Annotated in this window: 49 protein-coding genes and 1 riboswitch (2 of these 50 cut by a window edge); of the genes, 33 read left to right on the top strand and 16 right to left on the bottom strand. The window is 73.8% G+C overall.

Going from position 1 to position 57,098, the window contains the following annotated elements:
- Positions 1-1,667, top strand: partial view of a DNA topoisomerase IV subunit B gene (locus OYE22_RS06955; RefSeq protein ID WP_277319589.1) — the 3' portion only. Its footprint begins 454 nt before the window's first position; the window shows 1,667 of its 2,121 coding nt (coding positions 455-2,121); the start codon falls outside the window, past its left edge; the stop codon is at positions 1,665-1,667.
- 278 nt (positions 1,668-1,945) lie between these two features.
- Here OYE22_RS06955 and OYE22_RS06950 read toward each other — a convergent pair whose 3' ends face one another.
- The 4 genes from OYE22_RS06950 to OYE22_RS06935 form a co-directional block, all read right to left on the bottom strand.
- Positions 1,946-2,626 (bottom strand): response regulator, encoded by a 681-nt coding sequence (locus OYE22_RS06950; protein ID WP_277319588.1) that lies wholly within the window; start codon positions 2,624-2,626, stop codon positions 1,946-1,948.
- Positions 2,623-4,215, bottom strand: a complete 1,593-nt coding sequence (locus OYE22_RS06945; RefSeq protein WP_277319587.1) for a sensor histidine kinase — start codon at positions 4,213-4,215, stop codon at positions 2,623-2,625. The genes OYE22_RS06950 and OYE22_RS06945 overlap by 4 nt, the downstream gene beginning before the upstream one ends.
- 251 nt (positions 4,216-4,466) lie before the next feature.
- Positions 4,467-5,516: a sucrase ferredoxin gene (locus tag OYE22_RS06940; protein ID WP_277319586.1), complete on the bottom strand. Its 1,050-nt coding sequence runs from the start codon at positions 5,514-5,516 to the stop codon at positions 4,467-4,469.
- Between the two features lie 208 nt (positions 5,517-5,724).
- Complete coding sequence (locus OYE22_RS06935) at positions 5,725-7,053, bottom strand: citrate synthase (RefSeq protein ID WP_277319585.1); 1,329 nt, start codon at positions 7,051-7,053, stop codon at positions 5,725-5,727.
- Between the two features lie 129 nt (positions 7,054-7,182).
- Between OYE22_RS06935 and OYE22_RS06930 the strand changes: the two genes are divergently transcribed.
- Positions 7,183-8,421, top strand: coding sequence for a citrate synthase (locus OYE22_RS06930; protein WP_348652189.1), 1,239 nt, complete (start codon positions 7,183-7,185; stop codon positions 8,419-8,421).
- A gap of 11 nt (positions 8,422-8,432) precedes the next feature.
- The gene (locus tag OYE22_RS06925) at positions 8,433-9,671 is read left to right on the top strand and encodes a GTP-binding protein (protein ID WP_348652188.1); all 1,239 of its coding nucleotides are present in this window, start codon (positions 8,433-8,435) and stop codon (positions 9,669-9,671) included.
- Positions 9,672-9,866: 195 nt separating this feature from the next.
- On the opposite strand, the gene OYE22_RS06920 is transcribed toward OYE22_RS06925, so the two are convergent.
- Positions 9,867-12,320 carry a DNA topoisomerase IV subunit A gene (locus OYE22_RS06920; RefSeq protein ID WP_277319583.1) on the bottom strand — a complete coding sequence of 818 codons (2,454 nt, stop codon included), beginning with the start codon at positions 12,318-12,320 and terminating at the stop codon, positions 9,867-9,869.
- Between the two features lie 215 nt (positions 12,321-12,535).
- On the opposite strand from OYE22_RS06920, the gene OYE22_RS06915 reads away from it, so the two are divergent.
- From OYE22_RS06915 to OYE22_RS06905, 3 genes are all read left to right on the top strand, one after another.
- The gene (locus tag OYE22_RS06915) at positions 12,536-13,984 is read left to right on the top strand and encodes a pitrilysin family protein (protein ID WP_277319582.1); all 1,449 of its coding nucleotides are present in this window, start codon (positions 12,536-12,538) and stop codon (positions 13,982-13,984) included.
- Between the two features lie 59 nt (positions 13,985-14,043).
- Positions 14,044-15,411 carry a pitrilysin family protein gene (locus OYE22_RS06910; protein WP_277324024.1) on the top strand — a complete coding sequence of 456 codons (1,368 nt, stop codon included), beginning with the start codon at positions 14,044-14,046 and terminating at the stop codon, positions 15,409-15,411.
- 521 nt (positions 15,412-15,932) lie between these two features.
- A riboswitch (cyclic di-AMP (ydaO/yuaA leader) is annotated at positions 15,933-16,095 on the top strand.
- Between the two features lie 13 nt (positions 16,096-16,108).
- The gene (locus OYE22_RS06905; protein ID WP_277319581.1) at positions 16,109-17,014 is read left to right on the top strand and encodes a M23 family metallopeptidase; all 906 of its coding nucleotides are present in this window, start codon (positions 16,109-16,111) and stop codon (positions 17,012-17,014) included.
- 235 nt (positions 17,015-17,249) lie between these two features.
- On the opposite strand, the gene OYE22_RS06900 is transcribed toward OYE22_RS06905, so the two are convergent.
- On the bottom strand, positions 17,250-17,531 hold the full coding sequence (locus OYE22_RS06900) for an HPr family phosphocarrier protein (protein WP_277319580.1): 282 nt from the start codon (positions 17,529-17,531) through the stop codon (positions 17,250-17,252).
- A gap of 147 nt (positions 17,532-17,678) precedes the next feature.
- Here OYE22_RS06900 and OYE22_RS06895 point away from each other — a divergent pair, with 147 nt between their 5' ends.
- The 4 genes from OYE22_RS06895 (at position 17,679) to OYE22_RS06880 (ending at position 23,805) form a co-directional block, all read left to right on the top strand.
- The gene (locus OYE22_RS06895; protein ID WP_277319579.1) at positions 17,679-20,930 is read left to right on the top strand and encodes a GNAT family N-acetyltransferase; all 3,252 of its coding nucleotides are present in this window, start codon (positions 17,679-17,681) and stop codon (positions 20,928-20,930) included.
- A 129-nt stretch (positions 20,931-21,059) separates the two neighbouring features.
- The gene (locus OYE22_RS06890) at positions 21,060-21,647 is read left to right on the top strand and encodes a DUF5998 family protein (RefSeq protein ID WP_176164516.1); all 588 of its coding nucleotides are present in this window, start codon (positions 21,060-21,062) and stop codon (positions 21,645-21,647) included.
- The gene (locus tag OYE22_RS06885) at positions 21,647-22,882 is read left to right on the top strand and encodes a nucleotide pyrophosphatase/phosphodiesterase family protein (protein ID WP_277319578.1); all 1,236 of its coding nucleotides are present in this window, start codon (positions 21,647-21,649) and stop codon (positions 22,880-22,882) included. The genes OYE22_RS06890 and OYE22_RS06885 overlap by 1 nt, the downstream gene beginning before the upstream one ends.
- A gap of 122 nt (positions 22,883-23,004) precedes the next feature.
- Positions 23,005-23,805: a thymidine kinase gene (locus tag OYE22_RS06880; protein ID WP_277319577.1), complete on the top strand. Its 801-nt coding sequence runs from the start codon at positions 23,005-23,007 to the stop codon at positions 23,803-23,805.
- A gap of 358 nt (positions 23,806-24,163) precedes the next feature.
- Here OYE22_RS06880 and OYE22_RS06875 read toward each other — a convergent pair whose 3' ends face one another.
- A complete protein-coding gene (locus tag OYE22_RS06875) occupies positions 24,164-24,883 on the bottom strand; it encodes a VOC family protein (RefSeq protein WP_277324023.1) in 720 nt (239 codons plus the stop codon).
- 434 nt (positions 24,884-25,317) lie between these two features.
- Here OYE22_RS06875 and OYE22_RS06870 point away from each other — a divergent pair, with 434 nt between their 5' ends.
- Positions 25,318-26,202 (top strand): sulfurtransferase, encoded by an 885-nt coding sequence (locus OYE22_RS06870; protein ID WP_277319576.1) that lies wholly within the window; start codon positions 25,318-25,320, stop codon positions 26,200-26,202.
- A gap of 365 nt (positions 26,203-26,567) precedes the next feature.
- Here OYE22_RS06870 and sepH read toward each other — a convergent pair whose 3' ends face one another.
- Positions 26,568-27,638 (bottom strand): septation protein SepH, encoded by a 1,071-nt coding sequence (gene sepH / locus OYE22_RS06865; RefSeq protein WP_277319575.1) that lies wholly within the window; start codon positions 27,636-27,638, stop codon positions 26,568-26,570.
- Between the two features lie 466 nt (positions 27,639-28,104).
- Here sepH and OYE22_RS06860 point away from each other — a divergent pair, with 466 nt between their 5' ends.
- A complete protein-coding gene (locus tag OYE22_RS06860) occupies positions 28,105-29,448 on the top strand; it encodes a hypothetical protein (RefSeq protein WP_277319574.1) in 1,344 nt (447 codons plus the stop codon).
- 194 nt (positions 29,449-29,642) lie between these two features.
- Here OYE22_RS06860 and OYE22_RS06855 read toward each other — a convergent pair whose 3' ends face one another.
- Together OYE22_RS06855 and OYE22_RS06850 are read right to left on the bottom strand one after the other, a co-directional pair.
- Positions 29,643-30,965 carry a D-arabinono-1,4-lactone oxidase gene (locus OYE22_RS06855; protein WP_277324022.1) on the bottom strand — a complete coding sequence of 441 codons (1,323 nt, stop codon included), beginning with the start codon at positions 30,963-30,965 and terminating at the stop codon, positions 29,643-29,645.
- The gene (locus OYE22_RS06850) at positions 30,922-32,226 is read right to left on the bottom strand and encodes an MFS transporter (protein ID WP_277319573.1); all 1,305 of its coding nucleotides are present in this window, start codon (positions 32,224-32,226) and stop codon (positions 30,922-30,924) included. The genes OYE22_RS06855 and OYE22_RS06850 overlap by 44 nt, the downstream gene beginning before the upstream one ends.
- Before the next feature lie 139 nt (positions 32,227-32,365).
- Between OYE22_RS06850 and OYE22_RS06845 the strand changes: the two genes are divergently transcribed.
- Both OYE22_RS06845 and OYE22_RS06840 read left to right on the top strand, forming a co-directional pair.
- Positions 32,366-33,541, top strand: a complete 1,176-nt coding sequence (locus OYE22_RS06845) for a ferrochelatase (protein ID WP_277319572.1) — start codon at positions 32,366-32,368, stop codon at positions 33,539-33,541.
- Between the two features lie 91 nt (positions 33,542-33,632).
- A complete protein-coding gene (locus OYE22_RS06840) occupies positions 33,633-34,457 on the top strand; it encodes an inositol monophosphatase family protein (protein WP_277319571.1) in 825 nt (274 codons plus the stop codon).
- An 89-nt stretch (positions 34,458-34,546) separates the two neighbouring features.
- Here OYE22_RS06840 and OYE22_RS06835 read toward each other — a convergent pair whose 3' ends face one another.
- Entirely contained in the window at positions 34,547-34,717 is a 171-nt protein-coding gene (locus OYE22_RS06835) for a hypothetical protein (protein WP_277319570.1), read from the bottom strand.
- Between the two features lie 469 nt (positions 34,718-35,186).
- Here OYE22_RS06835 and OYE22_RS06830 point away from each other — a divergent pair, with 469 nt between their 5' ends.
- The 4 genes from OYE22_RS06830 to OYE22_RS06815 all read left to right on the top strand — a co-directional run bounded on the left by OYE22_RS06830 (position 35,187) and on the right by OYE22_RS06815 (position 38,732).
- Positions 35,187-35,840 (top strand): response regulator transcription factor, encoded by a 654-nt coding sequence (locus OYE22_RS06830; protein ID WP_176164527.1) that lies wholly within the window; start codon positions 35,187-35,189, stop codon positions 35,838-35,840.
- A gap of 6 nt (positions 35,841-35,846) precedes the next feature.
- The gene (locus OYE22_RS06825) at positions 35,847-37,094 is read left to right on the top strand and encodes a HAMP domain-containing sensor histidine kinase (RefSeq protein WP_187117840.1); all 1,248 of its coding nucleotides are present in this window, start codon (positions 35,847-35,849) and stop codon (positions 37,092-37,094) included.
- Positions 37,095-37,556: 462 nt separating this feature from the next.
- A complete protein-coding gene (locus OYE22_RS06820) occupies positions 37,557-37,856 on the top strand; it encodes a DUF4193 domain-containing protein (protein WP_176164529.1) in 300 nt (99 codons plus the stop codon).
- An 18-nt stretch (positions 37,857-37,874) separates the two neighbouring features.
- Entirely contained in the window at positions 37,875-38,732 is an 858-nt protein-coding gene (locus OYE22_RS06815; RefSeq protein ID WP_277319569.1) for a hypothetical protein, read from the top strand.
- 53 nt (positions 38,733-38,785) lie between these two features.
- Here the strand turns inward: OYE22_RS06815 and OYE22_RS06810 are convergent, their stop codons facing one another.
- Positions 38,786-39,232 carry a DUF3093 domain-containing protein gene (locus OYE22_RS06810; protein ID WP_277319568.1) on the bottom strand — a complete coding sequence of 149 codons (447 nt, stop codon included), beginning with the start codon at positions 39,230-39,232 and terminating at the stop codon, positions 38,786-38,788.
- 59 nt (positions 39,233-39,291) lie between these two features.
- Between OYE22_RS06810 and OYE22_RS06805 the strand changes: the two genes are divergently transcribed.
- The 7 genes from OYE22_RS06805 (at position 39,292) to kdpC (ending at position 46,114) form a co-directional block, all read left to right on the top strand.
- Positions 39,292-39,876: a PaaI family thioesterase gene (locus OYE22_RS06805; protein WP_277319567.1), complete on the top strand. Its 585-nt coding sequence runs from the start codon at positions 39,292-39,294 to the stop codon at positions 39,874-39,876.
- Entirely contained in the window at positions 39,873-40,388 is a 516-nt protein-coding gene (gene dut, locus OYE22_RS06800; protein WP_277319566.1) for a dUTP diphosphatase, read from the top strand. The genes OYE22_RS06805 and dut overlap by 4 nt, the downstream gene beginning before the upstream one ends.
- Before the next feature lies 1 nt (position 40,389).
- A complete protein-coding gene (locus OYE22_RS06795) occupies positions 40,390-41,175 on the top strand; it encodes a DUF3710 domain-containing protein (protein WP_277319565.1) in 786 nt (261 codons plus the stop codon).
- A gap of 317 nt (positions 41,176-41,492) precedes the next feature.
- Entirely contained in the window at positions 41,493-41,582 is a 90-nt protein-coding gene (kdpF, locus tag OYE22_RS06790; protein ID WP_037896654.1) for a K(+)-transporting ATPase subunit F, read from the top strand.
- Positions 41,583-41,589: 7 nt separating this feature from the next.
- Positions 41,590-43,275, top strand: a complete 1,686-nt coding sequence (gene kdpA, locus OYE22_RS06785; protein ID WP_277319564.1) for a potassium-transporting ATPase subunit KdpA — start codon at positions 41,590-41,592, stop codon at positions 43,273-43,275.
- Between the two features lie 38 nt (positions 43,276-43,313).
- Entirely contained in the window at positions 43,314-45,449 is a 2,136-nt protein-coding gene (gene kdpB, locus OYE22_RS06780) for a potassium-transporting ATPase subunit KdpB (protein WP_277324021.1), read from the top strand.
- 5 nt (positions 45,450-45,454) lie between these two features.
- Complete coding sequence (gene kdpC / locus OYE22_RS06775; RefSeq protein WP_277319563.1) at positions 45,455-46,114, top strand: potassium-transporting ATPase subunit KdpC; 660 nt, start codon at positions 45,455-45,457, stop codon at positions 46,112-46,114.
- Between the two features lie 125 nt (positions 46,115-46,239).
- Here the strand turns inward: kdpC and OYE22_RS06770 are convergent, their stop codons facing one another.
- Entirely contained in the window at positions 46,240-47,235 is a 996-nt protein-coding gene (locus tag OYE22_RS06770; protein ID WP_277319562.1) for a nitroreductase family protein, read from the bottom strand.
- 221 nt (positions 47,236-47,456) lie between these two features.
- Here OYE22_RS06770 and OYE22_RS06765 point away from each other — a divergent pair, with 221 nt between their 5' ends.
- The gene (locus OYE22_RS06765; protein ID WP_277319561.1) at positions 47,457-48,449 is read left to right on the top strand and encodes a 2-hydroxyacid dehydrogenase; all 993 of its coding nucleotides are present in this window, start codon (positions 47,457-47,459) and stop codon (positions 48,447-48,449) included.
- A 151-nt stretch (positions 48,450-48,600) separates the two neighbouring features.
- The gene (locus tag OYE22_RS06760; protein ID WP_277319560.1) at positions 48,601-49,314 is read left to right on the top strand and encodes an ABC transporter ATP-binding protein; all 714 of its coding nucleotides are present in this window, start codon (positions 48,601-48,603) and stop codon (positions 49,312-49,314) included.
- A 151-nt stretch (positions 49,315-49,465) separates the two neighbouring features.
- Here OYE22_RS06760 and OYE22_RS06755 read toward each other — a convergent pair whose 3' ends face one another.
- A complete protein-coding gene (locus OYE22_RS06755) occupies positions 49,466-49,999 on the bottom strand; it encodes a GNAT family N-acetyltransferase (protein ID WP_277319559.1) in 534 nt (177 codons plus the stop codon).
- Between the two features lie 240 nt (positions 50,000-50,239).
- Here OYE22_RS06755 and OYE22_RS06750 point away from each other — a divergent pair, with 240 nt between their 5' ends.
- The 6 genes from OYE22_RS06750 to OYE22_RS06725 all read left to right on the top strand — a co-directional run bounded on the left by OYE22_RS06750 (position 50,240) and on the right by OYE22_RS06725 (position 55,988).
- On the top strand, positions 50,240-52,885 hold the full coding sequence (locus OYE22_RS06750; protein ID WP_277319558.1) for a DUF4118 domain-containing protein: 2,646 nt from the start codon (positions 50,240-50,242) through the stop codon (positions 52,883-52,885).
- Positions 52,886-52,940: 55 nt separating this feature from the next.
- Entirely contained in the window at positions 52,941-53,657 is a 717-nt protein-coding gene (locus tag OYE22_RS06745) for a response regulator (RefSeq protein WP_277319557.1), read from the top strand.
- Between the two features lie 32 nt (positions 53,658-53,689).
- Positions 53,690-54,088, top strand: coding sequence for an OB-fold nucleic acid binding domain-containing protein (locus OYE22_RS06740; protein ID WP_277319556.1), 399 nt, complete (start codon positions 53,690-53,692; stop codon positions 54,086-54,088).
- Between the two features lie 186 nt (positions 54,089-54,274).
- Positions 54,275-55,015, top strand: coding sequence for a DUF3159 domain-containing protein (locus OYE22_RS06735; protein WP_277324020.1), 741 nt, complete (start codon positions 54,275-54,277; stop codon positions 55,013-55,015).
- A 29-nt stretch (positions 55,016-55,044) separates the two neighbouring features.
- Entirely contained in the window at positions 55,045-55,446 is a 402-nt protein-coding gene (locus OYE22_RS06730; protein ID WP_348652186.1) for an AraC family transcriptional regulator, read from the top strand.
- A 113-nt stretch (positions 55,447-55,559) separates the two neighbouring features.
- On the top strand, positions 55,560-55,988 hold the full coding sequence (locus OYE22_RS06725) for a VOC family protein (protein WP_277319555.1): 429 nt from the start codon (positions 55,560-55,562) through the stop codon (positions 55,986-55,988).
- Between the two features lie 204 nt (positions 55,989-56,192).
- On the opposite strand, the gene OYE22_RS06720 is transcribed toward OYE22_RS06725, so the two are convergent.
- Both OYE22_RS06720 and OYE22_RS06715 read right to left on the bottom strand, forming a co-directional pair.
- Positions 56,193-56,870 (bottom strand): TrkA family potassium uptake protein, encoded by a 678-nt coding sequence (locus OYE22_RS06720; RefSeq protein ID WP_176164542.1) that lies wholly within the window; start codon positions 56,868-56,870, stop codon positions 56,193-56,195.
- A gap of 100 nt (positions 56,871-56,970) precedes the next feature.
- Positions 56,971-57,098, bottom strand: the end of a protein-coding gene (locus OYE22_RS06715; RefSeq protein WP_277319554.1) for a TrkA family potassium uptake protein. It continues 538 nt past the right edge of the window; only the last 128 of its 666 coding nucleotides appear in the window; its start codon lies off the right edge, out of view — the gene reads right to left on this strand; it ends in the stop codon at positions 56,971-56,973.

The raw sequence follows: 57,098 nt of genomic DNA, 5'->3' as shown, positions 1-57,098 counted from the left end.
ACCGCGGGGGAGCCACCCACTCCATCAGCTTCCGCCGTGGCGTGCCGGGGATCTTCACTGAGTCCGGCCCGGACGCGCCCTTCGACCCGGCGAACGGCCTGCTCAAGGGCAAGCGCGTGCCGAAGGCCAGGACCGGTACGCGAGTGCGGTACTGGGCGGACCGGCAGATCTTCCTCAAGGACGCGAAGCTCTCCCTGGACACGCTGCACGCCAGGGCGCGGCAGACGGCCTTCCTGGTGCCGGGGCTGACGCTGGTCGTCCGGGACGAGCGGGGCGTCGAGGAGGACAAGCCGGTCGAGGAGACCTTCCGTTACGACGGCGGGATCAGCGAGTTCTGCGAGTACCTGGCGCAGGACAAGGCCGTCTGCGACACCCTGCGGCTGACCGGGCAGGGCAGTTTCAAGGAGACCGTCCCCGTCCTCGACGACCGGGGGCACATGACCCCCACCGAGGTCACCCGCGACCTGGGCGTGGACATCGCGCTGCGGTGGGGCACCGGCTACGACGCCACCGTGAAGTCGTTCGTCAACATCATCGCCACGCCCAAGGGCGGCACCCACGTCTCCGGTTTCGAGCGCTCGATCACCAAGACCGTCAACGAGGCGTTGCGCGCGGCCAAGGTGCTGCGCGTCTCCGAGGACGACGTGGTCAAGGACGACGCGATGGAGGGGCTCACCGCGGTCGTCACGGTCCGGCTCGCGGAGCCCCAGTTCGAGGGGCAGACCAAGGAGGTCCTCGGCACGTCGGCGGCCTCCCGGGTGGTGGCCAACGTGGTGGCCAAGGAGCTGAAGGCGTTCCTGGGCTCGTCCAAGCGGGACGTCAAGCAGCAGGCCAGGGCCGTGCTGGACAAGATCGTCGCCGCGGCGCGGACGCGTATCGCCGCTCGGCAGCACAAGGACGCGCAGCGCCGCAAGACCGCCCTTGAGTCGTCCTCGCTGCCGGCCAAGCTGGCCGACTGCCGCAGCGACGCGGTCGACCGCAGCGAACTGTTCATCGTCGAGGGTGACTCGGCGCTCGGCACCGCCAAGCTCGCCCGGAACTCCGAGTTCCAGGCGCTGCTGCCGATCCGCGGCAAGATCCTGAACGTCCAGAAGTCGTCCATCACGGACATGCTGAAGAACGCCGAGTGCGGCGCGATCATCCAGGTCATAGGGGCGGGGTCGGGCCGCACCTTCGACATCGACCAGGCCCGGTACGGCAAGGTCATCTTCCTGGCCGACGCCGACGTGGACGGCGCGCACATCCGCTGCCTGCTGCTCACGCTCTTCCAGCGCTACATGCGCCCCATGGTCGAGCAGGGGCGGGTCTTCTCCGCCGTGCCGCCACTGCACCGGGTCGAGCTGATCCAGCCCAAGAAGGGCCAGGACAAGTACCTGTACACGTACTCGGACGACGAGCTGCGCCAGACGTTGCTGGAGCTGGAGCGCAAGAAGGTGCGCTACAAGGACAGCATCCAGCGCTACAAGGGCCTGGGCGAGATGGACGCCGACCAGCTCGCCGAGACGACGATGGACCCGCGCCACCGTACCCTGCGCCGGATCAACATCAGCGACCTGGAGGCGGCCGAGCGGGCCTTCGACCTGCTGATGGGCAACGAGGTGGCGCCGCGCAAGGAGTTCATCACCAGTTCGGCCGCGACGCTCGACCGGTCCCGGATCGACGCCTGACGGGTAGGCGCTCGCAGGGGCGCGCGAGGCCGAGGCGCGGCGCGTGTCCCCGAGGCTTCAGCGGGCCGCCAGGGCCCTCGCGCGCCAGCCGGGGCGCCGTGGCGACGCTGTGCGGCTGTCCAGGCGCCGACGGGCCGCGTCGGGGCCCCTTGGCGTGGCGCGCGGCCTTGGGAGGCCTGGTGGGGCGGCTCAGCGGCGGACAGGGCGTACGGGGCGCGCGCGGGCAGGGGCCCGGCGGCCGGAACCCAGACGGGGGCGCGGTGGGGCGAGGGGGCTGGTCAGGGGGCGCGCCAGAGGTAGCGGTGTTCGGGGCGGCCGGTTTCGCCGTAGCGCAGGCTCAGGCGTACGCGGCCGGCGCGCTCAAGGAGCTTCAGGTAGCGCTGGGCCGTCTGTCTGCTGAGCTGTGAGCGGTCGGCGACCTCCTGGGCGGACAGCGGGCCGTCGGCGCCGCGCAGCACCTGGCGTACGAGGTCCGCGGTCAGCGGGGAGTGGCCCTTGGGGAGCGTGGGCGGGCCGGCCGAGGCGCCGCCGAGGGCGCCGAAGATGCGGTCGACCTGGTCCTGGCCGGCCTCCTCGTCGGTGGCCAGCGCGCGGCGCAGCGCCGCGTAACCGTCGAGCTTGGCGCGCAGCCCGGCGAAGGTGAAGGGCTTGACGAGGTACTGGAGGGCGCCGTGGCGCATGGCGGCCTGGACGGTGGCGATGTCCCGCGCGGCCGTCACCATGATCACGTCGGTGTGGTGGCCGAGTTGGCGCAGTCGGGCCACGAGGGCGAGGCCGGTCTCGTCCGGTAGGTAGTGATCCAGCAGCACGAGGTCCACGTGGGTGCGCTCAAGGCAGGCCAGGGCCTCGGCGGCGGTGTGGGCGCGCCCGACGACGGTGAAGCCCGGTGTCCTGGTGACGTACGCGGCGTTGATGTCGGCCACCCGGACGTCGTCGTCCACGACCAGTACGTCGATCATCGAGGCTCCTCGGTGAGTGCATCCGGCAGGATGATGGTGAACTCGGCGCCGCCGGCGGCCGGGGCGCTCACGCGCGCGCTGCCGCCCTGACGCTCGGCGAGCCGGCGCACGAGCGCGAGCCCGATGCCGCGTTTGCCGTGGGTCGGTGGCGCCTTGGTGGACCAGCCTTCGGTGAAGACCAGTTCACGCTGGTCGGCGGGGATGCCGGGGCCGGAGTCGGTGACACGGACCAGGACGGTGCCGCCCTCCGCGCTCAGCTCGATCTCCACCCAGGGGTCCGGGGCGCCGGGGGCCGCGTCGAGCGCGTTGTCGACAAGGTTGCCCACGATGGTGACCAGCCCCGGCGGGTCCACCACCCGGTCCGGCAGCCAGGTGTCCGGGGAGACGCGCAGCGAGACGCCGCGCTCGGTGGCGACCGTGGCCTTGCCGACCAGCAGGGCGGCGAGCAGCGCGTCGTGGACGCGTTCGGTGACCTGTTCGGCCGTGGCCCGGTGCACGCCGACGGCCTCGGTGATGAACTCGGCCGCCTCCTCGTACAGCCCGAGCTCCAGCAGTCCGAGCAGGGTGTGCAGCCGGTTGGCGTGCTCGTGGTCCTGGGCGCGCAGGGCGTCGATCAGGCCACGGGTGCCGTCCAGTTCGCGGCCGAGCCGTTCGAGTTCGGTGCGGTCGCGGAGGGTGGCGACGGCACCGCCGTCGTCGGTGGGCATGCGGTTGGCGACGAGCACCCGTCCGTTGCTGACGGTGAGCAGGTCGGCGCCGGTGACGCGGCCGGCGAGGACGTCCGTCGTGCGGCCGAGCGGAAGCACCTCGTCCAGCGGCCGTCCGGTGTCGCTGGGGCTGAGGTCGAGCAGGCGTTGCGCCTCGTCGTTCACCAGTCGAATCCGGCCGTTCTCGTCGAGGGCGAGCACGCCCTCGCGGATGCCGTGCAGCATGGCCTCGCGTTCGGCCAGCAGCGCGGAGATGTCGGAGAACGCGAGGTCGTGGGTGCGGCGCTGGAGCCGGCGGGCCACCAGGTAGGCGGCGATCGCGCCCACCGCGAGGGCGCCGCCCGCGTACGCCAGCAGCCCGGGCACGGCCGAAAGGAGCCGGTCCCGGACGTTCTCGTACGCGATGCCGACGGAGACGGCGCCGACGATGCGGCCGTGCTCGTCGCGCAGCGGGACCTTGCCTCGGGCGGAGCGGCCGAGCGTGCCGTGGTCGATCTCCATCAGCTCGCGCCCGGCGAGCACCTCGCTGGGGTCGGTGGAGACCCGCTTGCCGATCTCGCCCGGCGAGGTGTGGGACCAGCGCACGCCCCGGCGATCCATGATCACGACGTACTCGGCTCCGGTGGAGCGCCGGATCGCCTCCGCCTCGGCCTGCACGGGCCCGCGCGCCGACGGGCGTCCCGTCCGTAGCTCGTCGTCGAGGTGGGGGCGGGTGGCGGTGGTTTGCGCGATGGCCAGCGCCCGGCGCATGGCCTGGTCGTCCAGTTGGGAGCTGAGGGGTGCGAGGAAGAGGCCGGTGGCCAGGGCCGTGACGCCGGTGGCGATGGCCAACTGCATCAGCAGCACCTGTGAGAAGACGCGCCGGGGCCACCCGATCCGCATCCGTCCGCCTCCGTTCCGTCCCCCGTCGCCACCGTGGCCGGTCCTGGCCCGGACCGGTGGAACTGCCCCTGCCGACCCGCTCATGGGGATGAACGTACGGGGACGCGGCTGCCGGTGCCGTGTGCTGAGAGCTGATGAGTGTCCGTTCTAGCGTGAGCAAAAGGAGCAGAACAGAGACAGGAACGTTTTCGCTCGGCCCCGGCGCCGCGAAACGGTCGGGTGACGGGGCGGGGCTCGGGGCGCCGGGGAGGCTAGCCGACGTCCAGCGGGGCGGCCTGCAGGGGGCGGATGGACACGACCTCGAAGCGGGCGGGGGTGCCGAGCGCGGCGCCGCAGCTTTCGGGGCGGGGCGGGTCGGAGGGCGACTGGGACAGCAGGACCCGCCAGGCGCGGCCGTCGGTGTGTGTGACGGTGGCGCTCCAGCCGGACCCGTTGGCGGGTGCCGCGTCGTGGGCGGCGTCCGTCGTGGGGTGCGCGGGCTGGGCCACCACGTCCGAGACGGTCAACGCGTCGGCCCGGTCCTCCCCGGTGTGTCGACGTACGGCCAGGTCGGCGGCCTGTCCCGGGCGGTCCCACGCGGAGCGGCCCCGCGCGCCGTCGGCGACGACGCGGCCCCGTCGCGCGGAGGCGAGCACCTCCTTGACGGAGTGGGCGGTGGCCCGGCCGTAGGCGTACCCGTACGGCAGCACGAGCAGGGTGGGGGAGAAGCGGTGGCCGCCGATGTGGGTGATCTCCCAGACGTCGGTGGCGCTGGCGGCCAGTTCCACGGCGAGTGGGCGGCCGAGCAGGGCGCAGCAGCGGTCGCGCTTGCCGTTGGTGCACACGAAGGCCAGGGGTTCGCCCTCGTACGGGCTCCACCGCGCGGGCGAGGTAGGGGCGCCCGGGGGCGAGCTGGGGGGCGCCCACGGCGCGAAGGGGCGCTGGGTGGCCAGCGGGAGCGCCCGTACGTCGCCGGCCCCCAGGGCCGCGAAGTCCAGCGCGAGCAGCGCCGCCGGGTCGCTGACCTGGGTCGTGCGCATCCACGACCGGCCGGGCAGGGTGTGCGCCGCGAACACGCGCTGCCGCGTCGGGAGGCGGCGGTCGGCGTGCCGCCCGGGCCGTCGGATCAGGGCGACGCGGACGCCGGTGCCCTCCGCGGCACGCTCCAGCGCACGGCCCACCTCGGGGTCGAGGTGACTGGCGGTGAGGGCCTTCGCGCCCCAGGGGCCGGTCTGCTCGATCAGGAGCCAGGTGCGGGCAGCGGCGGCGGTACCCGCGAGGGGCTCGGCCAGCTCCCGCGAACTGGTCGCACAGGTGCTCACGCAGGCGAGCCTAACCTGAGCTGTGGCCGCGCCCGGGTGGGACGGGCCTCCGTTGCTCACTCCGTGAGCAGCGATGACGCGACTTCAGGCGATCGGTGGCGCGCCGAGGGCGACGCCACCGGTTCCGCCGTACGGGGGACGGGAGGGTGGTGACGCGTACGGGCCGCGCGCGCCGCGCGCCGCGTACGCCGGTTCCCGGGGGCGCGCGCTACGGCATCGGCTGGGGCGGCTTGGGCCCCCGGTAATGGCCGCGGGGGCGCATGCGCAGGGGGTGCTCGGTGTACTCCTCCAGCGCGTGCGCGATCCAGCCCGCCACCCGGCCCACCGCGAACACCGTCTCGCCGGCCTCGGGCGGCATGTCGGCCGACACGGTCAGCACGGCGAGCGCGAGGTCCACGTTGGCGTGCGACTCCGTGCGCTGGGCGGCCGTCGCCGCCACCTCGCGCGCGGCGGCCAGGGCGTCCGCCGCGCTGGGCACCTCCGCGAGCAGCGCGAACAGCGCCTGCGCGCGCGGGTCGTGCGCCGGGTAGAGCCGGTGCCCGAGCCCCGGGACCCCGCCACCGGCGCGCAACTGGTCCGCCACGACGGCCGCCGCGCTCCCGCGCTCCAGCACCTCCGCCAGCATGCGGTGCGTGAGCCCGCTGGCCGCGCCGTGTAGTGGCCCGTCCGCCGCGCCGAGCCCGGCGGACACGGCCGCGTACGGATGGGCCCGCGCCGAGGCCGCCACCCGGACGGCCAGCGTGGACGCGGCCAGGTCGTGGTCGATGAGCAGCACGAGCGCGCTCTGGAGCGCGCGTAGCGAGGCGGGGTCGGCGGGGCGGGGCGAGAGCCGTAGCCAGAGCTGCTCGGCGATGCTCGGCGACAGCGGGTCGGCGCTGGGGGCCGCGTGCTCGCCGGAGTGGGGCGCGTCGGCCGCCGGCACGCGCTGCCCCGGCGCCGGGGGCAGGGCGTCCACCAGCGTGGCGATCAGGCTGCGGGCGCTGGCCAGCACCGTCCGCTCGGTCAGGTCGAAGCGGAGCGGGTCCGCGGCCCCGGCGGCGATGGCGGCGACCCGCAGCCCGTCCATCGGGCCGCTGTGCGCGGGGAGCGCCGAGACCGCCCGGCGCGCCGCGGCGCGGGTCTCCGGCGGGGCGGTGAACCGGACGCCGGGGCTCAGCTGCCCGGTCCACAGCCACTCGGCCACCTCCTCGTACCCGTGCCGCCGTGCCAGCGCCGTGGCGTCCACGCCGCGGTAGGAGTACCGGTCCGGCTCGATGAGGGTGATGCCGGTGCGCACCACGGTCTCCCCGGGGGCCGGCTGTCCCTGGGGCCGCTCCGCGGCCTCGCGCCGTCCGCGCCGGAGCAGCGCCTCGACCTCGCCGGCGTCGAAGGTGCTGCCCCGCGCGCCCGACGCGCGCCGGCTGGTGAGTTGGCCGCGGCTGACGTACGCGTACACCGTCTCGGGCTTGACGCCGAGTAGCTCGGCGGCCTCGCGCGTGGTCAGCCGGCGCTCGCCGCGACCGGTCTCTGGTTCGGTGTTCGACTCCGTGTCCGCCATGACCTCACCGTATCCATGCCGATGGACTTCCCTCCATATATTGATTCACTTCGCTCTAATCAATATTGACAGCTCGATCATGCGTACTGGACAGTCAAAATCAATGTGAAGCGAGAAGGGGAGTCGAAGATGCCGATTCAGGAGTCCGAAGCAGTCGCTCAGGGGCCGCGCGCCCCCCTGCCGGCCGGCGGCGAGCAGCCGCCCTCCGGAGGCCGGACGCGGGACGGTGCGCCGGTCGAGGTGCCGCGCGGGCTCGCGGGAGTCGTCGTGACCGACACCGCGCTCGGTGACGTCCGTGGTCGCGAGGGCTTCTACCACTACCGCCAGTACTCCGCCGTCGAACTCGCCGAAAGCCGCACCTTCGAGGACGTGTGGCACCTGATGTTCTACGGAGAGCTGCCGGACGCCGCGCGGCGCGCCGCGTTCACCGCGCGGACCACGGCCCTGCGCCGGCTCCCCGAGGCGCTGCGGGCCGCGCTGCCCGGCATCGCCCGCGCCAGCGGGCCGTCGGGGCCGCTCGCCGGGCTGCGCACCGCGCTCTCCCTGCTCGGCGCGTCCGCCGGGTTCCGGCCGCTGTACGACATCGACACCGAGCGCCGGCGCGCGGACGCGCTGGCGGCGTGCGCCGCCGTACCCACGTTGCTCACCGCGCTCCACCGGCTCGGCGAGGGCCTTGAGCCGGTCGAGCCACGGGACGACCTCCCGTACGCCGCCAACTACCTCTACATGCTGAGCGGTACCGAGCCGGAGCCGGAGCGCGCTCGCGCCGTCGAGCGGTATCTGATCTCCACCGTGGACCACGGCTTCAACGCCTCCACCTTCACCGCCCGCGTGATCACCTCCACCGGCGCCGATCTCGCCGCCTGCCTGGTGGGGGCGGTGGGCGCGCTGTCGGGGCCGCTGCACGGGGGCGCGCCGAGCCGGGCCCTGGACACGCTCGACGCCATCGGCACCCCCGACCGGATCGACGCCTGGATCAGGGAGCGGGTGCGGGCGGGGGAGCGGATCATGGGGTTCGGGCACCCCGTCTACCGCACCGAGGACCCGCGCTCGCGGATGCTGCGCGGCGTGGCACAGGGCTTCGGCGGCCCGCTCGTGGACTTCGCCGTTGAGGTGGAGGCCCAGGTGGAGGCGATCCTGGCGGAGCTGAAGCCGGGGCGCGAACTGCACACCAACGTCGAGTTCTACGCCGGCGTCGTGATGGAACTGTGCGGGCTGCCGCGTGCCATGTTCACGCCGACGTTCGCCGCGGCCCGCGTGGTCGGCTGGAGCGCCAATATCCTGGAGCAGGCGGAGGACTCGAAGATCATCCGCCCGGCGGCCCGCTACGTCGGTCCGCCACCGCCGCAGCCCGTGCCCACCGTGTGAGAGGTCCCCCGTTGAGCGAGCAGCAGATCCCGGTCATCGTCCTCGCGGGCTTTCTGGGGTCGGGCAAGACCACCCTGCTCAACCACCTGCTCCGGCACAGCGGCGACACCCGGATTGGCGTCATAGTCAACGACTTCGGCTCGATCGAGATCGACGCCATGAGCGTGTCGGGGCAGGTGGGATCGACCGTCTCGCTCGGCAACGGGTGCCTGTGCTGCGCCGTGGACGTCAGCGAACTCGACGGCTACCTGGACACCCTGACCGCGCCCGCTGCCCGCCTGGACGTCATCGTCATCGAGGCGAGCGGGCTCGCCGAACCGCAGGAACTCGTGCGCATGGTGCTGGCCAGCGACAACCGGCGGGTGGTCTACGGGGGCCTGGTCGAGGTCGCCGACGCGGCCGAGTTCGCCGCCACCCGGGAGCGCCACCCGGAACTCGACCGGCACCTGGCCATCGCCGACCTGGTCGTGCTGAACAAGGCCGACCGGGTCTCGCCGACCGAACTGACCGCCCTCCGGGACACCCTCGACGAGCTGAGCCGGGGCACGGCGGTGATCGTCGCGGAGCACGGCCGCGTCGATCCGGAACTGCTCTTCGCGTGCCGTCCGCGCGACGAGAGCGCCGGGCGACAACTCTCCTTCGAGGACCTGCGCGCCGAGTTGGAGCCCGGGGGCGGCGACGGGCACGCCGGCCACCCGCACGCGACGTACGAGAGCCTCGCGTTCACCTCGTCCGTGCCGCTGCACCCGCGGCGGCTGATGGATTTCCTCGACGCGCGACCGGCGGGGCTCTACCGGATCAAGGGATTCGTCGACTTCGGGGCCGGCGACCCGCGCAACCGGTACGTGCTGCACGCGGTCGGGCGCTTCCTGCGCTTCTACCCGGAGCCCTGGCCGTCCGGTGAGCCCCGGCTCACCCAACTCGTGCTCATCGGCTCGGGCATCGACGCCCCCGCCCTGCGCGAGCAGCTCACCGGGTGCCGGGCGGACGACGCCTGGGTAGCGGAGGCGGCGGAGGTGGCACGGTCGCGGCCAGCGGCCGGCATCGCGCTGCCGGGCCAGCCCGGCGCGAGCGCGGCCGGCTCCCCGCTGCCGGCCCAGCGCGCCGCCGAGCCGACCGCGGTCCCGACCGCCGAGGGCGAGACGGGGCCCGGCTCGGGCGAATCCGCGGAGGCGGCGGCCGTGGCGCGCGCCATGTGGGGCGTGCTGCGGTACGTCCAGCACCAGGACCGCGAGCAGGACGAGGAGTAGGCCGCGCGCCCACCGACCGCACGACCGGTGGCCCGGCCCGGGGGCCCGTAGCCCCCCCGCCCCACCAGACCCGGGAACCCCCGCGCCGCGAGGCCGGCGGCCCCGACGACGTACGGGTCCCGCGCCACCCGCCGAACGGTTCGCCCGCACGCGCCGCGCCGGAGGACGAGCCCGGCGCGGCGGATCGCGCTCCCGCTACGCGGCCGGGCCCGCGATCGCCGCCACCGGCTTGGCCAGCGGAACGCCGGAGCCGTCCCGGCGCGGGTCGGGCTCGGGCAGCGGCACCGGGGCGCCGGTGGCGCTGGCGGCCCGCGCCGGGGCCGCCCCCGCCCACGCCATGACCAGGCAGTCCTCGCCCTTCAGGAAGCGCTGGCAGCGCACTCCGCCGGTGGCCCGGCCCTTGCGCGGATACTGGTCGAACGGGGTGAGCTTGGCCGTTTGCAGCGCTCCGTCGAGCGTGTCCCGCGCGCCCGCCACCGTGAAGACCGCCGCGTCGACGGCCGGGTCCACCGCGCCGAACGACAGCGCCCTGGCGCCGGCGCCCAGCTTCACCCCCGCCATGCCGCCCGCGGCCCGCCCCTGCGGGCGCACCTGCGCGGCCGGGTAGCGCAGCAGTTGGGCCTCGCTGGTGATGAAGACCAGGTCCTCGTCGCCGGTGCGCAACTCCACGGCGCCGACGACCTCGTCGCCCTCGCGGAGCGTGATGACCTCCAACTCGCCCTTGTTCGTCGGGTAGTCGGGCACCACCCGCTTGACCACGCCCTGCGCCGTGCCCAGCGCCAGGCCGGGCGACGACTCGTCCAGCGTGGTCAGGCACATCACCCGCTCGCCGTCGGCCAGGGTCAGGAACTCCGTGAGCGGCGCCCCGCCCGCGACGTTGGGCGCCGACGCGGTGTCCGGCAGCGTCGGCAGGTCGATCACCGAGATCCGCAACAACCGCCCGGTCGAGGTCACCGCGCCCACGTCGGCGCGCGCCGTGGCCGGCACCGAGGAGACGATCACGTCGTGCTTGGCGCGCCGGGCCGCACCGTCGTCCACCGGCGGCTCCCCGGTGGCGGTCCGCGCCAGCAGCCCCGTGGACGAGAGCAGCACGCGGCACGGGTCGTCGGGGACCTCCAGGGGCACCGACGCCACCGTGGAACCGGCCGACTCAAGGAGCACCGTGCGCCGGTCGGTGCCGAACTTCTTCGCCACCGTCGCCAGCTCGCTCGACACCAGCTTCCGCAGCTCGGCGTCGGACTCCAGGATGCGGGTCAGCTCGGCGATCTCCCCGGTGAGCTTGTCGCGCTCCGACTCCAGCTCGATCCGGTCGAACTTGGTCAGCCGGCGCAGCGGCGTGTCCAGGATGTACTGCGTCTGGGTGTCCGACAGCGCGAACCGGCCCATCAGCGATTCCTTGGCCTGCGCCGCGTTCTCGCTGGAGCGGATGATCCGAATGACCTCGTCGATGTCGAGCAGCGCCGTGAGCAGGCCCTCGACCAGGTGCAGCCGGTCCTGCCGCTTCCTGCGCCGGAACTCGCTGCGCCGCCGTACGACCTCGAAGCGGTGGTCGAGGTAGACCTCCAGGAGTTCCTTGAGGCCGAGGGTGAGCGGCTGGCCGTCCACCAGGGCGACGTTGTTGATGCCGAAGGACTCCTCCATCGGCGTCAGCTTGTACAACTGCTCCAGGACGGCCTCCGGGTTGAAGCCGTTCTTCACCTCGATGACCAGCCGCAGCCCGTGCTCGCGGTCGGTGAGGTCCTTGACGTCGGCGATGCCCTGGAGCTTCTTCGCGCCGACCAGGTCCTTGATCTTGGCGATGACCTTCTCCGGGCCGACCGCGAACGGCAGCTCCGTGACGACCAGGCCCTTGCGGCGCGGTGAGACGTTCTCCACCGTCACCGTCGCGCGGATCTTGAACGTGCCGCGCCCGGTCTCGTACGCGTCCCGCACGCCCGACAGGCCGACGATGCGCCCGCCGGTGGGCAGGTCGGGGCCCGGCACGAAGCGCATCAGGGTGTCGAGGTCGGCGCCCGGGTGCTTGATCAGGTGCCGCGCCGCGGCGATGACCTCGCCGAGGTTGTGCGGCGGCATGTTCGTCGCCATCCCGACCGCGATCCCCGACGAGCCGTTGACCAGCAGGTTGGGATAGGCCGCCGGGAGCGCGACGGGCTCCTGCTCGCTGCCGTCGTAGTTGGGGCTGAAGTCGACCGTGTCCTCGTCGATGGACTCGGTCATCAGCGAGGTCGCCGACGCCATCCGGCACTCGGTGTACCGCATGGCGGCCGGCGGGTCGTCGTTGCCCAGCGAGCCGAAGTTGCCGTGCCCGTCGACCAGCGGCAGGCGCATCGAGAACGGCTGGGCCATGCGCACCAGCGCGTCGTAGATGGACGCGTCGCCGTGCGGGTGCAGCTTGCCCATCACCTCGCCGACGACCCGGGCGCACTTGACGTACCCCCGCTCGGGGCGCAGCCCCATGTCGTTCATCTGGTACAGGATGCGGCGGTGCACCGGCTTGAGGCCGTCCCTCGCGTCGGGCAACGCGCGGGAGTAGATGACCGAGTAGGCGTATTCGAGGAAGGAGCCCTGCATTTCATCGACGACGTCGATGTCGAGGATGCGCTCCTCGAAATCCTCCGGTGGCGGGGTCTTCGTGCTGCGGCGGGCCATCGCGGCTGCGGCTCCTTCTCCTGCCGGTGCGAGTTCTGACGCCGACCATTGTGGACCGCCGCACTGACAACGCTGACCACGACCCGGCTGGCGGACCCCGCGCGACGCCGCCGCGCGCGGGGGCTTCGCCGGGAACTTCGCCAGATGTCAGCCCGCTTGCATACAGTGACAGGACTGCTCAACCCGCGATAGATCGCGCGATCGAAGGGACGTACATGCCCATGGGTCACACGGCCACGCAACAGGCCGGTTCCGGCGGCCTGACAGCGACCGAGCACCGCCTGGCGAACGGCCTGCGGGTGGTGCTCTCCGAGGACCACCTGACCCCGGTCGCCGCGGTCTGCCTCTGGTACGACGTCGGCTCCCGCCACGAGGTCAAGGGGCGTACGGGGCTCGCCCACCTCTTCGAGCACCTGATGTTCCAGGGCTCGAAGCAGGTGCGGGGCAACGGCCACTTCGAACTGGTCCAGGGGGCCGGCGGCTCGCTGAACGGCACCACGAGCTTCGAGCGCACCAACTACTTCGAGACCATGCCCACCCACCAGGTGGAGCTGGCCCTGTGGCTGGAGGCCGACCGGATGGGCTCGCTGCTTTCCGCGCTCGACGAGGAGAGCATGGAGAACCAGCGGGACGTGGTGAAGAACGAGCGCCGCCAGCGGTACGACAACGTGCCCTACGGCACCGCCTTCGAGCGGCTGACCGCGATGGTCTACCCGGAGGGCCACCCGTACCACCACACCCCCATCGGCTCGATGGCGGACCTGGACGCGGCCTCGCTGGAGGACGCGCGGCAGTTCTTCCGCACGTACTACGCGCCCAACAACGCCGTACTCGCCGTCGTCGGGGACATCGACCCCGAGCAGACCCTGGCCTGGGTCGAGAAGTACTTCGGCAGCATTCCGGCGCACGACGGCAAGCCCACCCCACGGGACGGCGCGCTGCCCGACATCATCGGCGCGCAGTTGCGCGAGGAGGTGCGCGAGGAGGTGCCCGCGCGCGCCCTGATGGCCGCCTACCGGCTGCCGCACGACGGCACCCGGGAGGCGGACGCCGCCGACCTGGCGCTGACCGTGCTCGGTGGCGGCGAGTCCTCGCGCCTGCACAACCGACTGGTGCGGCGCGACCGCACGGCCGTCGCGGCCGGCTTCGGGCTGCTGCGCCTGGCCGGCGCGCCCTCGCTCGGCTGGCTGGACGTCAAGACCTCGGGCGGCGTGGAGGTGCCCGCCATCGAGGCGGCGGTGGACGAGGAGCTGGCGCGCTTCGCCGCCGAGGGCCCGAGCCCGGAGGAGATGGAGCGGGCCCAGGCGCAGCTTGAGCGCGAGTGGCTGGACCGACTGGCCACGGTCGGCGGCCGGGCCGACGAACTGTGCCGCTACGCGGTCCTCTTCGGTGACCCGCAGCTCGCGCTGAGCGCCGTGGGCCGGGTCCTGGACATCACCGCCGACGAGGTGCGGGCCGTCGCCGCGGCCCGACTGCGCCCCGACAACCGCGCGGTCCTCGTCTACGAGCCGATCGAGGCCGCCGAGGCCGCCGAGGACGGCGAGGGCGACGAGGGCGCGGAGCCCACCGAGCCGGCCGACGTCGTGCGGGCGGCACCCACCGCGACCGCGGCCGACGTGGCCGACGCAGCGACCGAGGACAACGAGGAAGGGGCCGGCCGGTGAGCGACGCCGCAACCACGACCGCGACGCAGACGAACGCGACGGACACCACCGTGACGAGCATGCAGTTCCACCCCCAGCCGCAGCCGGGCCAGGCCAGGCCGTGGGCCTTCCCGGCGCCCGAGCGCGGCCAGTTGCCCAACGGCCTGACCGTGCTGCGCTGCCACCGCCCCGGCCAGCAGGTCGTCGCGGTCGAGGTCAGCCTCGCCGCACCGCTGGAGGCCGAGCCGCAGGGGCTCGAAGGCGTGGCCACCATCATGGCGCGGGCGCTGTCGGAGGGCACCGACCGGCACTCGGCCGAGGAGTTCGCCGCCGAGCTGGAGCGCTGCGGCGCCACCCTGGACGCCTACGCGGACCACCCCGGCGTGCGCGTCTCCCTGGAGGTCCCCGCCTCCCGGCTGACGAAGGCGCTCGGGCTGCTCGCCGACGCCCTGCGCGCCCCCGCCTTCCCGGAGGGCGAGATCGAGCGGCTGGTGCGCAACCGGCTCGACGAGATCCCGCACGAGCTGGCCAACCCGGCCCGGCGGGCCGCGATGACGCTGTCCAAGGAGCTCTTCCCGGCCGACTCCCGGATGTCCCGGCCGCGCCAGGGCACCGAGGAGTCGGTCGCGCGCGTGGACGCCGCCGCCGTGCGCGCCTTCTACGCGGCCCACGTGCGCCCGGCCACGGCCACCGCCGTCGTCGTCGGCGACCTCACCGGCGTCGACCTCGACCAGGCGCTGGCCGACACGCTGGGCGCCTGGAGCGGCGACACGGCCGCGCCCCGCCCGGTGCCCACCGTCACCGCCAACGACACCGGCCGGGTCGTCATCGTGGACCGGCCGGGCGCGGTGCAGACCCAACTGCTCATCGGCCGGGTCGGCGCCGACCGGCACGACCAGGTCTGGCCCGCCCAGACGCTCGGCACCTACTGCCTGGGCGGCACCCTCACCTCCCGGCTCGACCGGGTGCTGCGCGAGGAGAAGGGCTACACCTACGGCGTGCGGGCCTTCGCCCAGGTCCTGCGCTCCACGCCGGAGGGCACGGGCCTGTCCCTCCTGGCCATCAGCGGCTCGGTGGCCACCGAGGTGACGGGCCCGGCGCTCGAGGACGCGTGGAAGGTGCTGCGCACGTTGGCCGCCGACGGGCTCACGGACGACGAGCGCGACGTGGCCGTGCAGAACCTGGTGGGGATCGCCCCGTTGAAGTACGAGACGGCCGCCTCGGTCGCGGGCACCCTCGCCGATCAGGTGGAGCAGCACCTGCCGGACGACTTCCAGGCCCACCTCTACCGGCGGCTCGCGGAGACCGGCACGGTCGAGGCGACCGCCGCGGCCGTCGCCGCCTTCCCCACCGACCGGCTGGTGACCGTGCTGGTCGGCGACGCCTCGGTGATCGCCGAGCCGGTGAAGGCGCTGGGCATCGGGGACGTACGGGTGGTGAGCGGCTAGCGGCGCGCGCCCCGGCGGCCGAGCCGGGCTGGCGGGCCGTCAGGCGCCGCCCGGCCCGGGCTCGGTCCCGTGCCGTCCGCGCCCGTGGTGCCCGCGCCCGGGGCGCCGGTCGGCGCGCCGACCGGCGCCCCGGGCGCGGGGCGGCTGCCGTGGCCCCGGGGCGCCGGGCCGCGCGGGCCGGCAGGCGCGGGCCGGCACGCGGGCCGTGGAGCCGGGTGGCGTACGCGAGGGCGCGGGCAACGGTGCCCGATAGCTGACCGTGCCCCAGAGAGCGCCATGGGCGCCCGGATTGCCCCGGGTGTCCGTGGCGGAGTCTGGGACTCCTGTTGCTGATGAGCCGTTAAGAGGCCCTGGTGTCAAGTGGGATGCCGGGGCCTCTCGGTTTGTCTGTTTTGCGGGAGAGGCTGCCTGTCTGCCGTGTGGCGTGCGCAACAAACGGCCGGTTCTGTTTGCCGATCAAAAGACGTCCCGCTTAGCGTCAGCCCCGTTGTCCGTCACACCTTCGCCACACCCGTGGCACCGGGCAACCATCGCCGAGTCCCTTATGGCGCGAGCCAGGGGAGCCGGGGACCCAAGTCCCCTGGGGTGAATCGGCCGCCATCCTCGCGAGAGGCGTGGTGACCGTAGGAGACCTTCCTGCTCCGAACCCGTCAGCTAACCCGGTAGGCGAGAAGGAAGGAAAGGAGTACGCCTCCGCATGGCGTTCACCCGTGCCACTGGGCGGCACCGTCGCCCCAGCCGCTTTGTCCGTACCAGCGCGAACGCGGCGGGCATGGCCACCCTCGCGGCCACCGGCGTCGTCGCCGGCATAGCCGCTCCCGCGATGGCCGCCCCGGGCGCCGACGGCGTCCCCGAGCTCCAGGACACCGGCCTGCGCCAGGCCGCGACCCTGAACGAGGACATCGCGGACAAGATCGGCGCCCAGGCCGACGCCCAGTACTCCGCCGCCGAGCAGGCCGCGGCCGAGCAGCAGGCCGAGGAAGAGGCGCGCCAGCAGGCCGCCGAGCACGCCGCCGAGATGAAGAAGAAGGCGGAGGAGGCCAAGCGCAAGGCCGCCGCCGAGGCCGCGAAGAAGAAGGCCGCCGCGAAGAAGGCGGCCGAGGCACGGGCCGCCGCGGAGCGCGAGGCCGAGGAGACCCGCGCCAGCGAGGTCGTGGACACGCGCGCGTCGCGTACCGCCGAGCGTCCCGCGGTGGGCTCCTACGTCCTGCCGGTCGCGGGCTCGTACGTCTCGACGCAGTACCAGGCGTCCGGTGGCGCCTGGTCCTCCGGCAGCCACACCGGCGTCGACTTCCACGCCAGCACCGGCACCTCGGTGCGCGCCGTGGGCGCCGGCACCATCGTCGAGGCCGGCTGGGGCGGCGCGTACGGCAACAACGTCGTGATCAAGATGAACGACGGCACCTACACGCAGTACGGGCACCTCGACTCGATCTCCGTCTCGGTGGGCCAGAGCGTGGCCCCCGGCGAGCAGATCGGTCTCGCCGGCAACACGGGCAACTCCTTCGGCGCGCACCTGCACTTCGAGGCCCGCACGTCGCCCGAGTACGGCTCGGACATCAACCCCGTCGCCTACCTGCGCTCCCACGGCGTCAACATCTGAGGCGAGGCCGGGCCACCCCGCCCGGCCCCCGCACGTCCCACACCGAGGGCCCCGGCACCGAGCCGGGGCCCTCGGCGCGTCTCGGCTCGGGCCCGGGCCACGGGGGCCGGCGCGCGGCCGCGCGCCGCGGCGGCGCCCGTACGACAGCGCACGCCCCTTCCCGGGGCGGAAACGACGAAGCCGCGGTGACGTCCCAGGGGGATCACCGCGGCTTCGCAGGGTGCTGAAAAGCGACTCAGACCGTCTCCGGAAGCTCCTCAAGCCCCTCGGCGACGAGCTTGGCCAGCCGGTCGAGCGCGGCCTCGGAGCCGTCGGCCTCCGATGCGAGCACGATCTCCTCGCCGCCCTGCGCGCCGAGGCCGAGCACGGCGAGCATCGAGGCGGCGTTGACCGGGGTGCCGTCCGGCTTGGCGATCGTCACGGGGACGCCGGAGGCCGTCGCGGCGCGGACGAAGATGGACGCGGGGCGAGCGTGCAGGCCCTCTGCCCAGCCGACGGTGACGCGGCGCTCAACCATGGTGTTGCCCTTCAGGTGGTTGCTGTTGTCTAGACCAGTCTCTCACGGGGTGCGGAGTGCTCTGGCGAAGCCCTTCCACAGCCTGCCCCGGCGCAACGCTGAGCGCGAGTCGGACCGTTGTCGGTGCCCCCGCCTAGTCTTGGAGCCATGGAAACGCCGCCCGAGCACGCCTATCCGACGCACTGGGAAGCGGACGTGGTGCTCCGCGACGGCGGCACCGCCCAGATCCGCCCCATCACGCCCGACGACGGCCAGCGCCTGGTCGACTTCTACGAGCGGGTCTCGGACGAGTCCAAGTACTACCGCTTCTTCGCCCCCTACCCCCGGCTCTCCGACCGCGATGTGCACCGCTTCACCCACCACGACTACGTGAACCGGGTCGGCCTGGCGGCGACGGTCGGCGACGAGTTCATCGCCACGGTCCGGTACGACCGCATCGACGAGCGCGGCCGCCCCTCGTCGGCGCCGGCGGACGAGGCCGAGGTCGCCTTCCTCGTGCAGGACGCCCACCAGGGGCGCGGCGTCGCCTCCGCCCTGCTCGAACACATCGCCGCCGTCGCCAGGGAGCGCGCCATCCGCCGCTTCGCCGCCGAGGTGCTCCCCGCCAACACCAAGATGATCAAGGTGTTCACGGACGCGGGCTACACCCAGCAGCGCAGCTTCGAGGACGGCGTCGTCCGACTGGAGTTCGACCTCGAACCCACGGCCCGGTCGCTGGCCGTCATGCGCGCCCGGGAGCAGCGTGCCGAGGCCCGCTCCGTGCAGCGGCTGCTCGCGCCCGGTTCGGTCGCGGTCGTCGGGGCCAGCCGCCGGCCCGGCGGCGCCGGCCGGGCGGTCCTCGTGGACCTGCTGAGCGGCGGCTACACGGGCCGGGTGTGCGCGGTCAACCACGCCTTCGCTCCGGGGCGCTCGTGGCTGACGGGCGCCGACCTGGCCCAGGCCCGCCGCGCCGCCGAAGCCGCGCCACGGGTGAGGGCGGGCGCACCCGGCGCACCCGACGCGGTCGGTGCGACACCGGAGCACCCCGGCGCGGAGCCGGCCGGGCCCCCCGCCGAAGGGGCCCCCACCGACGGGCACCCCACCGACGGGGCCTCCGCCGACGAGCCGCCGGGCGTCGCCGCCTACCGCTCGCTGCGCGACATCGAGGAGCCGGTGGACCTGGCCGTCATCGCGGTCCCGGCCGAGCAGGTGCCCGCCGTGGTCGCCGACTGCGGTGAGCGCGGCGTGCAGGGCCTGGTCGTGGTCTCCTCCGGGTACGCCGAGAGCGGGCCGACGGGCCTGGAGCGACAGCGGGAGCTGGTCCGGCAGGTCAGGTCGTACGGGATGCGGCTGATCGGCCCCGGCGCCCTGGGGATCATCAACACGGCCGACGGGGTGCGGATGAACGCCTCCCTCTCGCCCCAGATGCCACCGGCCGGCAACCTGGGCCTGTTCACCCAGTCCGGCGCGATCGGCATCGCCCTGCTGTCGGGGCTGCACCGGCGCGGCTCCGGCCTCTTCGGCATCTCCACCTTCGTCTCGGCCGGCAACCGGGCCGATGTCTCGGGCAACGACCTGCTCCAGTACTGGCACGACGACCCCCACACGCACGTCGCGCTGCTGTACCTGGAGTCCATCGGCAACCCCCGTAAGTTCACCCGGCTCGCCAAGCGCACCGCGGCCCTCAAGCCGGTCGTGGTCGTCAAGGGCGCCCGGCACAGCGGCAGCGAACCCCCCGGGCACGCGGTGCCCACGACCCGCATCCCCGACGCCACGGTCTCCGCGCTGTTCCGACAGGCGGGCGTCATCCGCGTGGACACGGTCACCGAGCTGGCCGACGTGGGCCTGTTCCTGGCCGCGCAGCCCCTGCCGCGCGGCCCCCGGGTGGCGATCCTCGGCAACTCGGAGTCGCTCGGCCTGATCAGCTACGACGCGTGCCTGACCGAGGGCCTGCGCCCGCTGCCGCCGCTCGACCTGACCACGGCCGCCCAGCCCGCCGACTTCCGCGCGGCCCTCGATCGGGCCCTGGCCGACGACCTGTGCGACGCCGTCGTCGTCACGGCCATCCCCGCCGTCGACGAGGAGCCCGCCACGGAGCTGGCGCGGGCGATCCGGGAGTCGGCCGCCGCGAGCGGCGTGCCCAAGCCGGTGGTCGTGGTGCACCTGGAGATCCCGGGCCTGGCCGCCGAGCTGGCCCGGCCCGGCCCCCCGGACCCGTGGCGGGAGCGCCCGCCCGTGACCGGCGAGCCCCCCGCCGGAGACCTCGCGGGCGCCCCCGCCACGGGTGGCGGGCCCGTGGCCGGCTCGCCCGCCGCGTCGGACGGCCCGGTGGGCGGGGGCCGCGTGCCGGCGTATCCGGCGGCCGAGCGCGCGGTGCGCGCGCTGGCCGAGGCCGTGCGGTACGCGCACTGGCGGCGCCAGGCCGCCGAGCCGGGCCGGGTGCCCGAGTACGACGACATCGACGAGACCGGCGCCGGGGCCGACATCGACGTACTGCTCGCCGCGCACGCCCACGAGGACGCCGAGCAGGCCCCGCCCCCGCCCCCGAGCCCCGTCGCACCCCCGCCCCCGCCCACGACCCCCGACGCGCCCCCCGTCCCGGCGGCAGCCGCGCCCCCGCCACCCGCCGGAGCGTCCCGGCAGTCCGCCCACCCCACCGGACCCGCCGCGCCCGGCACCGCGCGGGTCGCCCGGCCCGCCGGGGAGCGGGGGCGCGCCCGCAACCCGGCGCGCAGCTTCGCGCTCTCCGCGCCGGACACCCAGCGCCTGCTGGCCCGCTACGGCATCAGCGTGCTGCCCGCCCTGCCCGCGCCGGACCCCGACAGCGCGGCGCGGGCCGCCGCCCGCCTCGGCTACCCGGTGGCCCTCAAGCCCACCGCCCCCCACCTGCGACACCGCGCCGACCTCGGCGCCTTCCGGCTCGACCTCGGCGGCGAGCGGGAACTGCGCCGGGCCTACGCCGAGTTGACCAGCCTGCTCGGCGGCCCCGACGAGCTGCGCCTGGTCGTCCAGCGGATGGCCCCGCGCGGCGTGGACACGGTGGTCCGAGCCGCCATCGACCCGGCCGCGGGAGCCGTGCTCTCCTTCGGTCTGGCCGGCGCCCCCTCCGAACTGCTCGGCGACACCGCCCACCGGCTCATACCGGCCACCGACCGCGACGTCGCCGAGCTGATCAGGTCGGTGCGCACCGCGCCGCTGCTGTTCGGCTGGCGCGGTTCGCGACCAGTGGACACCGCGGCCCTGGAGGAGTTGCTGCTGCGCGTCTCCCGGCTGGTCGACGACCACCCCGAGGTGGTGGCCGTGCACCTGGAGCCGGTGGTCGTGGCCCCGCGCGGGCTGTCCGTGCTGGGCGCGTCCCTGCGGCTGGCCCCGCCCCCGGTCCGTACGGACCTCGGCCCGCGCCACCTCCCCGCCTACTGAGCCGGCGCCGCCCCCGGGCCCGGCGCGGGCGCGTGGCGGGCCGGCCGGGGCCCGGTGGCGCGGGCGGCTCGACGCGGGTGGCGACAGGGGAGGGGATGGGGACCGGCCTGGGCCCGTAGGATGGGAGGCATGGCGAAGACCGGTACGACGACCCAGGGGCTGCGCGCGGCGATCGAGCGCAGCGGCTACTACCCGGCCCTCGTTGCCGAGGCGGTCGAGGCCGCCGTGGGCGGCGAACCGGTGGTGGCTTTCCTGGTTCACCAGGAGACGACCTTCGACTCCAACGAGGTCCGCCGCCACGTCACGGTCCTCGTGCTCACCGCCACCCGCTTCATCGTGAGCCACACCGACGAGCAGGCCGCCGACGACAGCTCCGCGACCCCGTACGCCACGACCTCCACCGAGTCCGTGAAGCTCAACCGGATCTCCTCGGTGGTGCTCAGCCGCGTCGTCGCCAACCCCGAGTCGTACGCGCCGGGCACGCTGCCTCGCGAAGTGGTGCTCACCATCGGCTGGGGCGCGGTGAGCAGGCTCGACCTGGAGCCCGCGAGCTGTGGGGACCCCAACTGCGAGGCGGACCACGGCTACACCGGCTCGTCCACCGCCGACGACCTGTCGCTGCGCGTGAGCGAGGCGGGCGACGGGCCCGACAGCGTGCGCCAGACGTTGGCGTTCGCACAGGCGCTGTCCGAGGCGACCACGGCGACCAGCCGCTGATGTCCGACTCCAGTACGGGTCCCGCCACCAGTGCGGCCTGGCCCGAGTGGCAGCCCCAGGGCGAGACCCTCGACCCCGCCACCGCCCCGCTGCCGCAGTACGGCACGGGCTCGCTCAGCGATCTGCTGCCCGCCGTCGTGGTCGGCCAGGAGGTGCCGGGCCTCACCGGCACGCCGGGCCTGGAGCTGGCGCCGGCCGACCGGGTGTGCGTCTTCCTCATCGACGGGCTCGGCTGGGAGCTGCTGCGGGCACACCCCGCCGAGGCGCCGTTCCTGACCTCGCTCCTCGCCAGCTCCCGAAACGGCACGGGCCGCCCGCTGACCGCCGGCTTCCCCTCCACCACCGCGACCTCGCTGGCCTCGGTGGGCACGGGGCTGTCGCCCGGCGCGCACGGCCTGCCCGGCTACACGGTCGCCGACCCGGCCACCGGGGCGCTGATGAACCAGCTCCGCTGGCAGCCGTGGACCGACCCGCACGCCTGGCAGCCGTACCCGACGGTCTTCCAACTCGCCGACGCCGCCGGCGTGCACACCTGCCAGGTGTCCGCGCCCGCCTTCCAGCACACCCCGCTCACCAAGATCGCGCTCAGCGGCGGCACCTTCCACGGCCGGCTCTCCGGCGAGGAGCGGATGGACTTCGCCGCGACCCAGACCGGCGCCGCCGGGCGCACCCTGGTCTACACGTACTACAGCGAGGTGGACGGCAAGGGGCACCGGTTCGGCGTGGACTCCGAGGACTGGCGCGGCCAGTTGATGTACGTGGACGGGCTCGCGCAGCGGCTCGCCGAGCAGTTGCCGCCGCGCTCCGCGCTCTACGTCACCGCCGACCACGGCATGATCGACCTGCCCTTCGACCCGGACTCGCGCATCGACTTCGACGAGGACTGGGAGCTGCGCGCGGGCGTCGCCCTGCTCGGCGGCGAGGGCCGGGCCCGCCATGTGTACGCCGTGCCGGGAGCGGCCGGGGACGTGCTCGCCGTCTGGCGCGAGGTGCTCGGCGACCGGATGTGGGTGGCCAGCCGGGACGAGGCCATCGCGGCCGGTTGGTTCGGACGGCCGGGGGACGGGGTGGACGAGCGGGTGTACGGGCGCATCGGGGACGTGGTCGCCGCCGCCCGCGACGACGTCGCCATCGTGGCCAGCCGCACCGAGCCGAACGAGTCGGCCATGGTCGGCCTGCACGGCTCCATGACCCCCGTCGAACAACTCGTGCCGCTCCTCGAAGTACGCACGTAGCTCATCGGCCGCGCGCCCGGCGCCCGCGCCCGCGTACGGCATCCCCGCGCGACCCGGCGCGGGCGACGAGGCGCGGGACGGCGCCGTGACACCCACAACGACCGAAAGGCCCGTGTTCCCCCATGTCCGAGCTGGTTTTCTTCAGCGGAACGATGGACTGCGGAAAGTCCACGCTCGCTCTGCAGATCGAGCACAACCGCTCGGCACGCGGTCTCCAGGGCATGATCTTCACCCGGGACGACCGGGCGGGGGAGGGCCGCCTCTCCTCCCGGCTCGGACTGGAGACCGACGCCATCGAGGCGCACGAGGGCTTCGACTTCTACGCCTACCTCGTCGCGCAGTTGAGCGCGGGCGGCCGGGCCGACTACGTGATCGCCGACGAGGCCCAGTTCCTCGCCTCGGAACAGATCGACCAACTCGCCCGCATCGTCGACGACCTGGGTCTCGACGTCTTCGCCTTCGGCATCACCACCGACTTCCGCAGCAAGCTCTTCCCCGGCTCGCAACGGCTGGTCGAGCTCGCCGACCGGATCGAGGTGCTCCAGGTCGAGGCGCTGTGCTGGTGCGGCGCCCGCGCCACGCACAACGCGCGCACCGTGGGCGGCCGGATGGTCGTCGAGGGGGCGCAGGTCGTCGTCGGTGACGTGCACAAGCCGGCCCACGGCGAGGGGACCGACGCCGCCGACCCGACGAGTGCGCCGGACGCCGCGCGGGACGCGGCCGAGACCGGCGCGGCCGGCGCCGACGGCGCCACCGAGGTGGGCTACGAGGTGCTGTGCCGGCGCCATCACCGGCGCCGCATGACGGCCTCCGCCGCCCGCGCAGCCGCGCTCTCCCCCGAGGTGCTGCCCGTGGACGGCACCCAGCCCGCCACCCGGGCCCGTACCGTCGTCGCGGCGCCCGTCAGCGGGCTCCACCCGTAGCGCACCGCCCGTAGCGCACCGCCCGTAGCGCGGCGTCCATCGCGCACGGCCCGTGACGAACGGCGTCCCCCGTGACGACTCGTCGCTGGCCGTCCGTCGCCGTCCGTCGCCGTTCGCGACCGCGCGGTCGCTGCGCCTCGCCCGCGCGGCCTCGTCGGCCACCCGCGCCCGGCGGCGCGGGCCGCTACCCCGGTCGGCCCGCCGCGCCCGCCGCCCGCCTCCCGTGGGGTTGGGCCCTACCGCCTGGCGCACCGGTCAGCCGCGGCCACAGCCGTAGCGTGCGCGTGCGCCGCGCGCCGTACGCGCGCCGTATGCGCGCCGGGTGCGCTCGGCGTCTGGTCGCGCGCCCGTGCCTCGGTCAGTGCTCCGTCCGCACCAGGGTGAGCGCCGCGCCCTCCGGGTCGGTGACCTGCACGCAGTCGCCGGTCGCCGTGGCCCGCGGGCCGCTCACCACGCGCCCGCCCAGCTCCTCGACCCGGCTGGCCGCCTGCTCCGGGTCCGCGACCTCGAAGTACGTCACCCAGTGCGGGCCCCGGTCGCGGGGGAGGGACTGGCCGACGCCGTGCACCGCCGCGACCGGGCGACCGCGCACCGTCAGCGTCACGTAGTCCTCGTCGGATGCCGCGAGTTGCTCGCCCTCACAGCCGAAGACCGTCTGGTAGAACTTGTCGACGCTCGCCGTCTCCGGCGTCAGCAACTCCGTCCACACCGGCGTCCCCGGCTCGCCGCCCCCCTCGCTGCCGAGGTGGCCGCGCGCCTGCCAGACGCCGAACACCGCGCCCAGCGGGTCGGAGGCGATGGCCATCCGGCCCTCGTCCCCGGAGTCCAGCGGCCCGACCGCCACCGTGCCGCCGCAGCACCGGATCTGCTCGGCCGTGGCGTCCGCGTCGTCGCTGGCCAGGAACGTCGTCCAGGCCACGGGAAGCCGCAGTCCCGGCGCCAGCTCCCCGATCCCGGCGACCGGACGCCCGTCGCGCAACGCCCGCACGTACGGGCCGAACTGGGAGGGCCCCGACTGGAACTCCCAGCCGAACAAGCCCTGGTAGAACTCCTGCGTCGCGGCCAGACCGTGCACCATCAGGCTCGTCCAGCAGGGTGTGCCGGGCGTGCGCCGGGCGGGCTCGCGCCCGCTCAGGCCGACCTCGCCACCGGACCCCTCCCGGACGCCGCGTACGGGGGGAGCACCCGGGCTGACCCCGGGGTGGTGCCACTCGGGGGACCGCCGTGCCTCGGTCATCGTCTTCGTCTCCTTGGAACGTCGTCGTGTGGCCTGAATACCCCCGTGCCGACGCGGCACGCGGGGTTGTTACGGAACGGGGCTTCCCAGATGCTCGCAGTAGTGGTCGCGACGCGCTCACGGGCCGCGCCGCACTGCCCGGGTTCCCCTCGAACCATGCCCGCCGCGGCATGGCGCACCCCGTGCGTCGAGGTAGCGGGCCGGTGTCGATCGGTCGTACGTCGGGTTCGGCGCGATTCGTACGGCGCGGGCGCGCTTACGCGAGGATGAGAGCCATGAACGTCACCATCACGCCTCGCGACCTCGCCGCCGAACTGGCCGCCGACCGTCCCCCGCTGCTGCTCGACATCCGCTGGCAGATGACCCCGCCCGGCGGTCGCGCCGCGGGGGAGAGGTCCGGCCGCGCCGCGTACGAGGCGGGGCACCTGCCCGGTGCCGTCTTCGTCGACCTGGAGGCCGAACTCGCCGGCCCGCCCGGTCCCGAGGGCCGCCACCCGCTGCCCGACCTGGAGGTCTTCGGCGCGGCGATGCGCCGGGCCGGGGTGCGTGCCCAGCATCCGGTGGTCGTCTACGACGGGGGAGCGGGCGACCCGCCGTCGCCTTCCGGTGGTTGGGCCGCCGCTCGCGCCTGGTGGCTGCTGCGCTGGGCCGGCCACCCGTCGGTGCGTGTTCTGGACGGCGGGCTGAGCGCGTGGCTCGCCGCCGACGGGCCGGTCAGCACCGACGTTCCGGAGCCGGCCGTAGGCGACTTCACGCCACGCCCAGGCGGGTTGTCGCTGCTCGACGCGGACGGGGCGGCCGAACTGGCCCGCCGCGGAGTGCTGCTGGACGCGCGGGCGGGGAACCGCTACCGGGGCGAGGTGGAGCCCATCGACCGCGTGGCGGGCCACATCCCTGGCGCGCTCTCCGCGCCCACCACCGGGAACGTGGGCGAGGACGGCCGCTTCCTGCCGCCCGCCCAACTTGCCGAGCGCTTCGCGGCCCTCGGCGCCACGAAGGCGGCCGAGGTCGGCGTCTACTGCGGTTCCGGCGTCTCCGGCGCCCACGAGGTGCTGGCCCTGGCGGTGGCCGGGGTGCCGGCGGCGCTGTACGTCGGCTCGTGGAGCGAGTGGTCCGGCGACCCGTCCCGCCCGGTGGCCACCGGCGCCGAACCGGGCTAGCGGCCCGACCGCCCGGGCCGGCCTCTGCCGGGTGGCTAACGGAACGAGGGAGCCACCGCCGGTACGCGCCGGGGCCCTGGCCCGACCGGTCGGCAGCTCACGGGCCCGGCGCCGGGCACCGCCCACGCCGCGCCCGGCCCCGCCCCGTACGGCGAACGTGCGGGGCGGCCAGCCCGGGGCGGCCCGGCGACCGGTCGGCCAGCGGGTCCTGCCGGCGCGCGGACAACCCCGGCGCGCCAGCGGGGCCCGGCCGAGGGGCCGGAACAGGGCGAGGGCGCGCGGGCGCGGGGTGGCCAGGCGCGGGACGGCACGGTGGCGCGCGGTGGTCACCGTCGAACCTCCGCCCATGCCCGCGCCCGTCGCCGCTATTCCTGCTTCTTGCGCCGGGTGCCGAAGACGATCTCGTCCCAGCTCGGCACGGCCGCACGGCGACCCGGACGCACGCCGTCCGCCTCGGCCTGACGGTCCGTCGTTCCCGTCAGCCGATCGCGGTGGCCGGCGACCGCCCGGGGCATCAGCACGTCCGCGTACGCCGAACCGGCGCTCGCCGCGGGGGCCGGCTCCACCGGCTCCGCCTCCTCGACGGGCTCGTCCGGCGGGTGGGGGGCCTGCACGGGCTCCGGCACGACCATGTCGCCCCGGAAGCTGGGCACGGCCTCCAACAGGCTGGTCAGCGAGTCCCGCTCGGGCGGCGCCTCCTCCAGCACGGCGGGCATCGCCTCCGCCTCGTCGGCCGCGCCCGGCGCCTGCCGCTGCGGGGTGCGGTCCAGCGGCCGGTCGCGCGGCAACCGCGCGATGCGCGGTACGAACGGGAAGCTCGGCTCCGGGGTGTCGTCGGCCTCGCCGATCAGCGACCTGGCCTCTTCGTCCACGGCCTGCACCAGACGGCGCGGCGGGTCGTAGGTCCAGCTCGCCGTGTGGGTCTCGCCCGCGACGCGGTAGACGAGCAGCACCTCCCAGGTGCCGTCGTCGCGCCGCCACGAGTCCCACTGCGTGGCGTCCTTGTCCGCCCCGCGCAGCAACAGCCGCTCGGTGACGGACTCGCCGAGCTGCGGGCCGGTGTTCTCGCCGGGGCGGCGCACGGGAGTCTTGCGAGCGCGCTCGGCCATGAACGCGCGCTCCGCCAGTACGGGGCCCTCGAACCTGCGTACGCGCTCGACGGGGATGCCCGCGAGCTGGGCGACCTCTTCGGCCGACGCGCCGGCTCGTATCCGGGCCTGGATGTCCCGGGGCCGCAGGTGGCTCTCGACCTCGATCTCGATCTGGCCGAGCCGAGCACGGTCGTTGCGCACGGCGGCGCGCAGCCGCTCGTCGATCGGAAGCGTGTACTCCGTGCTGTCCGCAGCCTTGAGCACCAGCCGTGTGCCGTCGTTGCTGACGGCCACGACACGCAGTTCGGGCATGGGAACCTCCCGGGTGGTGCCTGCCGACGTCACGTGCGTCGCTGCCGTTCTCCCGCTAGATGAGTGTGACCTGCCCAGGTGCAGCCTGCCACAACATTGCCGAGTTGCCTGGCGTGTCGAGCCTAGGCTCTGATCCGCCGTTATGGCACGGTGACGTGTTTACGACCCAAAGTGACGATAGGTCACTCTGCGCAGTACGCGCCATGCCATGTCGCGGCGCCGCTGGTCGAGTTGGCGCCGATGGCCTCTCCCGCTCGGTCCGGGCGGCCGGGCGGGATGGCGAGGCCGGGGTTCGCAACAGTACTCCATTTGGGCCATGTGAGAGGACCGCCGCGCCATCGAAGTTGTCGTGGACCAGGGGAGTTGAAGGACCGCAAAGGCTGCCTGATCGGGCGCTCGGGTGTCGAGTTTCACAGAATCGACGGAACCGGAACTGTCAGCTTCGCCCAAATGTCACTTCTTTGTGCAAGGAGGATCGAAACGTGACCAGAGGCGGGAGATGCGCAACACAACGGAAAGTGAGGCAAAAGAGAAGACCGAGCGACTCGAACTGAGTGTCGCTCAGGTCGCCGGCAGCGCCCTGGCGGCCGTGGCCGCCGCCGTGCTCGCCTCTCGGCTCGGCGTGTACGGAACCATCATCGGCGCGGGCGTGGTCAGCGTGGTGGCCACCGCGGGCGGCTCCGTCTTCCAGCACTTTTTCCACCGCACGGGGGAGCAGCTCCGCGTGGTCACGGTCCACCACCGGCCACGTGCTCGACAGGTGCCCCACACCGGCGACGGCGCGCCGGAGGCCACGCGAGCCTCCGCGCCACCCACCCGGCACGCGCACACCAGCGCGCGCCGGTCGCCGGCCTCGGGCGCCGCCTACCGAGCGCCGACATCGGCCGACGGTCGCGGGGGCGACGTCCCGTACGACGAGGCCGCCACGCGGCCGCTGCCCGTGGCCGACGCCGACCGCACCCGACCGCTGCCACGGTCCGACCTGGAGCGCACGCGCATGATGCCCCGCGCCTCGGCCGCCGCGATGGCGGCGGAGGCGGACCGCACCCGGGCGCTGCCCCGGGTTTCCGGCACCGGGTCACCCGAGGCCCGAGCGGGCGCCGACGCCGACCGCACCCGGGCGCTGCGACGAGTGGACCAGACGACGCGGCGGCTGCGCCGGCCCGAGGTCACGACCGCCGACGGGCCGCCGCCGGCGGCGCGGGGCGCGGGCGAGGTGTCGGGGGCGCCCGCCGACGAGTTCACCGACGCCACCACGCACGGCACCCGGTGGCGGGGCGGCAGGCGCCTGGCACTGGCCGCGCTCGGCGTGTTCCTGCTGGCCATGGCGGTGATCACGGGCATCGAGTGGGCCGCGGGCGGGCCGGTGTCCAACGTGTGGGGCGACGACAAGAGCGGCACCACGTTCAGCAACAGCGTCTCCCGGAGCGCGGACCGGCCGACCCGACCCGACCCGGCGCCCACCACGGAGCGGCCGGCGACCGGCGGGGACGACCGGCAGCCCGATGAGGGGCACGACCCCGACTCGACGCCGGACGCGACGCGGCCCGACGGCGGCGCCACCGACCCCACCCGCACCCCGACCACCCCGCCCGCCCCCGCCCCCACGGGTGGCGGCGCCGACCAGCGGACGCCCGGACCCGCGCCCAGCACCCCGGCGAAGCCCGGCACGCCCTCGGCACCGGGCACCACCGTTCCCACGCCGCCCGGCGCCACCGGCGAGAGCGGCACGGGCACCGACGGCGGGGGCGCCACGGCAGAAGGGGACGGCGGCGCCCCCGGCGGGCAGCGCCCCGACCGGCCCGCGGGCCAGGGCGGGCCCGCGACGCAGCGGGCCGACTGACCCGCCGCACCACCGGCCGTCCGCACGGCAGGTCCCGTACTCCCCGCCCCTACTCCCCGTCCCCACCGCGCGGTCGGCGCCGAGCCCCGGCGCCGACCGCGTACGCGTAGGGCGGGTATAGGGAGCGACGGCGCCGGCCGCGCGCGGACCGGGCGGGACTCGCAGGCCCGAGGCGGCCCACCACCGGTGCCGGCTCAGTCGCCGAGCACCCGGCGCAGATACGCGTTGCCGAACGTGCGGTGGGGGTCGAGCCGGTCGCGGAGCGCGGTGAACTCGCCGAACCGCGGGTACACGCCGGACAGGTACTCCGCGTCCCGGCTGTGCAGCTTGCCCCAGTGCGGCCGGCCGCCGTGCGCCGTCATGATGCGCTCCGCCGCGCTGAAGTACGCCTCGTGCGGAGTGCCGCGGTACATGTGCACCGCCAGGTAGGCCGTGTCGCGCCCGGAGGCGGTGGACAGCGGGATGTCGTCGGCGGGCGCGGTGCGCACCTCCACCGGGAAGCTGACCCGCGCCCCCGTGCGCTCGACCATCGCCCGCAGCTCGCACAGCGCCTCGATGGCCGCCGCGCGCGGCAGCGCGTACTCGCACTCGACGAACCGGACCCGGCGCGGGCTGGTGAACACCTTGTACGGGATGTCCGTGTACGTGCGGGCGGACAGCGCGCGGCTGGAGACCTGGGCGATGCCGGGGATGGTCGCCGGAACCGCGCGGCCCACGGCGCACGCCGCCTGGAAGAGGCCGTTGGAGAGCAGCTCGTCCTCCACCCAGGCGCTGATCCGGCCGGCCGGGGCGAGGGGGCCCGCGCTGCGGTTGTTGCGCTTGGTGAGGCAGTTTCCGGTGTGTGGGAACCAGTAGAACTCGAAGTGCTCGTTCTCGGTCACCAACTGCTCGAAATCCTCGGTGACCTGGTCGAACGTCATCGGTTCCTCGCGGGCGGTCAGCAGGAACTCGGGTTCCACCGCGAAGGTGAGGGCCGTCACGACGCCGAGCGCCCCGAGGCCGACGCGGGCGCTGGCGAAGATTTCCGGGTTCTCGGTGGCCGAGCAGCGCAGCACCTCGCCGGCGGCCGTCACCAGCTCAAGGGCGGTGAGCTGGGCCGACAGCGAGGCGGAGGCGCGGCCGGTGCCGTGCGTGCCGGTACTGGTGGCGCCGGCGGCCGTCTGCTCCATGATGTCGCCCATGTTGGCCAGCGACAGCCCGTGCGCGGCCAGCGTCGCGTTCAGCCGTTTGAGCGAGGTTCCGGCGCCGACGGTGACGGTGCCGGCCGCCGTGTCCAGGGCGTGCACCCCGGTCAGCCGCTCCGGGCGGATGAGCAGTCCGTCGGTGGCGGCCGTCGCGGTGAACGAGTGCCCTGTGCCGACGGCCTTGACCGGCAGCCCCGCGTCGACGGCCGACCGCACCGCGTCGACGACCTCCGCCGTGCTGGCCGGCGCGACGACCCGGGCCGGCCGGGCCGTCACGTTCCCCGCCCAGTTACGCCACGGGCTGGGAGTGCCGCCCGCCCTCCTCGCGACCATCGTTCTCGCGCCGTTCGCCACCGTCCTGGCCATCCGCATCAGTCCCTCCCTGTGCCGGCGGAATGGTCTCCGCCCGCTGTGCCGGTACGACATGGCGGTAGCCCAGGAAGGCGAGCGCCACCGCGGTCGCCCCGGCGATTCCCGGCACCGCGTACGCCACCTCGGCCCCCGCCTTGTCCACCACCCGCCCCGAGACGAACGCGCCGAGCGCGATGCCCGTCGCGATCCCCGTGCTGGCCCAGGTCATGCCCTCGGTCAGCTTGGCGCGGGGCACGTGGTGCTGGATGAGGGACATGATGGTCACGCCCGTCGGCGCGATGGCAAGGCCCGCGATGAACAGCACCCCGGTCAGCCAGCCCAGGCCCCCCACGAACGGCAGCGGCAGCACGCTCGCGGCCATCGCGCACACGCCGAGCAGCCAGCGGCGCGCCGGCGGTCCCGTGAGGTGCATCAGCCCGAAGACGGCGCCGGCCAGGCACGAGCCCGCCGCGTAGGTCGCCAGGACCAGGCTCGCCGCCGACTTGTGGCCCTGCTCCTCGGCGAAGGCCACCGTGACCACGTCGACCGAGCTGAAGATCACCCCGCTGAAGACGCCGGTGGTCACCAGGATGCGCAGCGCGGGGGAGCGCAGCGCCGACCGCCTGGAGTGGTCGTCGCCGCGCGGCTGCGGCGTCGGCTCGGTGGCCCGCTGCGCGGTGAGCCAGAAGACGCCGCTGGCCAGGAAGCACGCGGCCACCAGCGGCCCGGCCTCCGGGAACCAGGTGGTGGACAGGCCGATGGCGATGATGGGGCCGAGGATGAAGCACAGCTCGTCCACGACGGACTCGAAGGAGTACGCGGTGTGCAGTCGGCGCGGCTCGCCACGGTAGATGTTGGCCCAGCGGGACCTGATCATGGAGCCGAGCGAGGGCACGCAGCCGCCGCAGGCCGCGCACACGAACATCAGCCAGTCCGGCCAGCCGCGCTCGGCGCTCAGCAGCAGGCCGGCGATCGCGGTCAGCGCGATGAGCACGGCCGGCCGCAGCACGCGGCGCTGGCCGTGGAGGTCGACGAGCCGGGAGACCTGCGGGCCGATCACCGCGCCCGACATCGCCAGCGTGGCGGCGAGCGCCCCGGCGAGCCCGTACCGACCGGTGATCTCCGAGATCATGGTCACCACGCCGATGCTCATCATCGCCACCGGCATGCGGCCGAGGAACCCCGCGGCGGAGAAGCCCGCGGCGCCGGGTACGGCGAAGATCTCGCGATACGGGTTGGGCACGGGGCGCACTCCGCCGATCGAGGGGCCACTGGGGGACCGGCCGGTAAGGGATGTCTTGAGCCCATACAGCTTACGGCGCGCGGCGACGCGACGCAGGGGTATTTCCCGGCTGTCAGACCCGGGTGGCAGGATCGATCGCATGTCAGCCGAGCCCCCTTCCGCACAGCCCGTTCCAGCCACCTCCGCCGCCCCGTACGACGCGTTGCTCCTGCTGTCCTTCGGTGGCCCCGAGGGCCCGGACGACGTGGTGCCCTTCCTGGAGAACGTGACGCGCGGCCGGGGCATCCCCCGCGAACGGCTGAAAGAGGTCGGCCAGCACTACTTCCTGTTCGGCGGGGTCAGCCCGATCAACGAGCAGAACCGCGAGCTGCTGCGGGCGCTGCGCGAGGACTTCGCCCAGTACGGCCTGGACCTGCCCGTCTACTGGGGCAACCGCAACTGGGCGCCGTACCTCACCGACACCCTGCGCGAGATGGTCCGCGACGGCCACCGCCGGATCCTCACGCTGGCCACCAGCGCCTACGCGTCCTACTCGGGCTGCCGGCAGTACCGCGAGAACCTCGCCGACGCGCTCGCCACCCTCGCCGCCGAGGGCCTTGAGCCGCCGCGCGTCGACAAGATCCGGCACTACTTCAACCACCCGGGGTTCGTCGAGCCGATGGTGGACGCGACGCTCGCGGCCCTGGCCGAGCTGCCCGAGCGGGCCCGCGGCGAGGCGCACCTGGCGTTCACCACCCACTCCATCCCCACGGCCGCGGCCGACACCTCAGGACCGGTCCCGGTGCACACCGAGGGCGGGGAGGGCGGCGCGTACGTGGCCCAGCACCGGGACGTGGCGCGGGTGATCGTGGACGCGGTGCGTGAGCGGACCGGCGTCGAGTACCCGTGGCGGCTGGTCTACCAGTCGCGCAGCGGCGCTCCGCACATCCCCTGGCTCGAACCGGACATCTGCGACCACCTGGAGGAGTTGCACGGCGCCGGGGTGTCCGGGGCCGTGATGGTCCCGATCGGCTTCGTCTCGGACCACATGGAGGTCAAGTACGACCTGGACACCGAGGCCCGGGCCAAGGCCGCCGAGCTGGGCCTGCCGGTGACCCGGGCGGCGACGGTCGGGGCCGACCCGCGGTTCGCCGCCGCGGTGCGGGACCTGGTCCTCGAGCGGGCCGCCACCGAACGGTTCGCCGCGGCGCCCACGCCGGGCTCGGCCCCGCCCGAGCGGTGCGCGCTGGGCGCGCTCGGGCCCAGCCACGACGTCTGTCCGGTGGGCTGCTGCCCGGCGCGCACCCCACGGCCGGCCGCCGCCGGAGCCGAGTGACCGGCCGGGCCCCGAGTCCGGCCGCGCCGGCCGCGGCGCCCGTGGCGCGGCCACCATGGAACATCGTTGTCCGCCCACCGCGAGGAGCACCGTGAACGACCAGCCGACCGGCGAGCTCAAGGCCGAACTCCTGACCGTCGCCCTGGAGGCGGCCCGCCGCGCGGGCGCGCTGCTGCGCGACGGCCGCCCCGCCGACCTGGGCGTCGCCGCCACCAAGACCAGCCCCATCGACGTCGTCACCGAGATGGACATCGCGGCCGAGCGACTGATCACCGACTTCGTCGGCGAGCGGCGCCCGGACGACGGGCTGCTCGGTGAGGAGGGCGCGAGCCGGGCGGGCACCAGCGGCGTGCGCTGGGTGATCGACCCGATCGACGGCACGGTGAACTACCTCTACGGACTGCCCTCGTGGTCCGTCAGCATCGCCGCCGAGGCGCACGGGCAGACGCTCGTGGGTGTGGTGGAGGTGCCGATGCGTGGTGAGACCTTCCGCGCCGTGGCCGGCGCCGGCGCTCACCTCGGCGACCGGCCGATACGCGTCCGCCCGGCGCCCCCCTTCGAGCAGTCGCTGGTCGGCACGGGCTTCAGCTACCTCACCGAGCGCAAGGTGGCCCAGGCCGAGGTCGTACGGGCGCTGCTGCCGCAGGTGCGGGACATCCGCCGGGGCGGCTCGGCCGCCATCGACCTGTGCGACGTGGCCTGCGGCCGGCTCGACGGCTACTACGAGCGCGGGCTCAACGCCTGGGACTACGCGGCGGGCGACCTCATCGCCCGGGAGGCCGGCGCGCACACGGGTGGCCGCCCGGGTGAGCCCCTCTCCCCGGATCTGGCCGTGGCCGCCACGCCGGGCCTCTTCGGCCCCCTCCAGAGCCGCCTGGAGGCCCTGGGCGCCTGGCACGACCAGTCGCGAGGCTGACCGCCAGGTCTGGGCCGAAGGCCCGCCGCGCCACCGTCCGGACGCGACGACGCCCCGGTACCGGGCGGTACCGGGGCGACGGGGTTGGGTCAGGCGGTGGCGCTGACCTGGACGCCGTGTTCGGCGGCCAGTCGGCGAAGATCGTCCAGTTCCGCCTGCTCGACCTCGACCAGGAAGTCGTCGCCCGTCTCGCGGGCGTGGGTCAGGTCGGTTTCGGTGGCCTCTATGCGCTGCAGAAGTCCTGCGGTGAACGCGTCCATGGTGCGCCCCCTCGTCGTGGGTCGGCTCGGTGGCACGGGCTGTGCCCTGGAGGTCCCCGCTCGCTGGCGGGAGGACGATCACGTACGCCGTCCCTGAAAGCGGCGAACGCTGCGAAAACGACAAACGCAGTCGAGTGCCACAGTCAGGGCGTGATCGCGGGGTGTGCAGTCGTCTTCCCCAGCCCTCCGCGCCGAGAAACCTCGGCCTGCCAAAGAAATCCTCGGCGCTTGCTCCGCTCCGAGAGGCCGGGTCCGCGCTCCCGTCGGGTCGTCCCTTACCGCCGGTTTATCGGGCTTGGGGGCAGGATGGAGACGCTCACCAGGCGTTTGCGTGGTGCGCCGCCCATCGGCAGATGTCCGTGAGGCGAGCGCGCGGCGAACATCTGGCCAGCGGACGGCGAACGCCGAGCACATTCAGTCGGCCCCGACGGGCCAGCCGCCCATCGGGGCGTAGGGAAAGGACAGCACTGTGCGTGTACTCGTCGTCGAGGACGAGCAGCTTCTCGCGGACGCGGTGGCCACCGGGCTGCGTCGCGAGGCCATGGCCGTCGACGTCGTCTACGACGGCGCCGCCGCACTGGAGCGGATCGCCGTCAACGACTACGACGTGGTGGTACTCGACCGCGACCTGCCCCTGGTGCACGGCGACGAGGTGTGCCGCAAGCTCGTCGATCTCGGCCTGCCCACCCGGGTCCTGATGCTCACCGCCTCCGGCGACGTGAGCGACCGGGTGGAGGGCCTGGAGATCGGGGCCGACGACTACCTCCCCAAGCCCTTCGCGTTCAGCGAGCTGATCGCCCGGGTGCGCGCGCTCGGCCGCCGGACGACCGTGGCGCTGCCGCCGGTCCTGGAGCGGGCCGGGATCAAGCTGGACCCCAACCGCCGCGAGGTCTTCCGCGACGGCCAGGAGATCCAGCTCGCGCCGAAGGAGTTCGCGGTCCTTGAGGTGCTGCTGCGCAGCGAGGGCGCCGTGGTCTCGGCGGAGCAGCTCCTGGAGAAGGCGTGGGACGAGAACACCGACCCGTTCACCAACGTCGTCCGGGTGACCGTGATGACGCTCCGCCGCAAACTGGGCGAGCCCGCCGTGATCGTGACCGTGCCCGGCTCCGGATACCGGATCTGACCGAGCATGGCCGCGACCCCTCCCCCCACCCCGCCGCTGCCCACCGCGCCCCCCAAGCCCCACTGGTCCCCCTCCGAACTGGGTCGCCCGCTGCCCTGGCTGCGCCCGACCATCCGGATACGGTTGACGCTGCTGTACGGCGGCATGTTCCTGATGGCCGGCATCCTGCTGCTGTCGATCATCTACCTGCTGGCCGCCGACGCCCTGCACAAGGGCAACGAGCTGCCCTTCCAGATCATCAACGCCGACTACCGGGCCACCAGCGACGTCTGCGACCTGCCCGACCGCGGCAACAGCGCGCAGTTCAACCACGCCGTGGCGCAGTGCATGCAGGGGCAGCGCGAGATGGCGCTGGACGGCCTGCTGCGCAGGTCGCTGCTGGCGCTGCTCGGGCTGACCGTGGTCGCCTTCGCCTTCGGGTACGCGATGGCCGGGCGCGTCCTGTCGCCGCTGGGCCGGATCACGCGCACCGCCCGGCAGGTGGCCGGCTCGGACCTGTCCCGGCGCATCGAGCTGGGCGGCCCGGACGACGAGCTCAAGGAGCTCTCGGACACCTTCGACGAGATGCTGGAGCGGCTCGGCCGGGCCTTCACGGCCCAGCAGCGCTTCGTCGCCAACGCCTCGCACGAGCTGCGCACCCCCCTGGCCATCAACCGCACCCTTCTTGAGGTGCAGCTCTCCGACCCGGACGCCTCGCCGGAGCTCACCCAGCTCGGCAAGACGCTGCTGGCCACCAACGAGCGCAGCGAGCAACTGGTGGAGGGGCTGTTGCTGCTCGCCCGCAGCGACAACGAGATCGTGGACCGTAAGCCGGTGGACCTGGCCGAGGTCGCCACCCAGGCGGTCGACCAGGCGCGTACGGAGGCCCAGGCCAAGGGGGTGGAGCTGCGCGGCGAGCGGCAGCCCGCGGTCCTCCAGGGCAACGGCGTGCTGCTGGAGCGGGTCGCGCTGAACCTGGTGCAGAACGCGGTGCGCTACAACGCCCCCGACGGCTGGGTGCGGGTGGACACCGTGCTGGAGCGCGCGGAGGCGGTGCTGGTGGTCTCGAACACGGGCCCGGTGGTTCCCGCGTACGAGGTGGACAACATCTTCGAGCCGTTCCGCCGGTTGCGTACCGAGCGGACCGGCAGCGACAAGGGCGTCGGGCTCGGCCTGTCGATCGTGCGGTCGGTGGTGCGGGCGCACGGCGGGCGGATCACGGCCGTGCCGCGCGAGGGGGGTGGACTGGTGATCCAGGTCTCCTTCCCGGTGTGATCACGCGGGTGCGGACCGGCCGCGACGTGCGACGCGTCACCCCGGCGAGCGGTGGGGGCGATTCCCAGGGGGCGCGCGGAAGCCTGGGAATTTGTTCGCTTTTAGCGGAATTATCCCGACGGGGCGAGATTCTTCGTCATGTGTTTTCGCTCACACGGACGAATTTTCGGCCAAGTACTCTCCGTAGCCGCCGAGAGTGGTGCAAAGCCGGGAAAATCCGGGTTTCCGAGGGTCCCGATCACGGGAAGTACCGGTGAGGGCGCGTGTGAAGGACCCCCCGCGCATCGTGTACCGTCCGACCGCCATCCAAGCCGATCACCTCTTCAGGGGGCCGGTTGGGTGTCGATTGAGTAACAGACCTTGATGTGAGGCAAAATCTCCGCCTCAGGTCGGGCACAAGTCCGGCCTCTCACGCGTTACGTGCGCTGGAGACACCGCAGATACCCAGAGGGGGAGAGCGACATGGCAACGGACTACGACACCCCACGTAAGACCGATGACGACGTCAACGAGGACAGCATTGAGGAGCTGAAGGCACGGCGGAACGACAAGTCCGCGTCCACCGTGGACGTGGACGAGTTCGAGCAGGCGGAGGGCCTTGAGCTGCCCGGCGCCGACCTCTCGAACGAGGAGCTCTCGGTGCGCGTGCTGCCGCGCCAGGCGGACGAGTTCACCTGCATGAGCTGCTTCCTCGTGCACCACCGGAGCCAGCTGGCCGCCGAGAAGAACGGCCAGCCGATCTGCCGCGACTGCGCGGCCTGAGGTACGGGCTCCCTTACGGTGCGGGACGTTTCCCAGCGGGATGACGCGAACGTCGAGCGGGGCCGTGCGGCCTCGCTCGCGGACGCCGTCGGCCGGGGCACCAAGGCCGCCGGCACCGGAATCAGGCGAACCGGTCGGGGCGTACGGGCGGGCGTGACCGCCGTCGCCGACCGGATCATCGCGAGCGCGCCCCGTGTTCCGGTGCGGGACCTCGCGACGCTGCGAGCGCAGTTCCCGGGGCTCGGCCCCGAGGAGATCGCGGACAAGCTCGTCGCGGGCGCCGTGGGCGCCACCTCGACCGTGGGCGCGGGCGTGGGCGCCGCGGCCATGCTGCCCGTTCCGCCCGCCATGCCCGCCGAGCTGGCCACCGAGATCGTCGGCGTGGCGACCATCGAGTTCAAGCTCATCGCCGAGCTGCACGAGGTCTACGGTGTGCGCGCGCCCGGCACCCTGCCCCAGCGCAGCGCCGCCTACCTCACGGCGTGGACCCAGGAGCGGGGCATCGACGTCGTCAAGCCCGCCAGCTTCAACGCGGCCCTGTCCGGGCCGGTCAAGCGCGAGCTGCGGCAGCGCATCGTCAAGCGCACCTTCCGCAACCTGCCCAACCTCGCACCGTTCATGATCGGCGCGGCCGTCGGGGCGATGATGAACCGGCGTGAGACCAAGCGGCTCGCCGAGAAGGTCCGCAAGGACCTGCGGGCCCGCCAGGTCCCCTGGGACCAGCTCCCGCCCCCGGAGCGAACCGAGCGGGCCGCGGGCGAGCTGTCGCCCGCTGAGCCCCCGCAAACCTCCACCCCGTCCCGACCGGCACCACGGCTTCCGGTGCCTCCCAAGGCGAAGCGGCGCCGCTTCGGCCGCCGCCGCCCCCGCGACTGAGCCACCACCCCGGCCGCGGCGTCGGCGCCCACTCGCGCTCCCGGACGGGACGGCTAGCTCGTGCGTACCGCCGCGATGGCCTGGGCCAGCTTCTTCGGGTGGCGCGTGGACAGGTACAGGTACGGCGTCGGGTCGGCCGGGTCGGTGACCTCGATCCGCAGCGCGGTGGGGATGTAGCTGCGCAGCAGCATGAACGCCCGCGGGTCGGCCTTGGGGCCGCGCCAGGCGACGGCCTCCGCCGGGTCGAGGACCTGGGCCTCGCCCAGCGCCTCCACCGGAATCCTCGCGTCCCCGGCGACCAGCGAATCCGCCACCACCCGGATGCGGACCGAGCCGTACGCGCTGATCGCGACGCTGGCGAGGGCCGATGCGCCGATCAGCCCGCCGAGCATGGCCAGGGTCCCCAGCGGCAGCAGGATCAGCGCCCCCGCCACACCGGTCAGGGCGGCGATGAACCACCAGAATCGGGGTGCGGTCAGGCGTTCCTCGTAAGGCTGCATGGTTTCCAGCTTGGCACGACGGAGCCCGCCGCCCACCAGCGCGGGTAAGGTCTGCACCCGTGAGTGGACGAACGACATCGCTGACGCCGCCGGTCGAGGCCGCGGCGCCGGTGCGACACCCCGAAGCGCCGGCGCCCGGCGAGCTGATCGGCGCGCACTACGAACAGTGCTTCGGCTGCGGCGACGCACAGCCGCACGGCCTGCACCTGGCGATCCGGGCGGGCGATGGCGTGGGCGTCACCGCGCGGTTCACGGTCAAGCAGGCCCACCAGGGCGCCCCCGGGCTCGCGCACGGCGGGGTGCTGGCCACGGCCCTGGACGAGACGCTGGGCTCGCTCGGCTGGCTGCTGCGGGTGATCGCGGTGACCGGGCGCCTGGAGACCGACTTCGTACGCCCGGTGCCGGTCGACACCGAGTTGTACCTGGACGCCCACGTGGTGGCGGTGCACGGGCGCAAGATCTACTCCACGGCGACCGGTCGGATCGGCGGGCCCGACGGGCCGGTCGCCGTCCGCGCGGACGCCCTGTTCATCGAGGTGAAGGTGGACCACTTCATCGAGAACGGCCGGCCGGAAGAGATCAACGCGGCCCTCTCCGACCCGGACCAGATCAAGGTCGCGCGTGCCTTCGAGGTGAATCCGTGAGCCGTGAGCCCGTAGACGTCCTGATCCGACGGGTGGACCCGTCGGTTCCGCTCCCCGCCTACGGGCATCCCGGCGACGCCGGGGCGGATCTGGTCACCACCGAGGCGGCCGAACTCGCCCCCGGCGAGCGCGCGGTGCTGCCCACCGGGGTGTCCATCGCGCTCCCGGACGGGTACGCGGCGTTCGTGCACCCCCGTTCGGGGCTCGCCGCACGCTGCGGTGTCGCCCTGGTGAATGCTCCGGGCACGGTGGATGCCGGGTACCGTGGGGAGATCAAGGTGATCGTGGTCAATCTGGACCCGCGCGAGAGCGTGCGGTTCGAGCGGTTCGACCGGGTCGCCCAGCTCATCGTCCAGCAGGTGGAGAAGGTGCGCTTCCACGAGGTGGTGGAGCTTCCCGGCTCGGCGCGCGCCGACGGGGGCTTCGGGTCCACGGGGGGCCATGCCGCGGTGGGCGGCTCATCGGGTGGGAATGGATACTCTTCGGTCGGTGCCGACCGGGAAGGACAGTGACGTGTTCGGACGTCGACGCAAGCGCAGTGAGGACGCCGTCGACCAGGTCGACAAGGGCGTGGCCGCCGAGGAGTTGGCCGAGGACACGGCGGACGACGTGGCCGACGACTCGGCCACGGAGGCGGAGCAGGTAAGCCTGCCGCCCGCGCCGCGCCCCGACGGACCGTGGGACATCTCCGAGGTCAGCAACCCCGGTGAGGGTCGCGTGGACCTCGGCGGGCTGTTCGTGCCCGGGGTCGAGGGCATGGAGCTGCGGGTCGAGGTCGCCGGGGACTCGATCGTCGCCGCGACCGTCGTGCTGCGGGACAGCGCGGTGCAGTTGCAGGGCTTCGCCGCCCCCAAGAACGAGGGCATCTGGCGCGAGGTGCGCGAGGAGATCGCCAGCGGCATCACCCAGCAGGGCGGCGTCATCGACGAGGTCGAGGGCCCGCTCGGCTGGGAGCTGCGGGCCCAGGTCCCGGTGCAGCTGCCGGACGGCACCAACGGCGTGCAGCTCGTGCGGTTCGTCGGCGTGGACGGGCCGCGCTGGTTCCTGCGCGGCGTGATCTCGGGCCAAGGCGCGGTCCAGCCCGAGGCGGCCGGGCTCCTTGAGCAGATCGTCCGGGACACCGTCGTGGTGCGCGGCGAGTCGCCGATGGCCCCGCGCGACCCGATCGTCCTCAAGCTGCCCGACGACGCGCAGATGGTCGCCGAGGGTGGCGTGCAGCAGGACGAGGCGGCCGGCTCGCGGTTCGCGGGCGGCGTCGACCAGCTCCAGCGCGGCCCCGAGATCACCGAGGTCCGCTAGCCGGAACGCGCGAGCACGGCCCAGGTCATGGCCGGAAACTGACCTTCAGCGGTGGGCTCCACTCCGTTTCGCGGAGTGGAGCCCACCGCTTTTGCGCAGGTGGTGGCGGTGCGCGTAGGGAATTCGTCAACGCGGCGCGGGTGGCCGTATGAGAGCCGTCAACGGACGACTCGACGTGTTCTGCGGGGGGTTTGCTCTAGGGGTCCGAACGGCTTTACGAACCTCTAGGAGCTCACGATGGCCGACCTGGCCTTCGTCGTCACCACGATCGCGGTCTTCGCGTTGGTGGCACTCGTCGCCAAGGGGGTGACGAAGCTGTGACCGCCGAGAACGTCGTCGGCCTGATCGTGGCCGTCGCCCTGCTGGGCTACCTGGTCCTCGCCCTCGTCTTCCCGGAGAGGTTCTGAGCTCGACATGAGTCCTGTCCTCGCGGGAGTGCTCCAGCTCGCCGCCCTCGTCGGGGCGCTGGCCCTGGTGCACCGGCCTCTGGGCGACTACCTGGCCGCCGTCTACAGCTCCACCCGGCACCTCCGCGTGGAGAAGTGGATCTACCGCTGCATCGGCGCCAACCCGTCCGTGCAACTGCGCTGGCCCGCCTACCTGCGCTCGGTCCTCGCCTTCTCGCTGGCCGGCGTCCTCTTCCTCTACCTGCTCCAGCGCGTCCAGGGCAGCCTGCCGCTCTCGTACGGCTTCACCTCCATCTCGCCGCACCAGGCGTTCAACACCGCCGCCTCCTTCGTGGCCAACACCAACTGGCAGTCCTACTCGGGCGAGCAGTCGATGGGCCACGTCGTACAGACCGGCGGGCTCGCGGTGCAGAACTTCCTCTCGGCCGCCGTCGGCATCGCCGTGGCCGTCGCGCTGGTCCGCGGCTTCGCCAGGTCCCGCACCGGCGAACTCGGCAACTTCTGGGCCGACCTGGTGCGCGGCCTGGTCCGGGTGCTGATCCCGATGGCCGTCATCGGCGCGCTCGTGCTGGTCGCCTGCGGCGTCATCCAGAACTTCGCCGGCATCCACGAGATCGGCCAGTTCGACGGCGGCGTCCAGCAGACCAACGGCGGAGCGGTCGCCTCCCAGGAGGTGATCAAGGAACTCGGGACCAACGGCGGCGGCTACTTCAACGCCAACTCCGCGCACCCCTTCGAGAACCCCAACGGCCTGTCCAACCTCTTCGAGATCTTCCTGATCCTGGTCATCCCCGTCTCGCTGACCCGCACCTTCGGCCGCATGGTCGGCAGCACGCGCCAGGGCTACGCGATCCTCGGCACGATGGGCCTGATCTGGCTCGGCTTCTCCGCGCTGATGCTGTGGACCGAGTTCCACCACGGTGGCGCGGCGCTCCAGGAGGCGGGCGGCGCCATGGAGGGCAAGGAGACCCGGTTCGGCGTCGCGGGCTCCGCCCTGTTCTCCGCGACCACCACGCTGACCTCCACCGGCGCGGTCAACTCCTTCCACTCCTCCAACACCGGCCTCGGCGGCGGCCTCGACCTGCTCGGCATGATGCTGGGTGAGATCGCCCCCGGCGGTGTGGGCTCCGGCCTGTACGGCATGCTGATCATGGCCGTCATCGCGGTGTTCATCGCGGGCCTGATGGTCGGCCGTACGCCCGAGTACCTGGGCAAGAAGATCGGCACCCGCGAGATCAAGTTCGCCGCCTGCTACATCCTGGTCACCCCGACCCTCGTGCTCGGCTTCACCGCCGCCTCGCTGGCCCTGGCCACGCCGCCGGACTCGGTCCTCAACACCGCCGGGAACTCCGTGCACGGCAGCGGCGCGCACGGCTTCTCCGAGATCCTGTACGCCTTCACCTCCGGCGCCAACAACAACGGCTCGGCCTTCGCCGGGCTGAACGCCAACACGCAGTGGTACAACACCACGATCGGCCTGGCCATGCTGCTCGGCCGGTTCCTACCGATGGTCTTCGTCCTCGCCCTGGCCGGTTCGCTGGCCGAGCAGCAGCCCGTACCGAAGACGGCGGGCACCCTGCGCACCGAGCAGCCGCTGTTCGCCGGGCTCCTGGTGGGCGCGATCCTGATCATCACCGGGCTCACCTTCTTCCCCGCGCTCGCCCTCGGACCGCTGGCGGAGGGCCTGGCATGAGCCGCACACCCATCACGACCGACCTTCCCGAGGAAGCCATGCCCACTGCCACCACCACCCGCCCGGCGACGGGCGGCCCCGCGGCGCCGGGCGAGCACGCGGAGCCCGGGCGCGTCGCCGGCGGCCTCTTCGACGCGGGCCAACTGCTGCGCTCGCTGCCCGAGGCGTTGCGCAAGCTCGACCCGCGGGTGCAGGTCAAGGCGCCCGTCATGTTCGTCGTCGAGGTCGGCTCGATCCTCACCACCGTGCTCGCCATAGCCGATCCCGGCGACTGGTTCGGCTGGACCATCGCCGGTTGGCTGTGGCTGACCGTGCTCTTCGCCAATCTGGCCGAGGCCGTCGCCGAGGGGCGCGGCAAGGCGCAGGCCGACACGTTGCGCAAGGCCAAGACCGACACCGTCGCCCGCCGCCTGGCCACCACCGGCCCCGGCGCCGCCGAGGAGCAGGTGCCCGGGACCGAGCTGCGCGTCGGGGACCTGGTGGTCTGCGAGGCGGGCGACATCATCCCCGGCGACGGTGACGTGGTCGAGGGCGTCGCCTCCGTGGACGAGTCGGCCATCACCGGCGAGTCGGCCCCGGTCATCCGCGAGTCCGGCGGCGACAGGTCGGCCGTCACGGGCGGCACGAAGGTGCTCTCCGACCGCGTCGTCATCCAGATCACCACCAAGCCGGGCGAGACGTTCATCGACCGCATGATCAACCTGGTGGAGGGCGCGGCCCGGCAGAAGACGCCGAACGAGATCGCGCTGAACATCCTGCTGGCCTCGCTCACCATCGTCTTCCTGCTCGCCGTGGTCACCCTGCAGCCGTTCGCGACGTACGCGGGCGCGCGACAGGACATGATCGTGCTGGCCGCGCTGCTCGTGTGCCTGATCCCGACCACCATCGGGGCGCTGCTGTCCGCCATCGGCATCGCGGGCATGGACCGCCTGGTGCAGCGCAACGTGCTCGCCATGTCGGGACGCGCGGTCGAGGCCGCGGGCGACGTGTCCACCCTGCTGCTCGACAAGACCGGCACCATCACGCTGGGCGACCGGCAGGCGGACCGGTTCGTGCCGGTGGACGGCGTGCGCGAGACGGAGCTGGCCGACGCGGCGCAGCTCTCGTCGCTGGCCGACGAGACGCCCGAGGGGCGCTCCGTCGTCGTGCTGGCCAAGGAGCGGTACGGGCTGCGGGCCCGGCACGAGGGGGAGCTGGGTCACGCCACGTTCGTGCCCTTCACCGCGCAGACCCGGATGTCGGGCGTGGACCTCACCGACGACGACGGCGCGGTGCGCCGGGTCCGCAAGGGCGCGGCGGCGGCCGTCACCGGCTGGGTGGTCGAGCGCGGCGGCAGCGTGTCCCCGGACGCGCGGGAGAAGGTGGACGGCATCTCCGCGGCGGGCGGTACCCCGCTGCTGGTCGCCGTCGACGACGTCGACGGGCCGCGGGTGCTCGGCGTCATCCACCTGAAGGACGTCGTCAAGGAGGGCATGCGGGAGCGGTTCGACGAGCTGCGCCGGATGGGCATCAAGACCGTCATGATCACCGGCGACAACCCGCTGACCGCCAAGGCCATCGCCGACGAGGCGGGCGTGGACGACTTCCTCGCCGAGGCCACGCCCGAGGACAAGATGGCGCTGATCAAGCGGGAGCAGGCCGGTGGCCAACTGGTCGCGATGACCGGCGACGGCACCAACGACGCCCCCGCGCTGGCCCAGGCGGACGTGGGCGTGGCGATGAACACCGGCACCTCGGCCGCCAAGGAGGCCGGGAACATGGTGGACCTGGACTCCAACCCCACCAAGCTCATCGAGATCGTGGAGATCGGCAAGCAGTTGCTGATCACCCGTGGCGCGCTGACCACCTTCTCGATCGCCAACGACGTCGCCAAGTACTTCGCGATCATCCCGGCGATGTTCGCCGGCGTCGCCGGTTACGAGGGCCTGGACACCCTCAACGTCATGCGGCTCGCCTCGTCGCAGTCCGCGATCCTGTCGGCGGTGATCTTCAACGCGCTGATCATCATCGCGCTGGTGCCGCTGTCGCTGCGCGGCGTGCGCTACCGGCCGATGAGCGCCGACCAGATGCTCCGCCGCAACCTCGCCGTCTACGGCCTCGGCGGTCTGGTCGCCCCCTTCGTCGGCATCAAACTCATCGACCTGCTCATCTCCCTCATCCCTGGCATCGGGTGACACTCATGAACTCATCCCTCCGCGGCATGACCCGCCTGGCGACGGCGGGGCTGCGAGCCCTGCTGGTGCTGACCCTGGTGTGCGGCGTGCTGTATCCGCTGGCGGTCACCGGCATCGCCCAGGCCCTCTTCCCCGACCAGGCCAACGGCTCGAAGATCAAGGAGAACGGGAAGGTCGTCGGCTCCGAACTGATCGGGCAGAGCTTCACGCTCGACGCCAAGGACAAGGACGGCAACCCGCTGCCCGACCCCAGGTGGTTCCAGCCCCGCCCGTCGGCGGCCGGCGAGAACGTCTACAACACCCGCTACTCCCTCACCGTCTCCGGCGCCTCCAACCTCGCCGCCGACAGCAAGGTGCTCAGGGACTCGATCATCGCTCGCCGCGCCGCGGTGGCCGAGTTCAACGGCGTCCCCCAGCGCGACGTGCCGGTCGACGCGCTCACCGCCTCCGCCTCCGGCGTCGACCCGCACATCTCACCGGCCTACGCGGACCTCCAGGTGGACCGGGTGGCCAGGGAGCACGGGCTGCCCCGGCAGGCCGTACAACGCCTGGTCGAGCGGCACACCGAGGGCCGCCTGGTCGGCTTCCTGGGCGAGCCGCACGTGAACGTGGTGAAGCTGAACCTGGCCGTGCGGCAACTGGCGGCGGGGGAGCGGGGCGACTGACCGCGACGGCCGGCCGCCGGCGGGCGGGGCGTGTGCCGGACGGGGCGCGCGCCGGGCGGCGAGGCCGCTCGCCCGCGCCCCGCCGCACGCCCCCGCCTCAGGCCGCGCGGGTCAGGCCGCGCGCCTCAGGGCACGATGGCGAGCACCTCGGCCATCGGGCGCCGGGGCGTGCTCGGGCCGGTCGGGCCGTAGCCCAGCCGCAGCACCATGTGCACCTGGCCCATGGCGGACAGCGGGTCGCGCGCGGCCCAGCGCAGGTCGGACCACTCCAGCGGGTGCGAGGTCAGCGAGGTGGCCAGGCCGTCGAGGGTGGCCCGGAGCAGCACCCGCTCCAGGGCCTGGCCCGCGCGCAACCAGTCGACCGGCCGGTCGGACTCGGTGCCGAGCAGGGCGAGCTGGGGCGCCGCCTCGAAGGTCGCGGCGCCCCGACCGGGCACCTCCCGCTGGCCGGCGAAGTCGCGTACCGGAGCCCGCCCGTCGTACTTGCGGGGCCCGAAGGCGTACGGCGGAACGCCCTCGACGCCGGCCCGGGCGCCCTCGACGCGCGTCCAGCGCGCCGTCTCGTCGGCCGCACCGGGGTCGGCCGCGTACGGGGCCTCGCGTCCCTCGGCGTCGCGCACCAGCTCCAACACCGTCTCCACGTGCCAGGCGTCGGGGAACAGCAGCCGCGCGCCCTCCGCCCGCGCGGCCTCGCGCAGGCCCGCCCGGACGTCCTCGGGCACCGCTTCGGCGGAGAACGGGGAGCGGCTGGAGCGGCGGCGGCCGATCGCCGGGTGCAGCGCGGCCAGGTCACCGGGGGCGGGCGCCGGGTCGAGCGCGCGCACGGTCGCCAGCAGATGGGCGTCGAGCGGGCTCGGCACCAGCGTGGTGGCCGTCTCCCAGCCCGCGTGGGCGAGCGCGACCCGCAGGTTGAACAGCGCCGCTCCGCAGCCCAGGTGCTGGGCCCGGCCGTCGGGGTCCAGGTGTGGCATGGCCCGCTCCGGGTCGTGGTGGACCTCGAAGAGACGCTCGGTGGTGCGGTAGACGAAGCGCCAGGGTTGCGCGTTGTGCAGGGACGGGGCCGCCGTGGCCTCCCTGACCAGTTCCGTGACGGACGCGTCCGTCAGCGGCTGCGCGGACATCTGCGCCGCCCTTTCCCGTCCGGGGGTCCGATGGCCCGGCGCGCCACCGCGAGCGAGACCACGTGGCGCGCGCTCCTCCAGGCTCCACCACAGTGCCCTGCTTCGCCACATTTGAAGTGCTATGCCACCCTGTGGGAGGCAGGCGGGACGCCGCGCCCCCCGGCCGGGGCCGCGCACCGCCGCGCCGACGCGTCCGTGTCCCAGCGGCGAGGGAGGCACCTGTGGACGTCCTGGCCTTTGGAGTGCTGGCCGACGAACGGCCGCTCCTTGAGACGGCGTTGGGCGACCGGCTCGGCGTGCGGTGCCTGGAGACGTTCCTCAGCCGGGACACGGCGGCGGTGGCCGAGGGACACGAGATCGTCAGCAGCGGCGTCAACGACGTCCTGGACGCCGACGTGCTCACCACGCTGGCCGCCGGCGGCACCCGGCTGATCACCCAGCGCTCGACCGGCTACAACAACATCGACCTGGCGCGCGCCCGCGAACTGGGCCTGACCGTGGCACGGGTCGCGCACTACTCGCCGTACGCGGTGGCCGAGTTCGCCTGGGCGCTGGCGCTGGCCGTCAACCGCCGCACGGTGCGGGCCGTGGGCCGCACCCGGGAGTTCGACTTCCGGCTGACGGGGCTGATGGGCTGGGACTTCCACGGCCGCACCGCCGGGGTGCTGGGTACCGGCCAGATCGGGACGGCCTTCGCGCGCGTCGCGCACGGCTTCGGGATGCGCCTGCTCGGCTGGGACGTGGCCGAGAACCCGGAGTGCCGGGCCCTGGGCATGACGTACGTGGACCGCGAGCGGCTGTTCGCCGAGGCCGACCTGATCAGCCTGCACGTGCCGTTGCTGCCCGAGACCCACCACCTGGTGGACGCGGCCGCGCTGGCCCGGATGAAGGACGGGGCGATCCTGATCAACACCGGCCGGGGCGGGCTGATCGACGCGCCGGCGCTGGTGAACACGTTGAAGCGGGGCCGGCTGGACGGCGTGGGGCTCGACGTCTACGAGGAGGAGGCCGGGGTCTTCTACGTCGACCACTCGATGGAGGCCATGCCCGACGACGTGCTGGCCCGCCTCATGACCTTCCGCAACGTGCTGATCACCTCCCACCAGGCGTACTTCACCCGGGACGCGGTGCGCCAGATCATCGCCGCCACCGCCGGCAACATCGAGGACTACCTGGCCGGCCGCGTGGGCGAGAACGTCCTGGTGGCCGGCTGACCGCCGAGCATGTGCGCCGCCCGCCGGGCGCGTGCCCCGAGGCCGCGTCCGAAGCGGCGGCTCGCGGAGCCTGTCCGTACCAGGGGTGCGTGACGTAGCGTCGGCGTGATCGGTTACGGCCGGCCGGGGGCCGGGAGGGGAGCGGCAGGCGATGAGCGAGCAGACGCTACAGCGGGCGGACATGGTGCGGGTGCGGGACCTGCGGCGGACCTACGGCAGCGGCCCGGCCGCCGTTCACGCGCTGCGCGGGGTCTCCTTCGACGTCCCGCGCGGCGAACTCGTCGCGCTCAAGGGCCGCTCCGGCTCCGGGAAGACCACCCTGCTCAACCTCATCGGCGGGCTCGACACCCCCGACGCGGGCGAGATCCTCGTGGACGACACCGATGTCGTCGGCCTCGGCGAGAGCGGCCTGCTCCAGTTGCGGCGGGACCGGATCGGCTTCGTCTTCCAGTCCTTCGGCCTGATCCCGATCCTGAGCGCCGCCGAGAACGTCGGCGTCCCGATGCGGTTGCGCAAGGCGCCGGCGGCCGAGCGGGAGGAGCGGGTCGCCCTGCTGCTGTCCCTGGTGGGCCTGGCCGACCACGCGGAGCAGCGGCCCGGCGAGCTGTCCGGTGGGCAGCAGCAGCGCGTGGCCATCGCCCGCGCGCTGGCCAACCGGCCGGCGCTGCTGATCGCGGACGAGCCGACCGGGCAGTTGGACGCGGAGACCGGGCTCGCGGTGATGGAGCTGCTGCGCGCGGTGGTGCGCAGCGAGGGCGTCACCGCCCTGGTCGCCACGCACGACGCCAACCTGCTCGGCCTCGCCGACCGGGTCCTGGAGCTGAGCGACGGGCACATCACCGAGGACCGCAACCAGACCGGCTGACACCCGGCCGCCTGGCCGTTCTGACACCTGGCACCCGCCTGGCCGCCCAGGCCCACTCGGCCCCCCGGCGCCGCCCGCCCGAGGCCGGGCGGCCCACGACCCCCGTACGCGGGCCCGCCCGGCGGTCCGGGGCGCCGTCACGGGCACCCGGTCACCACACGTCCCCCTCGCGCCAGTCGCAGGTCAGCTCGCCGGACAGGTCCAGGGGCGCCCCGAGGGGCAGGACGAAGGTGCTCTCGTCGTCCTCCTCGGTGCGCCGCACGCCGCTGGGCGAGAGCACCGACGTGCGGCCCTGCCACCGCTGCCAGCCCAGCCGCTGGTAGAAGATGTCGGCGCCATCGGCCGCGGACAGGGCGCCTACCTCGTAGCCGCCGCGCAGCACCGGCCCCAGGGCCGCCATCACGGCCGTCCCCTTGCCGACCCCGCGCCGGTCGGCCCGCACCGCCACGCCCTCCACGTACCCGGCGCGCAGCGCCCGGCCGCCGTGCAGCAGCCGCCGCTGCACCACGGCGCCGTGCGCGATCAACTCGCTGCCCTCCCACAGCAGGGCGTGCATCCCGCCGACCGTGTGGTCCCAGTCGGCGTCGTCGAAGTCGCCGTCGAAGGCGTCGTCGAGCAGGGCCCGCACGGCCGCCAGCGCGGTGGAGTCCAGCCCCGAGGTGTGTGTCACGCGTACGTCTGCCATACGGGCGATGTTCGCAGGGCGCGGCCGCTCCGTCGCGTGGATTACGAGCCGGCCGGCGACAGCCCGGGCCACACCCCGCGCGACACCGCTCGGCGGGGCGGGCGGGGCCGGGCGGTCGGGCGGCGTCAGAGCCGTATCAAGACAGGTCCGCGCGGTGATGTCCGCGACGTTTGTCCGATTCGCTGGTCGTAGAGTCAACAGAGCGCCCGTACGGCGCGCGGCACGAAAGACAATGAGGACATGGCACGCGGCAAGCTTCGGATCTACCTCGGTGCGGCACCGGGCGTCGGCAAGACGTACGCGATGCTCTCCGAGGGGCATCGGCGGGCCGAGCGCGGCACGGACCTCGTGGTGGGCTTCGTCGAGGACCACGGTCGGCCGCGTACCGAGGTGATGCTGCACGGCTTGGAGGCGGTACCCCGTCGTGAGCTCACCTACCGGGACGCCACGTTCACCGAGATGGACGTCGACGCCGTACTCGCCAGGCGGCCGGCCGTCGCGCTGGTCGACGAACTCGCGCACACCAACGTGCCCGGTTCGCGCAACGCCAAGCGGTGGCAGGACGTCGAGGAACTGCTCCAGGCCGGCATCGACGTCATATCCGCCGTCAACATCCAGCACCTGGAATCGCTGGGTGACGTGGTGGAGTCGATAACGGGCGTGCGGCAACGGGAGACGGTCCCCGACGAGGTCGTGCGCCGCGCCGACCAGATCGAACTGGTCGACATGTCGCCCCAGGCGCTGCGCCGCCGCATGGCGCACGGCAACATCTACGCGCCCGACAAGGTCAACGCGGCCCTGTCCAACTACTTCCGCCCCGGGAACCTGACCGCCCTGCGCGAGCTGGCGCTGCTGTGGACCGCGGACCGGGTCGACGAGTACCTCCAGCAGTACCGCTCCGAGCACCGCATCCGCTCCACCTGGCAGGCGCGCGAGCGCATCGTGGTGGGCCTGACCGGCGGACCCGAGGGCCGCACGCTGATCCGTCGGGCCTCCCGGATGGCGGCCAAGGGCTCGGGCAGCGAGGTGCTCGCCGTCTACATAGCCCGCAGCGACGGACTGACCTCCGCCTCGCCCAAGGAACTGGCCGTCCAGCGCACCCTGGTCGAGGACCTCGGCGGCACCTTCCACCACGTGATCGGCGAGGACGTCCCGAGCGCCCTCCTGGAGTTCGCGCGCGGCGTCAACGCCACCCAGATCGTGCTCGGCTCCAGCCGCCGCAAGACGTGGCAGTACGTCTTCGGCCCCGGCGTCGGCGCGACCGTCGCCCGCGAGTCGGGGCCCGACCTCGACGTGCACATCGTCACCCACAGCGAGGTGGCCAAGGGTCGCGGGCTGCCACTGGCGCGGGGCGCGCGGCTCGGCCGGTCCCGCATCCTGGCGGGCTGGCTCACCGGCGTCGGCGGACCGGCGCTGCTCACCCTGCTGCTCACGGCCCTGCACGACGGCCCGGGGCTCGCCAACGACGTGCTGCTGTTCCTGTTCCTGACGGTGCTGGCCGCGCTGCTCGGTGGCCTGCTGCCCGCGCTGGCCTCGGCGGCCGTCGGCTCGATGCTGCTCAACTTCTACTTCACGCCGCCCAGGCACACCCTGACCGTGCAGGACCCGAAGAACCTCGTCGCCATCGTGATCTTCTTCGCGGTGGCCGTCGCGGTGGCCTCCGTGGTGGACCTGGCGGCCCGCCGCACCCACCAGGCGGCCAGACTGCGGGCCGAGTCCGAGATCCTGTCCTACCTCGCGGGCAGCGTGCTGCGCGGGGAGACCAGCCTGGAGGCCCTGCTGGAACGGGTGCGGGAGACCTTCGGCATGGAGTCGGTGGCGCTCCTCGAACGGGAGTCCGACACCGCCCCGTGGACCTGCGCGGGCAGCGCCGCCACCCCGGCCGCGCCCACCGCCGACGACGAGCCGGCCGCCACCCGCGAGGGCGCGGACCCCTCCCGCGAGGGCGCGCCGGCCCCGGGCGCCGCGGCCCCCGGTGCCCGGGTGCCGTTGCGGCCCGAGGACGCCGACGTGGACATGCCCGTGGGCGACCACCTGGCGCTGGCCCTCAACGGCCGGGTGCTGCCGGCCGAGGACCGGCGCGTGCTCGCCGCGTTCGCCGCCCAGGCCGCCGTCGTCCTGGACCGGCAGCGCCTGATGGGCGAGGCCGAGCAGGCGCGCGAGCTGGCCGAGGGCAACCGCATCCGCACCGCGCTGCTCGCCGCCGTCAGCCACGACCTGCGCACCCCGCTGGCCGGGATCAAGGCCGCGGTGACCTCGCTGCGCTCCGACGACGTCGCCTGGTCGGACGAGGACGAGGCGGAACTGCTCGCCGGCATCGAGGACGGCGCCGACCGGCTCGACCACCTGGTGGGCAACCTGCTCGACATGTCGCGCCTCCAGACCGGCACCGTCACCCCGCTGATCCGCGAGATCGACCTCGACGAGGTGGTCCCGATGGCGCTCGGCGGCGTACCCGAGGGCAGCGTGACCCTGGACATCCCCGAGGAGTTGCCGATGGTCGCCGTCGACCCGGGGCTCCTGGAGCGCAGCGTCGCCAACATCGTCGAGAACGCCGTGAAGTACAGCCCGCCGGGCCAGCCCGTCCTGGTGGCGGCGAGCGCGCTGGGCAACCGGGTCGAGGTGCGCGTCGCCGACCGCGGCCCCGGCGTCCCCGACAGCGCCAAGGACCGCATCTTCGAGCCCTTCCAGCGCTACGGCGACGTCCCGCGCGGCGCCGGCGTGGGCCTCGGCCTCGCCGTCGCGCGCGGCTTCGCCGAGGCGATGGGCGGCACCCTGACCGCCGAGGACACCCCGGGCGGCGGCATGACCATGGTCCTCACCCTGAGCACCGCCGCCGGCCGCCCGCCGGCCGTCCCCGACCTCCCGGCCCAGGTCACCTCATGACCCGCACGCGCTCCGTGCGTACCCGCGTACGCACCCGGCCAGAAAGGCAGGCACCATGCTGAGCTCCTCCGAGGGGCAACCCCGGACCCCCGGTCGGGTGCTCGTCGTCGACGACGAGCCGCAGATCGTGCGCGCCCTGGTCATCAACCTGAAGGCGCGCAAGTACGAGGTCGACGCCGCCCCCGACGGCGCGACGGCCCTGCAACTGGCCGCCGCCCGCCACCCCGACGTCATCGTCCTGGACCTGGGCCTGCCCGACATGGACGGCGTCGAGGTGATCAAGGGGCTGCGCGGCTGGACCCGGGTGCCCATCCTGGTGCTGTCCGCGCGCCAGACCTCGGACGAGAAGGTGGAGGCGCTGGACGCCGGGGCCGACGACTACGTCACCAAGCCCTTCGGCATGGACGAGCTGCTGGCCAGGTTGCGGGCCGCCGTCCGGCGCGCCGAGCCCACCGGGCGCGGCGAGGACGCGGTGGTCGTCGAGACCGACAGCTTCTCCATCGACCTGGCCGCCAAGAAGGCGCACCGCGAGGGCGCCGACGTGCGCCTCACGCCCACCGAGTGGCACCTCCTTGAGGTACTGGTCCGCAACGCGGGCCGGCTGGTCAGCCAGAAGCAGCTACTCCAGGAGGTCTGGGGCCCCTCGTACGGCACCGAGACCAACTACCTGCGGGTCTACATGGCGCAACTGCGCCGCAAGCTGGAGCGCGACCCCTCGCACCCGCGACACTTCATCACCGAGCCGGGCATGGGGTACCGCTTCGAGCGGTGAGTGGCCCACGGGGCACGGGTACCCTGGGCCGTATGAGTGCCCCATCCCGCCCCGGGAAGCCGGCCGGCCCGCTGCGCCGGCTGTTCGACCGGCTGTCGACGTCGCAGGACGACCTGCACTCCGCGGAGCTGCGGCAGGACGCCGAGGACGCCGGGTGCGTCAAGATCGGCGAGTGCGGTGACCGCCAGGTCGTCAAGGTCACCGGTACGCTACGCACCGTCACGCTGCGGCCCCGCGCGGGCGTGCCCGCGCTGGAGGCGGAGCTGTTCGACGGGACGGCCGCGCTGGACGTGGTCTGGCTCGGCAGGCGCTCCATCGTCGGCGTCGAGCCGGGCCGCAGGCTGATCGCCTCCGGCCGGATATCGATGAGCCACGGCCGCCGCGTGCTGTTCAACCCCAAGTACGAACTCCGACCGCTCGGACAGGAGTAGCGGGTGACGTCTGACGACAAGTGGGCCTCCAACGGGGCCGGACCTCCCGGCGGGGCCGCACGCGGGGCGGAGCACGCCCCGGCGCGGGCCGGAGGTGACCCCGACACGAACGAGACGGCCGAGGGGGCGGACGCGGCGCGCAGCAAGGCGGCCGCCGACACCGCGCTCCTCGAGGCGTTCGGCGGGGTGCGCGGCATGGTGGACACCACCGTGCCCGGGCTGGTCTTCGTCCTGATCTACACGATCAAGCGGGACATCCACGTGGCGGCCATCGCGGCCCTCGCGCTGACGGTGCTGCTCGCGGTGGCCCGGCTGGCCCGCAAGGAGACCCTCAAGCACGCCTTCAGCGGCGTCTTCGGGGTGGCCTTCGGCGCCGTCTTCGCGATGATGTCCGGCGACGCGAAGAACTTCTACCTGCCGGGCATGCTGTACACGCTGGGGCTCGCCGTGGCGTACGTGCTCTCCGCGATCTTCCGGTTCCCGCTGATCGGCGTGCTGCTCGGGCCGATCCTGAAGGAGAACCTGTCCTGGCGCACGCGCAACCCGGGCCGGCTGCGCGCGTACACCAAGGCCACCTGGGCGTGGGGCCTGATCCTGCTCGGCAAGTCGGCGATCCTCTTCCCGCTGTACTGGTGGGGGGACGCCACCCAGCTCGGCTGGGTCAAGGTCGCCCTCGGCATCCCGCCCTTCCTGCTCTGCGTGTACCTGACCTGGATCTTCCTGGCCAAGGCGCCGCCGCCGATCGACGTGATCGCCGAGATGGAGGCGGAGGAGGCCGAGCGCGAGCGCGCCGAACGGGAGCGGGAGGCGGAGCGGGCGGTCACCGACGCGGTGGCCGAGAGCGTGGCGCGGCAGACCACCGACGCGGTCCTGGAACGCCTGACCACGGACCCGGACCGGGCCCGCCGCGACGGCTCCACGCGCTGACGGCCGGCCGCCGGTGACCTGGTGAGCCGGTGAGGCGTCCCGCGGCGCCGCTGGCCAGGCACCTGCTGCGGGCGCGCGACCTGATCGACCGGGCCTACGCCGAACCGCTGAGCGTGGCGGACCTGGCCCGCGGCGCGTCGGTCTCGCCGGCGTACTTCAGCCGCGGCTTCAAGGCGGCGTTCGGCGAGACGCCGCACCAGTACCTGATGAGCCGGCGGATGGAGCGGGCCAAGGCGTTGCTGCGCGACGGCCAGCGGTCGGTGACCGAGGTGTGCATGGCGGTCGGGTTCGCCAGCCTGGGCTCCTTCAGCACCCAGTTCCGGCGCTTCACCGGCGAGAGCCCCAGCGCCTACCGGGAGCGGTCGCGCCACCAGGAACCGCCGCTCGTCCCGGGCTGCTACCCGCGCATGTGGACCAGGCCGCGCCCCTGAACCACCGCGCGGGGACAGTGGGCAGTTTTCGAGAAGCCCGGCCGGCCCCGCCTCCCTATCGTCAGGGGAGGTGATCGCGCGACCGCCGCGATCCGGACCGAGCGGAGACAGCCATGATCACCGGTTTCGCCCTGATCTGCGTCAACGTGCTGGACATGGACGTGGCCCGGGACTTCTACGTCGACACGCTGGGCTTCGAGGTCGACGTCGACGTGGTCCAGGACGGCTTCCACTGGTTCGTCGTGCACGCCCCGCAGCAGCCGGAGGTGCCGCTCATGCTGGTGGTGCCGGGCGCCCCGGCGGTCGACGAGGAGATCGCCGAGCGGATCCGCTCGCTGGTGGCCACCGGGCACGCGAGCGTGGGCGCGTTCGCCACCCGCGACTGCTGGGCCACCTACCGCGAGCTGAGCGCCCGGGGCGTGGAGTTCGTCGAGCCTCCGGAGGAACGCTTCTACGGCATCGACGCCGCCTTCCGCGATCCGTTCGGCAACCACTGGCGGCTCACCCAGCGCAAGCCCCTGACCGGCCCGCCACCTGGCTGACCGACCCGGCGCCCGGCCCCGCCACTGTCGTGGCTACCCGCCCGGTAACGGGCCGCGCGGGCGGCAGCGGACCGGGCGGGTTCTCGCGAGGCGCCACGTGACGGCACAAGGCGCCGGGCGGGGCGGAGTACGTCACTCCGCCCCGCCCGGCGCCTTCGTCGTCCCGCGCTCCCGGGCCCGCGGCCCGGCGTAGCCGGCCCGCGGCTAGTCCACCGCGTCCTCGCGACGCAGCGACAGCAGGTCCTCAAGCTGTTCCTCGCGGGCCTGGGCCGCCACGAACAGCAGCTCGTCGCCGGCCTCCAGGACGTCGTCCCCGCTGGGCGTGAGCACCCGCGTGCCACGGATGATCGTGACCAGGGACGTGTCCTCGGGCCAGGCCACGTCGCCGACCCGGGTGCCCGCGAGCGCGGCCTCCGGGGGGAGCGTCAGCTCCACCAGGTTGGCGTCGCCGTGGCTGAAGCGCAGCAGCCGCACCAGGTCGCCGACGCTCACGGCCTCCTCGACCAGCGCCGACATCAGGCGCGGGGTGGAGACGGCGACGTCCACGCCCCACGCCTCGGTGAACAGCCACTCGTTCTTCGGGTTGTTCACCCGGGCCACCACCCGGGGCACGCCGTACTCGGTCTTGGCGAGCAGCGACACCACCAGGTTGACCTTGTCGTCGCCGGTGGCGGCGATGACCACGTTGCAGCGCTGGAGCGCGGCCTCGTCCAGCGAGGTGATCTCACAGGCGTCGGCGAGCAGCCACTCGGCCTGCGGCACCCGCTCCACCGAGATGGCGGTGGGCGCCTTGTCGATGAGCAGCACCTCGTGCCCGTTCTCCAGCAGTTCCCCCGCGATGGAGCGCCCCACGGCGCCCGCTCCGGCGATAGCGACCCTCATGCCGCCGCCTCCTTGTCCGCCTCGCCGCGCCAGCGGCTGCCGATCCCGCCAGCGGCCGCGCCGCGGCCCGCCTCGTCCGTATCCTGGACGCGCCCGCGGCTCACGAGCCGGCCTCCGGGCCCTTGGCGAACGCCGCCTCGACCGACTCGACCTCGTTGGTGCGCATCATCACGTGGACGAGGTCGCCCTCCTGGAGCACCGTCTGCGAGGTCGGCAGGATCGCCTCGC

The sequence above is a fragment of the Streptomyces sp. 71268 genome (assembly GCF_029392895.1).
Classification (GTDB): domain Bacteria; phylum Actinomycetota; class Actinomycetes; order Streptomycetales; family Streptomycetaceae; genus Streptomyces.
The sequence above is the reverse complement of the archived record's forward strand: the minus strand, read 5'-3'. Positions and strand labels throughout refer to the sequence as shown.

Excerpts from the sequence above, each read along its gene's own strand:
- kdpB (WP_277324021.1), top strand. The coding sequence starts at position 43,314 with ATGCCCACTGCCACCACCACCCGCCCGGCGACGGGCGGCCCCGCGGCG.
- OYE22_RS06920 (WP_277319583.1), bottom strand. The coding sequence starts at position 12,320 with ATGGCCCGCCGCAGCACGAAGACCCCGCCACCGGAGGATTTCGAGGAG.
- OYE22_RS06915 (WP_277319582.1), top strand. The coding sequence starts at position 12,536 with ATGCCCATGGGTCACACGGCCACGCAACAGGCCGGTTCCGGCGGCCTG.
- OYE22_RS06910 (WP_277324024.1), top strand. The coding sequence starts at position 14,044 with ATGCAGTTCCACCCCCAGCCGCAGCCGGGCCAGGCCAGGCCGTGGGCC.
- OYE22_RS06855 (WP_277324022.1), bottom strand. The coding sequence starts at position 30,965 with ATGGTCGCGAGGAGGGCGGGCGGCACTCCCAGCCCGTGGCGTAACTGG.
- OYE22_RS06760 (WP_277319560.1), top strand. The coding sequence starts at position 48,601 with ATGAGCGAGCAGACGCTACAGCGGGCGGACATGGTGCGGGTGCGGGAC.
- OYE22_RS06895 (WP_277319579.1), top strand. The coding sequence starts at position 17,679 with ATGGAAACGCCGCCCGAGCACGCCTATCCGACGCACTGGGAAGCGGAC.
- OYE22_RS06835 (WP_277319570.1), bottom strand. The coding sequence starts at position 34,717 with ATGGACGCGTTCACCGCAGGACTTCTGCAGCGCATAGAGGCCACCGAA.
- OYE22_RS06755 (WP_277319559.1), bottom strand. The coding sequence starts at position 49,999 with ATGGCAGACGTACGCGTGACACACACCTCGGGGCTGGACTCCACCGCG.
- OYE22_RS06875 (WP_277324023.1), bottom strand. The coding sequence starts at position 24,883 with ATGGTGCACGGTCTGGCCGCGACGCAGGAGTTCTACCAGGGCTTGTTC.
- kdpC (WP_277319563.1), top strand. The coding sequence starts at position 45,455 with ATGAACTCATCCCTCCGCGGCATGACCCGCCTGGCGACGGCGGGGCTG.
- OYE22_RS06900 (WP_277319580.1), bottom strand. The coding sequence starts at position 17,531 with ATGGTTGAGCGCCGCGTCACCGTCGGCTGGGCAGAGGGCCTGCACGCT.
- OYE22_RS06725 (WP_277319555.1), top strand. The coding sequence starts at position 55,560 with ATGATCACCGGTTTCGCCCTGATCTGCGTCAACGTGCTGGACATGGAC.
- OYE22_RS06880 (WP_277319577.1), top strand. The coding sequence starts at position 23,005 with ATGTCCGAGCTGGTTTTCTTCAGCGGAACGATGGACTGCGGAAAGTCC.
- OYE22_RS06870 (WP_277319576.1), top strand. The coding sequence starts at position 25,318 with ATGAACGTCACCATCACGCCTCGCGACCTCGCCGCCGAACTGGCCGCC.
- OYE22_RS06950 (WP_277319588.1), bottom strand. The coding sequence starts at position 2,626 with ATGATCGACGTACTGGTCGTGGACGACGACGTCCGGGTGGCCGACATC.
- OYE22_RS06745 (WP_277319557.1), top strand. The coding sequence starts at position 52,941 with ATGCTGAGCTCCTCCGAGGGGCAACCCCGGACCCCCGGTCGGGTGCTC.
- OYE22_RS06720 (WP_176164542.1), bottom strand. The coding sequence starts at position 56,870 with ATGAGGGTCGCTATCGCCGGAGCGGGCGCCGTGGGGCGCTCCATCGCG.
- OYE22_RS06945 (WP_277319587.1), bottom strand. The coding sequence starts at position 4,215 with ATGCGGATCGGGTGGCCCCGGCGCGTCTTCTCACAGGTGCTGCTGATG.
- OYE22_RS06860 (WP_277319574.1), top strand. The coding sequence starts at position 28,105 with ATGCGCAACACAACGGAAAGTGAGGCAAAAGAGAAGACCGAGCGACTC.
- OYE22_RS06885 (WP_277319578.1), top strand. The coding sequence starts at position 21,647 with ATGTCCGACTCCAGTACGGGTCCCGCCACCAGTGCGGCCTGGCCCGAG.
- OYE22_RS06810 (WP_277319568.1), bottom strand. The coding sequence starts at position 39,232 with ATGCAGCCTTACGAGGAACGCCTGACCGCACCCCGATTCTGGTGGTTC.
- OYE22_RS06740 (WP_277319556.1), top strand. The coding sequence starts at position 53,690 with ATGAGTGCCCCATCCCGCCCCGGGAAGCCGGCCGGCCCGCTGCGCCGG.
- OYE22_RS06890 (WP_176164516.1), top strand. The coding sequence starts at position 21,060 with ATGGCGAAGACCGGTACGACGACCCAGGGGCTGCGCGCGGCGATCGAG.
- OYE22_RS06825 (WP_187117840.1), top strand. The coding sequence starts at position 35,847 with ATGGCCGCGACCCCTCCCCCCACCCCGCCGCTGCCCACCGCGCCCCCC.
- OYE22_RS06930 (WP_348652189.1), top strand. The coding sequence starts at position 7,183 with ATGCCGATTCAGGAGTCCGAAGCAGTCGCTCAGGGGCCGCGCGCCCCC.
- OYE22_RS06750 (WP_277319558.1), top strand. The coding sequence starts at position 50,240 with ATGGCACGCGGCAAGCTTCGGATCTACCTCGGTGCGGCACCGGGCGTC.
- OYE22_RS06935 (WP_277319585.1), bottom strand. The coding sequence starts at position 7,053 with ATGGCGGACACGGAGTCGAACACCGAACCAGAGACCGGTCGCGGCGAG.
- OYE22_RS06770 (WP_277319562.1), bottom strand. The coding sequence starts at position 47,235 with ATGTCCGCGCAGCCGCTGACGGACGCGTCCGTCACGGAACTGGTCAGG.
- OYE22_RS06905 (WP_277319581.1), top strand. The coding sequence starts at position 16,109 with ATGGCGTTCACCCGTGCCACTGGGCGGCACCGTCGCCCCAGCCGCTTT.
- OYE22_RS06845 (WP_277319572.1), top strand. The coding sequence starts at position 32,366 with ATGTCAGCCGAGCCCCCTTCCGCACAGCCCGTTCCAGCCACCTCCGCC.
- OYE22_RS06820 (WP_176164529.1), top strand. The coding sequence starts at position 37,557 with ATGGCAACGGACTACGACACCCCACGTAAGACCGATGACGACGTCAAC.
- kdpA (WP_277319564.1), top strand. The coding sequence starts at position 41,590 with ATGAGTCCTGTCCTCGCGGGAGTGCTCCAGCTCGCCGCCCTCGTCGGG.